The organism is Alteribacillus sp. YIM 98480, from assembly GCF_009765375.1.
GTDB lineage: Bacteria > Bacillota > Bacilli > Bacillales > Marinococcaceae > Alteribacillus.
On sequence record NZ_VTOK01000001.1, the window covers coordinates 230687 to 288357 of the forward strand.

Genomic DNA, 57671 nt, shown 5'->3' on the forward strand with positions numbered 1-57671 from the left:
TTCCAATGACAGCAGCACTGTATCGTTTTTTCTTTACGAGTCGTGAAATCAAACCGGTGTACCCTTTTAATAACATTCCGTCCTGTTTCTCTCTTTTTCTTTTTCGAAGTTTAAGAAATTTTTCAGAAAGCGAAGGAATTAACGTAAAAGATACAAGTACCGAGCTGATAAGAGTTATAGCTACGACAGCGGAGAGCATGATCATAAACTGTCCCATCTCACCGCCAATTAGACCTATCGGAAGGAAAACAACGATGGTTGTTAACACCGAAGCGATAACGGCGGTCGCAACTTCTTTTGTTCCTTCTATAACAGCCTCAAGCGGCGGTAGCCCCTGCTCTTTTTTTCGGTAAATAGATTCTAAAATAACAATCGACGAGTCGACCATCATTCCTATTCCTAAACCAAGACCAATTAAGGTCAATATGTTAATACTGTAGTCAAACATCCACATCGAGGCAAAGGTAAGCAAAATAGAGGTTGGAATTGAAATACCAACGATAAAGGTAGCCCGGACGTTACGCAAAAACAGGAAAAGCATAACGATAGCAATGATACCGCCAAGAAGAATATTATTTGTGACACCATCAATGGAATCTTGCACATAATCGGCTTGTGCAACCATTTCATGCAATTCAAAACCATTAACGAGCCCTTCGTCTCTTATATTTTGAACTTCTTCTCGTACCGCCTGTGCCATATCAATTTGAGTAACATCAGTGGAACGACCAACTTGCACAAACATAAAATCTTTTGTACCGTTTTTCCAAACAAAAGATGAATTTTCAATAGGTTCTAGTGAGACGTCTGCAATTTCGCTCAGTTCGATGAACTCGTTTTCTACAGGAATTTTAATATTCTCCACATCTTCAGCAGTTTCTAAGGTCGTATTCCAGCGTAAGGAAGGGGAGTCGTTATCTTCGCTTAATTCTCCTAATGTGGCTGCGTTGTTCGCTTGTTGAATGACATCGGTCACTTGCATCACATCAAGACCCAGGCTGTTTAATTCATCTTGACTGAATTCTATATTCATTTCCTGTTCGACCGTTCCTGCCAGCTCAACGTCTCGAACTTCTGAAAGTTCCTCCAGTCTTGGTTTAAGCACATCTTTGGCAAAAGCAGTCATATCATCCATATCACCGCCTGAGACATCCATGTAAAACTCATAATCTTGAGTAGTACCGTATTGTAAAGCTTCAGTGTTATTGATATCTTGATTTTCAGAAGCTGAAGCATTCACAATGGATTCTACTTCATTGAAACCGTCATCACCGCCGCCTTCTTCAAAGGTTAATTGAAAGGTAGTTCGGCCAATTGTTGTGGTAGAATGCATGTCTTCTAGACCATCTATTCCTTGTAATTTTTGTTCTATAGGCGAAGTAATGGTTCGTTCCATTTCAATTGCAGGCAAATCTCCAGCACTTATTTCTACATAAGCACCATCCATTTTGATATCAGGAAGCAATTCTTTGTTTAATTCAAAAACAGCATAACTTCCAATCATTACTGCTAAAACAGCCATTAATCCAACTAAAATTTTACGTTTTACAATAAATCTCAACCATCGCATAAAACTCCCCCTTTTGTCTGCTCCCATCACCTCTCTTATCATATCGTTTTATGAAAAATTTGGTATTAAGCTGAAGATGTATTTTATCTCCGTCTTAAGGCCTACATATTTAAGGTTCTGGAGTAATATGATTCATTGATTAGAAAGTGAAGACCATAAAGAAAAGATTGGTGCCATGACCTGTCTTCTGCCGGCTATAAAGTTCCAAAAAATAATTATTTTTACAAACCAGCTGCCAAAGAGGTCCTTCTAATAAAGATATAATTTTCAGAAAAGTAAGTGAAAAGTGTTGACAAAAATGTAAGCGTTTTATAACATGGACAGTAGCAACTAGAAAATGAATATTGATGGATTGTTAAAATACGACTCCATTCCATACCAGAATGGAATCTCGGATCTAAAAGCCAGTCCATCTTCCTTTTAATACAAATAATTGTATTAATGTATAGGGAGAGGACTGGCTTTTTGCATGCTTTTAAAGGAAAACGATTAGGTGAACGAAAAAGGGGAGGGAGATAATAATGGATTTTCATTTTTCGGAAGAACAAGAAATGGTGAGGAATATGCTTAGAAATTTTGTGGATAAAGAAATTATTCCAAATATGAAGGAGTGGGACGAAAAGGGGCATTTTGAATCATCCATTTTTAAGCGTTTAGCAGAACTTGGCATGATGGGCACTTGTATACCTGAGCAGTACGGCGGCAGCGGAATGGATTATAATACGCTTGCAATTGCTTGTGAGGAGTTGGAACGAGGGGATACGGCTTATCGAACAGCAATTTCTGTCCACACAGGATTAAACAGCATGACTTTGCTGCAGTGGGGAAACGAAGAACAAAAACAACGAATTCTGACTCCTCAGGCAAAAGGGGAGAAAGTAGGTGCGTTTGGATTAACAGAGCCCAACGCAGGCTCTGATGTAGCAGCTATGAATTCTACTGCAGAAAAACAAGGAGATTATTATGTTTTAAACGGTTCCAAAACGTGGATTTCTCTATGCGATTATGCGGATCATTTTTTAGTTTTTGCTTATACCGATAAAAAGAAAAAACATAAAGGCATATCAGCATTTGTGGTGGAACGAGACAGAGAAGGTTTTTCTTCTAAAGCAATTAAAGGAAAACTGGGCATTCGCGGGGGAAATACAGGCGAAATATTCTTTGATAATGTGAAAATACCAAAGGAGAATTTAATCGGGGAAGAAGGAGAAGGTTTTAAAATTGCAATGTCAGCGCTTGATAATGGAAGATTTACCGTGGCTGCAGGCGCGTGCGGTTTGATTATGGCTTGTCTTGAAGCTAGCGTGAAATATTGTCACGAGCGTAAAACATTTGGAAAAGAAATCGGAAAACATCAGCTCGTTCAGCAAATGATCGCCAAAATGGAAGCTGGACTTCAAATGAGCCGGCTGCTAGTTTATAAGGCTGGGGAGTTAAAAAATGCTGGCAGACGTAATACCCGTGAAACGTCGTTAGCAAAGTGGCAGGCGTGTGATTTTGCTAATGAAGCTGCTAATGATGCAGTGCAAATTCATGGGGCTTATGGATATTCCAATGAGTACCCTGTCGAACGTTATCTTAGAAATTCAAAAGCACCGGTTATTTATGAAGGAACCCGTGAGATTCATACAGTGATGCAAGCTCGTTATGTATTAGAATATAACGAAGATAAGCCATTAAGAAAAATGCTTCCGTCCTGGCCTTTTGAAGAAGAAAAAATAAAATCTTAAGATGGGGGGAGTATCATTTGAATCAACCGCTGTCGGGAATAAAAATTTTAGACTTATCCCGTGTATTAGCAGGACCACTTGGATCGATGCAGTTAGCTGATCTCGGAGCAGAAGTTATTCGGATCGAAGCCCCTGAAGGAAAAGACGATATCAGGCATTGGTGGCCGTTTGTAAATGAAGAGAGCACTTATTATTTATCTGCGAATCGTAATAAAAAGTCAGTTACGATTAATTTAAAAAAAGAAGAAGGAAAAGCATTATTTAAAAAAATGACGGCTAAAGCTGATGTTATTATCGAAAATTTCAAAACCGGGACGCTTGAGCGATTAGGATTAGATTATAATACAATGAAAAGACAAAAGGAAGACATTATCCTTTGTTCGGTAACCGGGTATGGTCAAACAGGACCATATAAAGATCTGCCAGGCTATGACCCGGTTATTCAAGCTGTGGGAGGCCTTATGGATATTACCGGCCATCCTGATTCCGAGGCAACAAGGGTAGGCACTCCGGTCGTTGATATCATGACCTCTCATTATGTGGCCATAAGTATTCTCGCAGCGTTAAGAAAACGGGATATGAGCGGAGAAGGGGAGCATATTGATTTATCTCTTTTAGATATTCAAGTAGCTTCTCTTGGAAATATTGCAAGCAGTTATTTGTTAACGGGACACATTTCTAAAAGAATGGGGAATGCCCACGGAAACATTACACCATATGAGACATTTCAATGTGCGGATAAGCCAATTATGGTGGCGGCAGGAAATGATCGTATGTTTAATCAATTAGCTGAAATCATGGGGCGACAAGAATGGAAAGGGGATCCACGGTTTAAAACGAATGCGGACCGGATTAACAACCGAGAACAATTAAGAAAACTACTTGAAGCAGAGTTTTTAAAAAAAGACGCAGACCAATGGGAAGAACTTTTATCAACTGCTATGATTCCGTGCGGTCCGGTTAATAACGTAGAGCAGGTTTTTAATCACCCGCAGGTGAAAGCGCGTGATATGATACAAAAAAGCAGCCATCCCTCTCTTGGAGAAATAAAAACGGTTAGAAATCCTATTAAATTTAAAAACACAAAGGTAAAAGCAACATCCCATCCTCCTATACTAGGGGAGCATACCGTTGACATATTAATGGATTATGGGCTGTCTGAAAGCGAAATAAAGGAGCTAAAGGAAAATGGAGTGATTTAAACGTTAAAAACAGGAGGTTCTATCCATTAAACAGCAATCCATTGTACAATAAAGGAAGAAGCTGGAATGATGGGAGGACTACAATGGCTAATGTTCATACTTGTTTTATAGCTGGGCATGCCAGACTTCCGCAAGGAATGGCAGCTCAAAGCATCTTCAACTCTCTTACGATAACTGCAGAAGTGGACCGCAAATATGGGGTAATAATCGAAGCATCCTGTACGCTAGCAACTGACCATGGCCGCCAGTACATTCACGAAATATTAAAAGGGATCAGCATAAAAGATGGTGTGGAAGACGCGGAAAAATTAATCGAAACACATTATAAAGGAAAAGCAGCAAATGCATTAGTAGCTGCCCTGAAAGATTTATACCGCCAATACGAAATAGCAAAAGAAGATGAACAATCAAATAAAACCATTTAAAGGAAGAGGGAGCTGTCTCAAACGTTAGTTTAGTATGATGGTCATCTAGCAGCTGGAGTATGGGAGATTCCTGCAGGTAATCGAGTTTATTCCAGTGCGTTTACCGACAACTGCTTTATGGGACAGCACCGTCCTCTTTTAATTATTGTTTAATGGTCTATCTACCGATGAGGTATTGAACGATTATTGTAAAGCAGCTTTAAGATTAATGATTCCATTACCATAGTAAGAGGAATCACCTAATCGATCTGCTGTTGAATTTAGCTTTTGGCGTATTTCTTCATTAGATAAGGCTGGATTATTATCAAGCATGAGTGCTGCTGAACCGGCAACGTGAGGAGCCGCCATAGACGTACCATCAAAGGCTTGATAGTTATTATCAGGTGTCGTACTTAATATATTGACTCCTGGAGCCATCACCTCCAACTCCTCTCCTACACTAGAAAACGATGCACGAGTGTCATTTTCATTTACAGCACCAACGGCCAAAACCGAATCATACTTCGCTGGATAGCTAATGGTATTTAAAAAGAGTAAAGAGCCAGAGTTTCCAGCTGCCGCAATGACAGTAATGCCAGCTTCATTTGCATTGCTGCTTGCCTCTTTGAGTGTTTGAGAACCTATCGTGCCGCCAAGACTCATATTAACAATATCTATATTATTATCAATAGACCACTCCAATCCTTGTTCAATACTGCTGAAATCTCCACTTCCATCGGAACCGAGCACTTTTACGGCATATATTTCAGCTCCATGAGACATTCCGAGCACCCCGCTGTTGTTATCCACGGCAGCTACTGTTCCGGCAACATGGGTACCATGGCCGTTTCCATCTGTTTGTGGATCAGGCTCACTCTCAACGAAACTAGCACCTCCTGCTACTTGTAAATCTTCGTGTTTGCCGTCTATTCCACTATCAAGCACAGCAACTTTACATGCTTCCCGTGTTTCCATCACCATGCACATCAGAAGCTTTAAGTCTATTTAATCCCCACGGTACCTCTTGTTCCAATGCTTCCATTTCTTCATTTTCTTCAATAAATTTAACATTAGGGTTATTTTCAAAGGCATTTGCAGCTTGTTTAGGAATAATTATTTCTAAAACATTCATATGTTTAAATTCATGTTCGATTTCTCCGTTCGCTTGCTTTACTTCTTGAACTTCTTTTTCTCCAATAGCTGTGTTAAAACCGATTAAGTATTCTTCTTTATCTACTTGTTCCGCTTGAACTTGTCCGGTAAAGATAAATAGTCCGATCACTAAAGCAGTACCAGGTTTTTTACCCAAATTTTCTTTTATCATAAAAAATACCTCCTTGATTTAATAGATTAATTAAAATAGAGAAAGAGAAAGATAAAATTTTTAAATAATTGAATAAATTTCAGAATTCATTTCTATATCATTATAAACGAACGTTGTATAAAACTTCTTTGTTATCGTTGAAAATCAAAATAGCACTTATGAAATTGATTCAATTAAAATGAGAGAATGCTAGAAGGAAAAAGTAAAAGGTTATCACTTTTTATATAATAAGACTTGCAAGTATGCATATCATTTGTTTTGGTAACTTTCTACATCTGCTGGCAGGTCCTGAAGAGAGAATAAATCCTATCATCTCTATGTCAGGAAATTGTTGAGTTTTATAGTATTACTATGTTCCAAGCAGGACATAGGAAAGAGGGGTTAATAAATGAAAAAAATGAACAGACCAAACCTTCCTTTGACTGCAGAAGAAAGAAAATCTTTGCGTAGAAATGGAGTAACTCTTACGATGATTCATACTTATGAAACAGAAGACCTCCGTTTAATGCTGCGTTGTTCAAAGGAGCGGGCAGAAACATTAAGAGCGTTGGCTGTCTTTCAGCATATACCATCAATAGGATTAAAAGGAGCAGAACAGGTTGTTTATGGGTTAGGGGTGCTGTCGCTGCAAGAGTTAGCAGAGAAAAGCGGAGCAGACTGGCTGGATGAACTCGAACAAAATCTAGGTGTTTGGACAGACCCATGTGTAGAAGATCAACTGCGCTGTATGGTGCACCACGCCCGCCATCCAAACAGCAGCAGAAAATGGTTCGATTTTACAGTAAAACGAAAGGAGTATCGGGCGGAGTATGGATACCCAGTAGAACGTCCTGAAAGGGCATGGTATGAATAAAAAAACCTGCTGAGATGAACAGAGCATTCATTCCGCAGGTTTAGGTTTTACAAATGAAGAAAAACTACTTCCAGACGTCTGAGGCAATATCTGTTACATGTCGAAGTTTTGTCCATTGCTCTTCCTCTGTCAGCAAATTTCCTTCTTCTGTGGAAGCAAATCCGCATTGAGGGCTTAAGTTAAGCTGATCTAAAGCTACATATTTAGAAGCTTCTTCAATGCGGCGCTTTACTTCCTCCGCCGATTCAAGTTCTCCGGACTTAGAAGTAATCAAGCCTAGTACGATCTGCAAATCTTTTCGCTTAACAAAGCGAAGCGGTTCAAAACCTCCAGCACGGTCACTATCATATTCAAGGAAAAATCCATCGATATTCAATCCGTCAAACAAAATGTCAGCAACTGGCTCATAACCGCCAGAAGAAATCCACGTAGAACGGAAATTGCCCCGGCAAATATGCATCGTAATTTTCATATCAGCGGGCCTGTCAGCAATCGCTTCGTTGATCGTCTTTTTATACCAGGATTTTAACTCTTCTGGATTACGACCGCGTTCTTTAATTTTTTCTAGTTGTTCATCAGAACAAAAGTAAGCCCAAGATGTGTCATCAAGCTGCAAGTAACGGCAGCCGGCCTCATAAAAAGCTTGAATAGCTTGTTTGTATGTAAAAGCTAAGTCTTGAAAGAATGCTTCGTCACTATCATAAACGTTTGTATCTATGTCGCTTCGAAAGTGCAGCATACTTGGGCTTGGTATCGTCATTTTTGCTGTATGATCACCAGCTGCTTTCTTTAAAAAAGTAAAATCATCTACCATTGGATGATTGGAAAAACCAAGTTTCCCGGTTACTTTAATAGCACGTGATTTAGTTTGAGTATTTTTAAATTGAATGCCGCTGTCAGCGTTATATCCTTCGACGCCATCAAGGTTTTCAAGAAAATCAAAATGCCACCACCCTCTCCGGAATTCTCCATCCGTGACAGCTTGAAGACCAGCTTCTTTTTGCTTTTCCACGATACGAATGATCTCTTCGTTTTCTACATCCCGCAGCTGTTTTGCAGTAATCTCTTCTTTGTCGTACTGGGTACGTGCTTCTTTGATACGTTCAGAACGCAATAAACTGCCAACATGGTCCGCTCGGTATGGTGGTTGATTAGAATGGTCTGTCATCACTACATTCCTTCCTTCTTTATTAAATATGTAGAAAAGAGTAACAAACTTTATTTGACATGTAAATCGAATGATTTGTACATAGAAAAGATAATGTAATGACTTTTTACCTAAAAATGTGTTACATAATCTAACATTAATGTAGAGTTTTTGATTCTTAAGTGTTAATTTTATTTTAGTTGTTTCAACTATAGACTCTCATCTTTGCACGAAAGGCATGGTTCAATATGACTATTCAAAAGAAACTGCTGATCGGGTTTGGTTTTGTTCTAATTATTGCTATGATTGCTTTTATTAGTGTTTATTATTCGTTAATAAAAGTCGGAGATTCTTATAATGAATTAGCAGATGAAGAAATGGAAAAATTAACATTGGCTCAAGAGATTCAATATGAAGACTTAGCTTTATCAAGTGCCGTAAAAGGATTAATTATTGCACCAGGTAATGAAAAAGACAGTCAAAGCTATGAGGAAAATGCCGTACAAATTGAAGAAAATATTGAAGAAGTATTAACTCTTATTTCTGATGAAAGATCAATGGAACTGTTAGAAGAAGTCAATAGCCATAATACTCAATTAATTGAACTAGAAGACCAAATGATGGCTTTAGCGCAATCAAATAGAGAGACTACGTTAGATATTTATAATGGAGAATATTCAGATCTGCGCACTATTTTTAATGATAATTTAGAAGAATTTAAGCAAATTCAACAAGAAGCGATGGACAGCAAAGTAGCTGCAGACGAAAGAATGATCCAATCGAGTGCTGTTTATGGAATTATAGCAATCATTGTTATGCTAGGAGCAGGGGTTATTTTATCAATAATGATAGCAAGAAAAACGACAAAACCATTAAAAATGGTTGTAGAAAAACTTGAGGAATTATCACGAAATGAAGGAGATTTGACAGCCAGGCTTAACATAAAAAGTAAGGATGAGGTTGGACAGCTAGCCAGTGCTTTTAATGGTATGGTAGGAAACATTCAAAAGCTGATTCAGCAAGTAAAACATAATACAGAAGAAGTAGCGTCTTCTACAGAAGAGCTCGCAGCAAGCAGTCAGCAAAGCCAAGAGGCAACGAATCATATCACAACATCCATTCAGGAAGTAGCCAGCGGTGCGGAAACACAATCGAGTGTTTCCGAAGAAAACACTTCTATTGTTAAAGATATATCTCAAGGCGTCAGTAACATTGATTCACTTACATCTTCGGTTCTCGATTCTTCTTTAACGATGACAGAAGAGGCAAAAGAAGGGCAGCAGATCGTTCAAAGGTCCATCCATCAAATGAATAAAGTAGAAAAAACAATGGGAAATGCAAGTGAAAAAGTAGGAGAATTAAATAATCTTTCTGGTGAAATCGGACAAATTTCCAATTTGATTACAGATATTGCAGAGCAAACTAACTTACTTGCATTAAATGCGGCGATTGAAGCAGCCAGGGCTGGTGAGAGTGGAAAAGGCTTCGCCGTGGTTGCTGAAGAAGTCAGGAAACTAGCAGACGAATCGAAGACTTCCGCTTCTAAAATTGATGAGTTGATTAAGGAAGTTCAAACATCGACTTTTGAGGCCGTGCAATCAATGAATGAAGGAACTTCTGAGATGCAGGTTGGCATAAATGATGTGCAAGCAGCAGGAAGTGTTTTTGAAGGCATCATTTCAGCTGTGGAGAATACAACAGAACAAATTAAAAGTGTTTCCTCTGCTTCCAATAAGCTTTCAACGGGTACAGCCAACATTCAATCATCTATCAACCATTTAGCTGAAGTCTCAAAGGCCTCTACAGATCATTCTCAACAAGTAGCAGGAGCAGCTGAAGAACAGCTGGCTTCCGCAGAAGAAACACAATCTGCCATTGAAAATTTATCAAATATGGCGGCTGAATTGCAGAACCATGTCGGCCGCTTTAAAGTATAACCAATTATAAAAATAGCAGGTTGCCCATAAAGGAACCTGCTATTTTTTCTAATATTTAATTTAACGCATTCACCACTTTTTCTGCAGTACTTCTGCTTGATTGTGGGTTTTGACCAGTAACAAGGTTCCCATCCGCAACGGAAAAATCGGACCATTTGTCGCCGCGCTCAAAATTTGCTCCTTTTTCGCGCAGCTCGGTTTCAAGCATAAATGGCATATGCGTATCTAGCTGCATTTCCTTTTCTTCTTCATCTGTAAAGGCAGATACTCTCTTTCCTTTCACAAGCGGTGTGCCGTCAGCATATGCTGCGTTGACAAGCCCCGCCGGCCCATGACAAACAGCACTAATGACTTTATTATTTTCTGCAAAGTGCTGCAATACGGTTTGCAGTGTTTGGTTATCTGGAAAATCGAACATCGTTCCATGTCCGCCAGGGAGGAAAATGGCATCAAAATCTTCTGTGTCATTTTCGCTCAACACGGCTGTATTTTTTAGTTCTTCTTCTGCTGTTTTCCATTCAGGGCGCTCTTCAATGCTGTTTGGGTCAAGCGGAACTTCTCCGCCTTCAATGCTTGTGACCTTTACGTCATAGCCATTGTCTTTAAAAACATTGTACGGAACAGCAAACTCCTCAAGCCAAAGCCCCGTTTTGTGGTCATCTGTAATTGTTGTATGATTGGTTACAACCATGAGAATGTGTTTTGACAAAATAAAAACCTCCCTTTATTAATACAATCTTATTGTAAATTCTAGAAAATAAATTGTACATTATATTGCTTAGAAGAATAGGTGAAAATACATTGATATTTTCCACGTAATAGTATCAAACATCTGATTAATCTTTATTCTTTAAAAAGAGAAAGTTAATTTACGGGTTAAAAATTTGTACAAAAAAGGATGAATTTTTAGAATATTATTGACAATATATGATATATCATATATTTTATAGTTAAGTTAAAAAAAGGAGCAATTAAATGACAGTAACTAAAAACATTTACACTACCAAGTCAGATTATGTACATCAATTTTTGAAACGTAAAATATTGGACGGTGAACTATCCATGGGTGAGGATATAAACATTAGCAAGGTTTCTAAAGAATTAAATGTTTCTATTATCCCTGTGCGAGAAGGTTTAAAAAGACTAGAAACGGAAGGTTTAGTTGAAGTAATTCCTCATAAAGGAGCACGTGTCAAAACTTTTAATTCAGAGAAAATCAGAGAAATATTTGATATTCGGGCAGTGTTAGAAGGGCTTGCAGCAAAAACCGCTATTTCTAATATGGATGCCGACAAAATTAAACAGTTAAAATCAATGACTGATAAAATGAAAGCGTATGCAATAGAAGGTAATGATAAGGAATTTGGTCAAGCGAACAAAGATTTTCACCGATACATTTATAAAAACTCCGTCTATCCAAGACTATATGATATGATTTTTAACCTTTGGGAAGGAAGTTGGACCCAGGCAGTTTTTGCATTTAGTCCTGAAAGAATGCTTGCATCAGTAGAAGAGCATTATGAAATTATTAAAGCAATGGAAGAAAAAGATGAAGAAAAAACAGAACATTTAGTTAAATTGCATAAGTTGAATACGGCTGAACTGTTTGTAGAGGTCTCGAAAAAAGAGGAAGGATAAATGTTATATTGTCAACTTTTGTTGAAGCCATTGGAAGTTTTTAATAGAAGGAGGGTTAAACTTCGTGTCGGAATTTTTATATCATGTACCTAATAATTTAGACGATCTCTTTTCAACGATAAAAAAACATGGATCCTCAGCAGCATTACTTGCTGGTGGAACAGATCTACTTATCCATTTAAAAGTAGGAAAGATTGCTCCACAACATGTCATTGACATAAAACATGTTAAAGAATTGTATGAAAAAATAACTTTTTGTTCCAACGGAATGACAATTGGAGCGCTTACAACACTTATTAATATAACCAAACATCCTGATGTACAGAAATTATATCCAGCTTTGTCAGAGTCAGCTCGAAAGGTGGGGTCAAAGCAAATTCGCAACAGAGGTACACTAGTTGGTAATATTTGCAATGCTTCCCCAGCAGCTGATACTGCTCCGGCACTACTTATATACAATGCAGAAGTAACCATTGTTGGGATGAACAGTCGCCGGACTATACCGTTTGAATCTTTTATTAAAGGACCGGGTAAAACGGACTTAAAAGAGGGAGAAATAGTCGAAAGTTTGTTTTTTCCCTTCCCGCCTGCTAACTCAACATCAAATTTTGTGAAATTGGCGCGCAGAGAAGGGGCCGACTTAACTATTGTGGGAACAGCAACGTTAGCTGCATCTAATTATGAAACGCGAATTGCACTCTGTGCCGTTGCTCCTATTCCTTTTAGAGCCTGCTCGGCAGAATACGTATTGAATCAAGGGGGGTATAATCAACAAAATATAGATAAAGCACTTGAGAAAGTTGTACATAATGCAAATCCAATATCGGATTTACGTGCAACCAAGGAATATCGTCTTGCAATGGTTGAAGTAATAACTCGAAAGTCTTTAGAAAATTCACTCAAAATCCTTACAAACTGATATACAATTCTATTATTTATGAATATGAAACAGAAATGAGGTGAGAACCAAGAATGGAGAATGAATCTTTTGAACTTGAATTTATTTTAAACGGTGAAAGCAAAAATATAAGAGTGAAACATTACTGGACCTTAGCTGAAGTTCTTCGGAGTCAGGAAGGATTAACTGGAACCAAACTTTGTTGTGAGGAGGGTGAATGTGGAGCTTGCACGGTAATTGTAGATGGAAAATCAGTAACATCGTGTATTGTGTTAGCCCCTGAAGTCCAAGGAAGCAATATTGTTACAATTGAAGGTCTGTCACAAGATGGAGAGATTGACCCGGTACAAGAAGCATTTATAGAAGAAGGTGCTGTACAATGTGGATACTGTATTCCGGGAATGGTTATGTCTGCCAAAAATTTACTTGATGAAAACGACTCCCCTGATGAAGAAGAAATAAAAGAAGCACTCGGTGGAAATATTTGCCGATGTGCCGGGTATTACAGAATTATTTGTGCTGTTCAATCAGCAGCACAGAAATATAAAGAAAAAGTGAAAGTATTATAGAAATGAGGTGAAAAACTTGAGTATTACGATTGCAGATAAAGATACAGAGAACGATTTAAAAATAGTGGGGAAAAATGTTAAACGTTCAGATGCATTAAAAAAAGTAACTGGCACTTTAGATTATGTTATTGATCAGAAAATGCCAGGTATGCTACATGGAAAACTTTTACGTTCTGAGTATGCAAGAGCTGAAATTATTAAAATAGATACAACAGAGGCTAAAGCTATAAAAGGTGTTTATGACGTATTGACAGGAGAAAATTTATCTCAACCTGTACCGCGTTTTGGTTCTATTAAAGAAGATCAGCCGTTGTTGGCTGACAAGGAAGTTAAATATCATGGGGAACCGATTGCTATAGTATTAGCAGTCGATGAAGAGACCGCTAAGAAGGCCTTGAAATATGTAAAAGTTAAGTATAAACAATTACCGTCTGTCTCAACAATAGAAGAGGCATTAAAACCAAATGCGCCGATCGTTCATTCGAATGATCAGGATAACGAGAAAACAAATTCTAATATATGTGGCCATTGGGATTATAATTGGGGGGATGTTGATCTACAGAAAGAAAACAGTTCGTTCACTATCAATAATGAGTTTGAATTTCCTATGATTCACCATTTTCCAATTGAACCGTATTCTTGCATTTCATATCCTGTTGATGATGAATTAGTAATAAAAACCCCAATCCAACACCCTTTTATTTTGCGTCGGGTTGTGGCGCAAGCGTTGAATATGGAATTGTCAAAAGTAAGAGCCATTTCTAACACAATAGGTGGAGGATTTGGAGGGAAAGGCTATCCAAAAATTGAACCTTTAGCAGCCTATCTAGCAATGGAAACTGTAAGACCTGTAAAGATTACATTATCTTTAGATGAAGGTTTTTTTTCCGCACGACGCTCCTCTGCACAAGTCAATATATGCACGGGATTTAATAGTGAAGGATTCATTAACTATCAAGATATTACAATAAAATACTTAATAGGAGCTTATGCTGATTCTGCTCCAAGAGTAGCAGGAAAATCTAGTTATCTTGCATGCGGTCCTTATCGAACACCAAATGCTAGAATAAATTGTGAAGCTGTTTATTCAAATACAGTGCCCAGTACTGCATTTAGAGGATTTGGGATGCCACAGTTAATTTGGGCTTTGGAATCTCAAATGAATGAAGCAAGTAAAATTGTAGGTCTTGACCCGGTCGACATTCGACTTAAAAATCTTCCTGAGAAAGGAGATGTGTTAATACCAGGGGATAATCCTGTAGATGGGGATTGGAAACAAGGGCTGCGCAAAGCTGCTGAATTAATAGGTTGGGGAAAAGATAATGAAAAAAACAAAGGCAAAGGGATAGCGATTGGGATAAAAAACCCCATTCCAGCATCTGTTTCTAAATCAATTGTTAGACTACACGCCGATGGAAGTGTCACGGTATCTTCAGGAACTTCTGAAATGGGACAAGGAGCAAAAACTGTTATGGGTCAAATCGCAGCTGAGGAATTAGGTGTACCTATGAATCGTGTATCTGTAAATCTTGGTGACACATCCGTAGCTCCTTTTGATACAGCTACAGCAGGAAGTCGCTCAACGGTAAGTATGGGTAGAGCAATTAAGAGTGCGTGTGATGATATAAAAAATCAAATAAAAGAAATAATACATGAACTCTATACATTGAAAACAAGCGAAGAAATGATAATATCTGACGGATACGTAAAAGTACACGAAAAAGTTATCTCTTATGCTGAGATTCTTACTGAATATATGGGACCAAATTTAGGAGAGATTGTCGGACGAGGAGTGTTTAAAGGGACGAAGATTAATAATCATCCAATGGGAGGTTTGGCAGATTTTTGGGAAATTGTATTTACAGCTTCTGAAGTAAAAGTAGAGAAAGAAACTGGAAAGTTAAATATCAATAAACTGCTCAATGTAAGCGATGTGGGTTGTGTAATTAATCCATTACAAGCAGAAGCCCAAGAAGAAGGTGCAGCAATAATGGGGTTAGGTCATACATTGATGGAGCAATTGGTATATGATAACAATTCTTCTAAACTAATGAATGGAAGTGCATTAGATTATCGAGTGCCAACTTCAATGGATATTCCAGATAATTTTGAAAGCGATTTCATAGAAAACCACGATGGACCTGGTCCGTTTGGAGCAAAAGGTCTTGGCGAAAGTGGTATTATTGCTGTTGCTCCTGCTGTTGCTGGTGCTGTGTCTGAGGCAGTAGGTATAAAAATGAAAGATTTGCCAATCTCAGCAGAAAAAGTTTGGGGATTAATAAATAATAAAAAATAGATAAATACTTATCGTTTAACTCTTTTACCTTGAATGTACAAGGTTGAAAAAAAGGTTTTTGATCTGTTGTTTATTAGATTCTCGTATCATCTTCCAATTTATGCCGCGATTATCACGGTGAATAATTTTCTACTTATACCCAATTGGGAGTTAGAAGGTAAACGTAAATTTTAAGGGAGGATGAAATTATGGACAAAAGAGAAATTTCCAATGAACAAACTGCTTCAGATCAAGCTGTTGCAGAACAAGCTGCTACTGAACAGGCAGAAATAGAACCAAGTGACTTACAAGAAGCCAATAATGCAACACCGCTCAGTAAATTGATGAAATACTCAAAATTAATGGGACCTGCTTGGGTAGCTATTGCATTAAATATAGGAGGCGCAACAATAGCTGCTGCTGTTGTTGTAGGTTCATCAACAGGTTTTAAATTTTTATGGGCTCTGGTTCCAGAAGTGTTTACTATTTGGATCGCGTGTATTTTATGTACAAAGTTAACGTTAGCTACAGGTGAAGGAACGATAGGAGCTGTAAGAAAATTTTTAGGTGAAGGAGCAGCATTGTTTACCGGTATTTGTGTTTTTATGGTAAATGCGATTTTCCATGCTGTTAACTTTTTATTAGCTGGTATGGCATTAGAAACATTGTTTGGAGTAGACCAAAGATTAGGTTCTCTCGTTGGATTAGTTTTTATACTACTTATCGTGTTTAATCCGGCCAAAGGAGACCGATATATAAAGATCATAGAAACAACACTCCGAATTTCCATTTGGCTTCTATTTCTTACCTTTTTACTCGTACTATTTATGATTGATATTCCATGGGGAGAATTATTTAAAGGGTTATTTGTACCAACTTTACCTAATTCTAGTGAAGAAATGGCCACATTTGCAGGCCTTCTAGGAGCAGCAATTGCGGTAAACGTACCAGTAATGGCCGCTTATGGAATAAAGGAAAGAAAATGGGGTAAAAGGCGCAGCGGCTTAAGTATTTTTGAAATAACATTTACTCATATTATGTTACTTCTTGTACAGTTAGTTGTTGTTATAGCTACAGCCTCAACACTATTTCAAGAAGGAACAGTAGTAACAGATGGGATCGTTGCAGCCCAAGCACTCGAACCATTTGCAGGAGGATTTGCAGTCTATTTATTTGGGATTGGGTTGCTAGCTTCGGTATTTACAACATTGGTTTCACAAGTTCTTCTATCTGGTTATTTAATCACAGATACAATGAAATGGAAGGTTGATACAAAGTCTACAAAATTTAAACTGAGTCAATTAGCAGTAGTAATATTAGGTGTAACAGCTCCACTTTTTGGTTGGAATGCATTCCAGGGGGTTATCTATGCAAGTGCCGTTAATCTTACATTTATGCCGGTGGGAATAATTCTTTGGTGGTTAATAGGCAATAAAACAAACGTTATGAATGAATTAAAACTAAGTAAACCAATGAATATTAGTGTGGCTTTAGGTCTTATCCTAGTTTTGATTGCAACAATTAGATTTTGGATTAATCTGTAGTAATAGAATTTATCATTCATCGTCTTCCTCTATTAGAGCCATTGAAATGATAAAAACATAAACAAAAACCATACAAAAAAGAGGTGTTTATTAAATATGAAGCATTCTAGTTTAACAGGAGTAATTCCTGCTAATTTGATCGCCTTTAATGAACAATTAGAACTCGATGAGAAAAACTATCGACTCCATATTAGGCATATTGTAAACACAAAAGGTGTCGCAGGTATCACTACTAATGGGCACGCTGCGGAAGTAGCTTCATTAACATTTGATGAACAAAGAAGGAGTTTAAATATTACTTTAGATGAAGTCTCCGGAAAAGTCCCTGTTATTTGTGGAATCTATGAAAATGGAACTCAAAAAGCAGCCGACATGGCTAAAATGGCTGAAAGAGAAGGTGCAGATGCCCTTCTAGTGTTTCCGTCAGAAGTTTTAAATTTTGGGCATCAATTACGACCTGACATGGCATATTATCACTACGCTACGGTAGCTAAAGCAACGAATTTGCCTATTGTTGCTTTTGTGTACCCTACCACTTCAGGTTTGCATATTCCAACGGACCATTTAGTGAAAATTTGTAAAGAAATTGATAATGTAGTAGCTGTTAAAGAGTGGTCTAATGATATATTTGTTTATGAGCAAAACTACCGTGAACTAAAGAAATTAGACAAGCACATATCCATATTAACGAGCTTTAGTAAATCATTACTTGCTTCACTTTGTATAGGTGCTGATGGTATTCTTTCAGGACACGGCAGTCTTATAGCGGAAATTCAAGTGCACCTTTATGAGGCAGTTAAATCAAATGATTTAGAAAAAGCCCGTATAATAGCTGAAAAACTTTATCCTTTAGTTCAAGTGTTTTACAAAGAGCCTTTTTTGGATATGCATAACAGAATGAAAGAGGCAAATGTTTTATTAGGTAGAATGGAAAAAGCCTATGTGAGACCTCCTTTACAAAAAATCTCGGAGGAAGAGCGTAATATAATTGATGAAGTTATTATGAACGCTAGATTACCACAATACAAGGAAATCAAAAAATAATTTTTCGAATATTTTAATATCATTACAAATAAGCAATATGGAGGGTTCACAATGAAATTATCGACAGTGCTTATCAATAACGAATCAAGATTAGTAGGATTTCTTAATGAAACTCATGTAATTGATTTATTTGAAGCTCAAAAAGAGCTTAATAATAAAGAAATCCCTGAAAATGTTTGGATGAACATGCAATCATTTATAGAAGCCGGAGAGCCAGCCATTTTAGCTTGTCAACAAATGTTGTCAGACTTTACAGACAGTTTGTCACATAGTTTTATTTACCCCTTCGAGGATCTCAAAGTTCTTCCTCCCATCCCGAGACCATTGAAAAACATTATGTGTGTAGGGCGAAACTATAAAGAACATGTTGGTGAAAGTAAACAGCTAAGTGGAAAGTCACAACCAATACCAGAGAAACCTATCTATTTTACAAAATCTTTTACTAGTTTAGTGGCTCATGAGGATTTTATCGAGTTTAATCGTAACGTCACAGAAAAAGTTGATTATGAGGGAGAGCTAGCAGTCATTATTGGAAGTAAAGGTAAAAATATTTCTAAAAATAAAGCAATGGACTATGTATTTGGTTATTCAATTATGAATGATGTATCCGCTCGTGATCTACAGTTTGGACATGTCCAATATTTTAAAGGCAAAGCTTTAGATACCTTTGCTCCAATAGGTCCATGTATTGTCCATAAATCTTCTCTTCCAGATTACACAAAATTTAAATTACAAACAACTGTAAATGGTGAACTGCGACAATCAGCTTCGTTAGAACAACTTATTTTCGATATCCCTACGATTATTTCGACTCTTTCTTCTGGAATGACCTTGCATCCAGGTGACATTATTGCAACTGGTACGCCTTCTGGGGTAGGTGGTGGATTTGACCCACAACGTTTTCTTAATGATGGTGACATAGTAGAAATTACGGTAGACCCGATTGGTACATTAAGAAATAGTGTGCGTGAATTATAAGCTATATTCTATGAAAGGACGGAGAAATATGCAATTTATTGATTTAAGTGTTCCACTTGAACATGAACCTATAACAGAAAAAAGACCTTCCCGTATTGAAAGATTTAATCATGATAAAGAGGGGCTAGACTTTTTAACAAAAGCCTTTGGATGTGAACCGTCTGACTTAGTTTTATCCGGTGGACTGGGAAATGCGATTGAAGTAGTTACGGCAGGTACACATACTTCTACACATATGGATGCCCCTTGGCATTATGCACCGACTTCAGAAGGAAAACCAGCGCGTACAATTGACGATGTACCTTTAGAATGGTGTTATAACAATGGTGTACGATTGGACTTTAGACATCGTAAAGATGGAGACGTTATTACACCGGAGGAATTAAAAGAAGAGCTAAATCGGATTAATTACGAACTGAAATCTTTTGATATTGTACTGATAATGACAGGTTGCGATAAAAAAATGGATTCAAAAGATTATTTCCAGCAGCCAGGTTTAGGGAGAGAGGCAGTTCTTTGGCTAGTAGAAAGAGGGGTGAAAATCATAGGTATTGATGCCTGGGGCCTTGATACATCGTTTGAGGCCATGGCTGAAAAATTCCAAAAGTCAGGAAATGGAGAAGTATTGTGGCAGGCTCATTTTGCTGGTATAGAACGAGAATATTGTCAGCTTGAAAAATTAACGAACTTAGATTTGTTACCGCCTCATGGTTTTAAAGTCATCTGTTTTCCTATTAAAGTTGAAAAAGGAAGCGGGGGTTGGAGCAGAGTTGTGGCAATAAAAGATTAAAAAAACTTACTTGCTAGATGAGAAACAATTAATGTAAAGGGGATTTGAGTAATATATCTCTCCTTAGGAGTTTATCTCAAATCCTTTTACATTATTGTTTAAACAAGGGAATTGATAAATGGATCTGATAAAAATGATTAGGAATATTATCTAGTTATACGAAAGAAGTTTTCGTGTATAAATGGTGTTCTATTGTAAAAAAAGTAAGCGCTTTGTATACCTATTGCTAAATTTCCTTTTAACCAATAATTGCCCGCACGGCAAAATATAAAATAGAAGGACACAATAAACAACCAAGTCCGGTATAAAATGTGGCTGTCATTGCTCCGTATGGCACTAACTTAGGGTCTGTCGCTGCAAGCCCTCCGGCCACACCGCTTGTTGTTCCCATTAGACCACCGTAAACAAGAGCAGAACGCGGGTTATCAAGGCCGATATATTTTGCAACGAATGGGGTGCCGATCATCACTAGGATTGATTTAACTAGTCCTGCAGCAATACTTAAAGCAATAACCTCTGAACTAGCACCAACTGCTCCTCCGACTACTGGGCCTACAATATAAGTCGCCGCTCCCCCTCCAATCGTGGTGAGACTTGCTGCATCAGTATAACCAAACGAAAAGGCGACGATGACACCAATGATGAAAGAAACAAAAATGCCCATAAATAGGGAAAGAATACCGGTGAAACCCGCTTTTTTTATTTCTTCAATGCTTGCTCCAAAGGCAGTGGCGACAATAGCAAGGTCGCGAAGCATCGCCCCTCCCATTAAACCTATTCCTGAAAACATTTGAAGATCAGCTATCCCATTTTCTCCACCTGTACTGACTCCGCCAATATAAGCCAGCACCAGCCCAAGAATGATCGCAATAGCTGAACCGTGCAATCGTCCTTTGGTAAGCTTATCAGATAGAAAATACGAAAAGTACATCGTAATCCCAACAACAGCAAAGGCAGTGACTAAACTATTATCCTCAAACATAGCGAAAATGGTATCTTGCATAACGTTTTCCTCCTAGTTAGTTGGCTTTATCCATTTTATTTTCATTCAAAAATGATTCCGGTTTGCCTTTTCCTATGTTAGAAAGAACAGGTACAAGAGCAAAGCTAGCTGTAACAGCGAGCACTCCGGCTAGAATAGCCATAGGACCGCCCTCTAGTGCACCAGCAACATTTTGCTGCGCAGACATAGCAACAACAATAGGTATATACATAGCACTCCAAAAAGATAAACCTTCCTGAGATTTTTCTTTAAGTTTATTCTTTTGTTTTAAACGATCTACTAATAATACTAGCATGATCATGGCTATCCCTACTCCGCCAACATTTGCATCAATCCCCAAAACCGTGCCTAATAAGTCACCCGCCATTACACCAGTTAACATACAAATAGCTAATAATGCCACCCCGTATACAACCACTTTATCCTCTCCTTTATCGTTTGGAATAGTCGGGAGTATTAATAAAATTTTATAGATGAACGAAAATCAAAATATAAACACCTCCTTATATCAGAAAACGCTTTCAAAATTACTCAAAAAAATATACTGTCGACTATAGACTATGTATTTTATAATAGAGAGTAAGTAAACAGAATGCAACCACTATTTAAAATTTTCCAAAAATAATTGAATAGTAACAAATTTTAAGGTATAATGTAATCGACAGTCGACAGGAGAGTGAAACTTATGTCTAGTATTGATCTTTCTAATAACGCGTTATCAAACAAAATAGCAGATCATATATCGAAACAGATCATTTCCGGAGACCTTAAACCTGGAGAGAAAATAGTAGAAAATTTTTATGCAGAAGAATATGGCACAAGCAGAGCTCCGGTAAGGGAAGCCATATTTTTATTAACTATTGAAGGGCTTGTTGAAAGAATTCCAAGAAAAGGAGCTGTTGTTAGAGGATACACGGAATCGGAGATTTATGATCTATTAGAAATAAGAATTAACTTAGAATCTTTGGCAATGAAAAGAATTACCGAAAACGGAGTAGACCTAAACGAACTTGCCGAAATGAAAAAAATTCTTACGCAGATGAAAAATATAAATGATAGAGAGCGCTACACGCAATTAAATCATTCGTTTCATATGTGTTTGCTTAGGATGAGTGAAAGCGAGATCATTAAAAATACTTATACCCGTTTGGAATATCCGCTGCTTACGGTGCAGAACCTTTCGTTTTCTATGGAGGGAAATATTGAAAAATCCATTCAAGAACATGAAAAACTGATTGAATGGTTGGAAAAGAATCAGTTGGAAAAAGCAGCAAGTTTATTAAATACACACAATCAATATGTCATAGAAAGCATTAAAAAACGTATGTTAAAGAAGCAGTAATGGGGATTGAAACCCCCATTACATTAAATATTTGGTCGACTATCGACTAAGGGAATCATTATATTAAGGGAGGTGAGTGTTTTGTGAGTATTGCGTTTTTATGCCCGGGACAGGGATCCCAGCAGCCTGGCATGCTTCATCGGCTTCCTGATCATCCGCAGGTACAAAAAACAATGAACGATGCAGAAGATCTCTTAAAAAAAGACGTGTTTTCTTTAGATACCGAAAAAGAGTTCCAGTCAACAACAGCCGTTCAGATCTCGCTTTTTCTTTGGAGCATTGCAATGTATCGAGTGTTTCGAGCTGAAGGAGTCAAGCCTGATATGGCTGCAGGCCATTCTGTCGGTGCTTTCAGTGCAGCAGTTATTGTCGAAGCTTTGTCCTTTAAAGAAGCTCTAAAGCTTGTGAGAAAAAGGGGGAAATGGATGGAGGAGGAACATCCATCTGGATATGGAATGGGTGTTGTTACAGGGCTTTCTTATAATCAACTAAAAAGGCTGTTGAAAGAACATGATTCTAACAAAACAGTGTATATAGCTAACCTTAATGCGGATGATCAATTCACGATATCAGGCTCTCAAACAGCTTTGGACGTGTTTTTGAAGTCAGCTTCAAATGAAGGAGCCAGAAAAGCAGAACTGCTGAATGTTACGGTTCCATCTCATTGTGAGTTAATGAGGGATGTAACAAAAAAAATGAGGCAAGCGTTGAATGAAATATCTTTTAGTCGTCCAAAAATTCCTTATGCTGGCAATGCAATAGCAAGAGCTTTTTTAGATGCAGAAAGGATAAGAGAAGACCTTGCTGAAAGTATTTCCAAACCGGTTCGCTGGAATGAAACGGTCCATCTCTATTATGAAAGAGGAGCACGGCTGTTTGTTGAACTTTCTCCTCAAGCTGTTCTATCTGATCTGGTAAATAAAACATTTCCAGAGGCCCGCGCTATATCAGTAAGCAATGGTTTAGAAAACTGTCTCTTCCTATTAGAGAGATATAACCGTAAGTCATAAAGAGTAGAAACATGAAAGGGGAGGTATATTTTATGAATCCTATACAGGTACAAAGAGAAAAAACTCGTTCTTGGACTACTAGAAGAGATGCAAAGCGTAAAAGAAAAGATGGGCTTTCAGGCATAACAGATGGAAAAGTGATTCCGACTGAAAGTATTGTAGATGTACTCGAAACCCTAATTAAGCCGGGTGACAGGGTAGTGTTAGAGGGGGACAACCAGAAACAGGCGTCCTTTTTATCGCAAGCTCTTTCTAGTGTAAATCCAGAAAAAGTTAAGCGATTACACATGATAATGTCCAGTGTCTCGCGGCCGGAGCATTTAGATCTTTTTGAAAAGAACATAGCAGAAAGGGTAGACTTCGCTTTCTCTGGTCCACAAAGCCTTCGGGTAGCTCAGATGCTTGAAGATGAAAAACTGACTATCGGCGGTATTCATACTTATATTGAACTCTACGGAAGATTGTTTATTGATCTCATTCCTAAAGTGGCACTTGTAGCAGCGGATAAAGCAGACAGTCAAGGCAACCTATATACAGGAGCTAATACTGAGGAAACCCCAACGCTTGTAGAAGCAGCTGCTTTTAGAGATGGTATTGTCATTGCTCAAGTCAATGACATAACAAAAGAATTACCGCGAGTAGATATTCCAGGATCTTGGGTGGATTATATTGTAGAAGCAGATAAGCCATATCAATTGGAGCCCTTATTCACAAGAGATCCCCGTCATATTTCAGAGATTCAAATATTAATGGCAATGATGACGATTAGAGGTGTGTATGAAAAACATAAAGTTCAGTCCTTAAACCACGGAATCGGCTTTAATACGGCAGCTATTGAATTATTGCTCCCTACCTTTGCAGAAAAACTAGGATTAAAAGGAGAGATATGCAAGCATTGGGCTCTTAACCCTCATCCGTCTTTAATTCCTGCCATTGAAAGCGGCTGGATTGAAAGTATTCACTGCTTTGGTGGAGAAGTGGGAATGGAAAAATATATTGAAGCAAGGCCTGATGTCTTTTTCACAGGGCCTGATGGAAGTCTTCGTTCGAATCGTACATTGTCTCAGTTAGCCGGCCAATATGCTGTTGATCTCTTTGTTGGTTCTACCCTTCAGATGGATCGCGACGGAAATTCATCTACGGTCACTTCCGGCAGATTAGCAGGGTTTGGCGGAGCCCCTAACATGGGGCATGATCCAGGTGGAAGACGTCACTCTACACCTGCATGGCTAAACATGATAAATTCCGATGATCCGCTAGCAAGAGGAAAGAAATTAGTCGTTCAAATGGTAGAAACATTCCAATCCGGCAATCAGCCTGTATTTGTTGAATCTCTTGATGCGGTTGAAGTTGGAAAAGAAGCTAAATTAGATACTGCCCCTGTCATGATTTATGGATCGGATGTGACTCATTTAGTAACCGAAGAAGGAATTGCTTATCTTTATAAAACAGACAGTATGGAAGAAAAAAGGGCAGCGATTGCTTCTGTAGCAGGGGTAACACCTATTGGATTGGAACGGAATGCCAAACGGGCAGAACAGCTTAGAAGAGATGGGATTATTGCTTTGCCCGAAGATTTAAAGATACGTAGAACAGACGCTAAGCGTTCCTTATTGGCAGCAAAAAGTGTTGAAGAGTTAGTAGACTGGTCCGGCGGATTATATGAGCCTCCAGCGAAGTTTAGAAGTTGGTAGGAGGGAAGGTTATTGAAGTGGGAAGAAGTAACAGCCTGCAGCGAGGAATTATCAGAAACAGCTGCTGTTTCTTTAATAGAAGAAGCAGCCTTAACCCCAAAACCAGGGCTGGTGGATAAAAGTAATACTGGGGCTCATACGGATCTTGATTATAATATCATGGCATTATCTGCTGTAGCGTTAAAATCTACTTTTAGAGACATAGCAGAAACGTCTTTTAACCAGCCAATTGATCAGTCATTAAGAGAAAAAATTGCTGTAATTGGACGACACGGAGAAAAAACGATGCTTCAAGCAACAGGAGGAGTTAACACGCATAAAGGAGCCATTTGGGCGCTTGGATTACTTACTGCAGCAGCAGCTTCACTAAATAAAAGTTCAATGAGAGCAGAAGACATTGCGCTTACGGCAGGGAAACTTGCTCAATTTCAAGATAGAAGAGCTGCATATCAAGAAACCAATGGCTCAAGGGTGAAACAATATTATGGTACACGCGGGGCAAAAGAAGAAGCACAGCAGGGATTCCCTCATGTAACTCTTCTGGCTCTCCCCGTTTTGTATGACAGAAGGAGAAAACAAGTCCATGAAGATCAGGCAAGGCTGGATGCCCTTCTTTCGGTCATGTCATCGCTCGATGACAGCTGTCTTCTTCATCGCGGTGGAAAAAACGCCTTACAAACAGCAAAAAGAAAATCTCTATCTATTTTAAAAGCAGGAGGGGTATCTGCTTTTAACGGTTATATTATGCTTCAAGAATTAGATAGAGAGTTAATAAAGATAAATGCTTCTCCTGGAGGAAGTGCTGATATGTTAGCAGCCGCTTTATTTTTGGATCATCTAATTAAATCGCCGCTTCATTTGTCTAACGCTGCGAAAAAAGAAATGACTATTTAAAGGGGGAGAGTATAACGTGGACACTTTAACATTTGAATTTAAAACAACCGAATTCATTCAAAACAGGGCTCATGTCGGAGTTGTCGGTTCAGGGGATTTAGAGATACTAATGGAGCCTGTAAAAGAACCTCATACAAAGGTAGAAATCAGAACAAATATCCAAGGGTTTGAAAAAATGTGGAGACTAGTACTAGAACGATTTATCCAGGAGAACGATATTTCGGCATTTATAAAGGTGAATGATTTTGGGGCTACGCCAGGAGTGGTCCGGCTTCGATTAGAACAAGCATTGGAGGTGAGTCAGAGTGAAGGTAAACATTAAAGAGAGTTTGTCTGAATTAAATGCTCGTGAGCGCGTGTTATCGTTAGTCGACAAAGGCAGTTTCCATGAATTTCTCGGTCCATTTGACGGAAAAGAATCCCCGCATTTGGCCGCACAGGGAGTAGTACCACAAAGTGATGATGGAGTGGTAGCAGGCAAAGGAATAATAGATGGGGCCTCGTGTGTAATGATAGCGATGGAAGGGGATTTTCAAGGCGGAGGGATAGGAGAAGTAGCAGGTTCTAAAATCGCTGCTGCCCTTGAACTTGCTCTGAAAGATAATAAAAACGGAACACTCACCCACGCGGTTATTATTTTTGATACAGGAGGAGTCCGTCTCCAAGAAGCTAACTATGGATTGCTAACGATAGCTGAGATCCACGCTGCGATCACAGATCTAAGAGAATACAGCCCTGTAATCGGTGTAATTCCTGGTAAAATCGGTGCATTTGGAGGAATGGCTATTAGTGCTGGCTTGTGCAGTACATTAATTATGACAAAGGAAGGCAGACTTTGTCTTAATGGTCCAGAAGTTATTGAACAAGAAGCTGGGATAGCAGAATTTGATTCCAAGGATCGTTTACTGGTTTGGCAGACTATTGGCGGCATGCAGCGTACCACGACAGGTTTTGCAGACGTTTTAACAGTGGACGATGCAACAATCATTAAAGAACATATAAGTGATGCATTTTCTAAAAATCCGGTAAACGTTCCAAGAAGTGCTGACGTAGAAAAATTTCTTTCCATAGTAAATACAATCGATCCGTCCTTTAAATATACTCCGGAAGGTTTTCAACATGTTGTAGAAGAAACAAAAAATAAGCGTAATAATTTCAAAAAAAGCCAGCATGGCACAAAGAAAAGCAGAGGAGAAATTTGGTTTGAAGTCTTTACTGGAAAATCGGCAATAGATATGCAAGAAGTTCCGTCTGTACTATGTGGAGAAGGCACAATTAATAACGAGAAAGCAAGCTTTTTATCTGTTGTGCCTGATGAAGAGGGAAGGTTTCCAAGAGCTAGAAATGGAGAAGTAGGACTAGAACAAGGCTGGATGCTGGCAAAGTATGTGCGTGAAATAATAGAAGAAGATAAAGGCAGTGACAAGAGACCAATTGTAGCAATTGTTGATGTTCCAAGCCAGGCATACGGCTATAATGAAGAATTGGCTGGGATTTATCTTTCCTGTGCAGCAGCTGTAGATGCGTACGCAGCAGCTAGGAGGGCGGGTCACCCTGTTATCGCGCTGATTGTAGGAAAGGCTATTTCCGGTGCATTTTTGTCTCATGGCCTTCAAGCGAATCGAATTCTCGCACTGGATGATGAAAATGTTCAGGTGCAAGTAATGTCCAAACAGTCGGCTGCCAGAATTACCTTGCGTACGATAGAGCAAGTCGAAGAAGCAGCCAAAAAAGTACCAGCAACAGCTTACGATGTGCGCTCCTTTGCAACTCTTGGTGCATTAGAAGAGTTGATTCAAGACATTGAGCCGGACCAGCCAGGGAAAGACGACGTCGCATCCGTAGAAGAATCACTGAAAAAAACAGTAAATGATATTCAAAAAAGCAATGCCGGTATAGAGCGTAGATTAAGCACACCCCAAGCGCTCTCTGGAGGAAGAAAAGCATCCATTGAAGTAAGAAAATTGATGGAAGAACAATGGAAATAAAACCTCATGATTTACTGCAGTTTACTACTATAAACGATTTGCGAATGAAAGAGAATCCTCCTGAATGGGCCATTGATGCTATTGGAGAAATGCCGTATGTTGTAGTAAGACGAGCACCTATCGTTCATAATCACATCCCTGTTGGAATTAGAGGAAAAGAACGCGGACATAGATTAGCAGCAGAAATTCCGCTTGAAAAAATAAAAGCTCGCTGCTCTCCAGAATTTATTGTAGAAAATCGTTTGTGGAATCGTTTGAAAAAGGAAAGACGTCTTTTGCCAGTGCTAAACTCCCTGTGTTCCATTCATCGTATTTTTCAATCTTATCACTTAAAGTGGGGAATAACGGGTAGCGCAGGATTTGAGCTTGTAACAGAGATACCAGCTGTGTCTCTATCAAGTGATTTAGATCTTATTATTCGAACGGATGGAATAACCGAGAAAACGGCATGTAATTTATATAAAGATCTTAGTCATTTTACATTCCGAATAGATGTCCACATAGAGGGAAAACATGGGGCTTTTGCCTTAAGTGAATATGTCAATAATATGGGCAAAATTATGCTTCGAACAAAAAACGGTCCTCTTCTTGCAGCGGATCCTTGGAAAGGCAAATGAACATTGAAAAATGTTGGCGGCAGACAAGTACAAATTTCCACAGAAGTTACGTTGCGAACTGAGAGGCCGCCAATGAAATATAAACCTTCATTCTAAGATTGGTGTATCTTATATAATAAAAAGACTTGGCAGAGAGCTAGGTCTTTTTATACTGTTTAACTTTATATAAGAATAGAGATAATGTTTATGAGCTGGTCGTTCATTATCAAAAGAAAAATTTTCTTCATTTGTGCCTACCGTAACCAGCCCTTCACTCATATTAATTCATTCTAGTTCAGAAACATGAGGGTTTTCATACGTTTTTGATTTTTGATAAAGAGGGAACAAAGGATTCATAGAAAAATTATACTTAATATCAGTGAGAAGTAATTCTTGATGCAGCTGTTCGTGATGAATGCCAAGGACAAGCAGGGAAGATATCTCATTATTCCACATTTCAGCATTGGAGAGGTAAGAGGAAATCGCCTCATCTACATGCTTACGATAAGTTTTAATTTCTTTTACGGTAGGACGGGAAAGGAAGTCTCGATGTGACTTCGGAAATGGTGTGTTTAATGTTCATAATACGAATTAAACAACAGCCTGGCATCATCAAAAAATTCATTATATCCATGAACGAAATGTTTTAATATGAATTCTTCAAAAAACCAGGTTGTATGGGCAAGGTGCCATTTAGGGGGGGCTGACATCACTCATAGCCTGAACGACAAAGTCTTCCGTTTCTAATCGTTCCGTGATTTTTTCTGTTAAGTATCTTGTATATAAATATTGATCCAATACAGCTTCTTTGTTAACAATGGTCATGTTCATCCGCATGTCCTCCCTTCGTCACATTACATGTTTTCTTTTTTCCCTTATATTAAGAGAAATAAACATGATTGGAGAAAGAGCATGAAAGTTATAGTAATGGCTGATACACATATGCCGAAAAAATCAATAAAGTTCCCGAGCCGGCTGTGTCAAGAGCTTGAGAACGCAGAACTAATTATCCATGCCGGAGACTGGCAAACACTTGAAGTTTATGAAGAATTAAAAAAATTTGGAGAGGTACATGGAGTATATGGGAATGTGGATGATGAGGATATAATACAGCAGCTGCCAAAGAAAAAAGTAATTGATCTAGATGGCTGGAAAATTGGTATTGTGCATGGGGATGGAGAAAAGAAAACCACCGAAAAACGAGCAATGGAAGCATTTGAGGAAGAACTTGATGTGATTATTTTTGGGCATTCACATTTGCCGCTTCTAAGGTACATTGGTAAAACGATGCTTTTTAATCCGGGATCTGCCACTGATAAACGGAAACTTCCCTTTTACTCATTTGGGAAATTAACGTTAAGTGAAGAAATCCATGCTGAACACATTTTTTGGAAAAAGGGAGAAAAATAAAAACGCTTGATTATAAGACGTTTTTATTTAAAGGTAAGAAATTATAAATAGTTGGCGTTTTACATGTCTAGCGCAAGCGCCTACTCGCTCGAGATTCCTTCGGTTCGTCAATGGAAAGCAAAGATCAGCTTTCCATATGCCGCCCCTCCAGGACTTGTCGATCGTGAGCATGGCGCTTGCGCTTTTTTTAATAGGTAAGAAAGTATAAATTTTGGCGTTTTTGATGTCTAGCTTCAGCGCCCAGCCGCTCAGGCGCACACGATGTGGGTCAGTTCAGCGTTGTCACAGGACGTGACGGTTTTAGCTGAACGTCCTATGTCTTCCCTTTCGACTCCGGGCCGCAGGCTACCCTGCGCGAAAGCTCCAGAACCTGTCGCGGCTGACCAGGGCGCTTGCGCTTTTCTTATTCTAATATAAAATTATATAGCTTTTTCTTCTTGAACAGTTACACTGGTTTGCGGTTTATATTCTGGCAGCGGATGTTGGAATGATTTTGTTAAATAAACAAGATATAAAAGACCGGCAGCTACCCAGATAGATCCCCCTATAAGCGTTGGAATATCTAATAAAGCAACCAAATAAATGATGAATCCCGCACCAATGATAGGGCAGACAAGATTGATGATGGAGTAGCCAAGTGAACGATTTTCTTTGTTTTTAAAGTACAAGCTGATGACGCATATATTAACAAAGAAAAACGCACTCAATGCTCCAAAATTAACGAAGCGGATGGCATCATCGACGCTGATAAATATAGCAAGCAAAGAGACAATGGATGCGAATAATATATTAAGGACAGGTGTTTTATATTTTGGGTGAACATAACCAAATAGTTTTTTCGGTAAGATAGAGTCTCTTCCCATCACATATAACAAGCGCGAAACACTTGTTACAGAAGCGAGCCCCTGCGTAAAAATAGCAGCAATAAGAACTGTCATAAATACTGCCCGAAGCAGGCTTCCACCAACTACCCCCATTAATTCAAGTGCGGCAGAATCTGGGTTTTGAAAAGTAAATGCCGGAAAAGATAGTTCAATAAAATAAGACATGGTAACATGCAGAACGCCGACAATTCCTATCATAATAAATATTGCTTTTGGAATCGTCTTTGTTGCCTTTTTAGTTTCTTCTGATAAAGTCGTCATTGTATCAAATCCTAAGAAAGAAAACACGACAATTGAAGCTCCAGCAAGAGCGATCGGAAGGGATAAATCTACATGCAAAAATGGTTCTGGAGAGACCAGACTGCCTGCTCCTTCTCCTGTAATTAGAGCGTAGACAAGAAAACCAGTAAATCCGATAATAAATATGATTTGCAGCGATACAAACAGACTGCTTATGTTTGCCGAAGAGTTAACTCCAATGATAGCAATCACTGCAAGCAGACAGATTAAACCGATTATCCAAGCATAAGCAGGAACTGCCGGAAATTCAGCGTGCATGAAAATGCCGAATGTGATACAGGCAATGATTGGAGCAAATAAGTAATTTAATAAAAGAACCCAGCCGACTAAAAAGCCTACATTAGGGTGAATGGCTTTTTTGGCAAAAGTATAAGCTGAGCCTGAAATTGGAAATCTTTTTGCCATGATGGCATAACTTAAACCAGTAAACAGTACCGCGACCACAGCTAAAAAATAAGCAGACGTCAAAAATCCGTTTGATCCTTCAAAAGCTACCCCAAACACTGAAAAATAGATCATCGGTGTGTTCCAGGCCAGACCCAAAAATACGACTTGCGGAAGGGTCAGGGTCTTCTTTAGTTCCGTTTTTGTACTCATAAAATAACCTCTCTTTAATAGATTAATAGAAAAACGAAAAAACTTTTTTAGAAAAATATATAATTGTTATTTAATTTTTTATCCCCTTCGCGAAAGGAGTAATTCATTTCATGGTGTTCATTTTTTCGGTAAAAAGAAGAAAGTTGCAACATTTGTGTTAGAGAACCTGACAAACTTTATTATTGTTTGTATGGAAAACCCTAATTTGACAGTGGATAGAGCTGAAAAAGAAAAATATCAAAAACAAAAAGATAAAAAGTAATAAAAATAGTTTGTCAAGAAACCTAACAATGGTGTTGCAGGTATCCAGATGGTTTGTCTATACTACAAATTAAATTCAACGCAATTCACAAGCGCATATAGGTTCTCGACAATTGGAGAACAAAAAAGCTGTCTAGGGTTCCGCCAGCAGGTGAAAAAGCTGGGACTGGTCCAAGAGAGAGCGTACAGACTGCTGGAAATGCACAGCGGCCTGTATACACGGAGGGACAAAAGCCTGGGAGATTAAATTCTCCTGGGCTTTTATTTTTTTTACGTTTTTCTACTTCCGCTATAAGGACACGGCAGCAAGCCAAGTTTTTCTAATTAAAGTTTAGAGGAGGAATATTTAATGAACAGAACATGGAGTTTGACACTAGAACCTGGGGCAAAGTGGTCGGGAACGATAGCAAAGGGAAACTATCTTCGATTTACAGCTCTTGAAGACGGAGCAAATTTATCAGTTTTACTATACAACGCTGCTAATTTAACGGAACGGTATAATATGCCGGATACATTAAAAGCTCAACATACCTCTCACCTTTCCAAAGGAAACGTTTTGATGAGTGATAACGGCCGCGTGCTGGCAAGCATTGTAGAAGACAGTCTCGGCTGGCATGACCCAATTGGAGGCTATACTTCTCGTGGTTTTACAGACGAGCAATATGGAAAAACGAGCTTTCAAGAATTGCAAAATGACTTTTTAAGAAGCGGACAGGAAAATTTTGCGATGGAGCTAGTGAGAAATGGCTTAAATCTTCGTGATCTGGTGCCAAACGTTAATTTGTTTTCAAAAATTTCTGCAAGTGAGGATGGATCTATGCAATTTGATGAAAATCACTGCAAAAAAGGTGACACAGTAAGATTGCGAACGGATATGGATGTGTTGTTAATTCTGTCAAATACGCCTAATCCGCATAATCCAAGCCAAACGTACCCATCCGTACCGGTGAAAGTGGAGCTTATTCCGGGGGAAGAGGCCGATGAATTAGATTACTGTGCAAATTATCGTTTGGAAAATCGGCGTGCTTTTGAGAATACATGGGACTATCACGTAATGATTGGACAATAAAACGTGCAAAGCACGAACGGTTTCCAAAAGATGGAACGATAGATACCATCTATAAACAATGAAAGACAATCTCGAACGTTAGAGTGGTGGCTGGGCAAATAGCAACTGCGGTCGTCACGTTAAAAACCACAAACATTTTTTAAAGGAGGACTTCTTATGACTGTAATTACTCAAACAAAAAGCTCAAGGAAACCAGAAAATGCGGTGTACGATCAACTAGTGCCGGCAGGAGAAGGATGGATGCGTGAATTAAAACCAGGCCAGGTATTTCGGATTGTCGATGAAGAAGGAAATCAGGCAGCAGACACGTTGTTTTTTGACGCTGAAAATCCGGAAGATCATTATAGCGCAATTGCTACGATATCAGCACAAAGTAATGTTTATTTAACAACTGGATCCATACTCCGGGCAGAGTCAGGGAAAGAGTTGTTAAAAATCGAAGCCGATACAGTAGGACGTCACGATACATTAGGGGGTGCCTGCTCAGCACAAAGCAACACCGTCCGCTATGCTCACGACAGGCTGCCCATGCATAACTGCAGAGATACGTTTATGATGCAGCTTGCCAATTATGGGGGCAATTATACGAAAAGAGATTTAGCTCCGAATATTAATTTCTTCATGAATGTGCCATTAAGTCCAGAAGGCGGTCTTGAGTTTGCAGATGGGATATCTGGTCCCGGTCATTATGTGGAGATGAAGGTTCTAAGCCGTACTACTGCTCTTATTAGTAATTGTCCGCAGCTTAATAATCCATGCAGCGGCTACAACCCAACACCGCTTCGTCTGCTCATTTGGGACGAGTAAAAAAACCATAAATGATAAAAGAGATATCAACTATATAAAGGAGAGGTCATGATGTTTGATAAAGTACTGATTGCTAACCGCGGCGCTATTGCCGTCCGCATTGAACGGACACTAAAAAAATTAGGTATTGCCTCTGTTGCGGTGTATACAAAAGCAGACCAGGATAGTCTTCATGTAGAAAACGCTGATGAAGCTGTTTTGCTGGGAGAAGGACCAGCAAATGAAAGTTATTTAAATGCCGATTTGATTTTAGAAAAAGCCAGCGAAGTTGGAGCTCAGGCAATTCATCCTGGATATGGCTTTCTAAGTGAAAATGCTGATTTTGCCCGTAAATGCAGCGATAAGGGGATTTCGTTTATCGGTCCTACTCCAGAACAAATGGAGTTATTTGGTTTGAAGCATTCAGCCAGAGATATGGCAAAAAAGGCTGAAGTTCCGCTTCTTCCCGGAACTAATTTAATCGAAAATTTAGATGAAGCACTGTATGAAGCTGAAGCTATTGGTTACCCGGTCATTTTAAAAAGTACAGCTGGCGGGGGCGGCATCGGAATGAGGGTATGTGAAGACGGGCAAGCTCTCGAAGCGGCTTACGACGGGGTCAAACATCTGGCCGAAACAAACTTTAATGATGGCGGCTTGTTTTTAGAAAAATATATAGCAAAAGCACGTCATGTTGAAGTGCAGATTTTTGGAAATCGCTTTGGAGAAGTAACAGCTCTTGGGGAAAGAGACTGCTCTATTCAGCGCCGCAACCAAAAAGTAGTCGAAGAAAGTCCGGCCCCTAATCTAGCAGAAGATGTTAGAACAAAAATGTTACAGGCGGCTGAACGTCTGGCGATGGAAGCAGGCTATCGCAGTGCTGGAACAGTAGAATTCCTTTATGACCCGGACACAGAAGAATTTTATTTTCTAGAAATGAATACGAGGTTACAAGTAGAACATGGTGTTACAGAAGAAGTACTAGATATAGACCTGGTAGAGTGGATGATAAAAGAAGCAGCTGATGAGCTCTTAGATTTGAAAAATAAAATGGAACAACCTGAAGGCCACAGTATACAGGCTCGTATTTATGCAGAGGATTGTCATCATGATTTTCGTCCAAGCGCAGGCTCGCTCGACAGCGCGGTTTTTTCAGAGAAAGCTAGAAATGAAACGTGGGTAAGAAACGGCATTGAAATCACTACGATGTATGACCCAATGCTTTCTAAAATTATTGTTCACGGAAAAAATCGAGAAGATGCCCTGCAAAAACTGAGTAATGTACTAGAGGAGACAAGATTTTACGGCATTACTACGAATCTTTTCTATATCCAGTCTCTTTTGGAAGAAGAAAGTGTTAAACAAGGAGACGTTTATACGAGAATGCTGGAACATTTTTCACCAGGGGAAAACACTCTCGAAGTTATAGATGGAGGAGTACAATCGACCGTACAGGATTGGCCTGGAAGAACAGGACACTGGGATGTTGGTGTTCCGCCATGTGGGGCGATGGATCCGTATTCGTTTAGAATCGGAAATAAACTCTTGGGAAATGAAGATGATGCAAGCGGCATTGAACTTACAATGCGCGGGGGCTCTTACCGTTTTCGAAATAGCCTGTGGTTTTGTATCACTGGAGCAGATATGCAAGCAAATCTTGATAACGAGACAGTACCAAAGTATAAACCAGTTTATGCTGAAAAAGGGCAAGTTCTTGAGTTTGGAGAAGCTGCTGAAGGAATGCGAACCTATTTGCTTATAGAAGGCGGCCTTGATATGCCAAAAATTCTAGACAGCTCTTCTACTTTTACTTTAGGCGGTTTTGGCGGACATGGCGGGCGTGCACTCCGTCCTGGAGATGTGCTTGCAGTCAAAAAAGGAAAGAATTCGATTCAACCAGAAAAACTGTCGTATGCCTATCAGCCGCAGATTACAAACACATGGACAATTGGAGTTATTCCAGGACCTCATTGTACAGAAGAATTTTTACAAGAAGATTATTTAACTCAGCTTTCAGAAACAGAGTGGGAGGTTCATTTTAATAGTTCACGTACTGGTGTACGTCTCATTGGACCTGCTCCAAACTGGACTCGTGAAGATGGAGGAGAAGCAGGATTGCATCCTTCCAATATACATGACAATGCATATGCAGTAGGCACACTTGACTTAACAGGCGATATGCCGATTATATTAGGCCCGGACGGCCCAAGTCTCGGTGGTTTTGTCTGCCCGGTAACAACAGCTTCGGCAGAATTTTGGAAAATCGGTCAGCTGCACCCAGGAGATACTGTTCGTTTTCAACTGCTAACGATTGAAGAAGCAAATGATTTGCGCCAGGTTCAAGAAGAAAATCTAGAAGCAATAGGAACAGGTAATCGAGATGACTTGCCGATGCTTCAGCTTCCAGCAGAGCAGCAATCATTTACTCCAGATTATCCGCTATTTATATATGAAGAAACTGGACGACGTTTTCCGGTTGCAATCCGATACAGCGGAGATGAATATATACTCGTAGAATACGGTGAAATGGAGCTGGACTTAAAACTGCGTTTTCAGGTGCAAGTGTTAATGGAAGCTATCGCAGAAGACGGAAATATTCCAGTCATAGAAATGACGCCGGGAGTACGGTCTCTGCAAATCCATATTGATCCGCTGAAAATGACCGCGTATGAAGCGGGCGAGAAAGTGCTCGAAATTGACAAACAACTTCCTCCACTTGAATCGATAGAAGTACCTTCAAGAATTGTAAGGCTACCATTGTCTTGGAATGACCCATCTACACAGCTTGCAACGGAACGCTACCAGCAAAATGTACGTCCTGATGCACCCTGGTGTCCTGATAATCTCGAATTTATTCGACGTATTAATGGGCTCGATAGTATTGAAGATGTAAAGAAAATTGTTTTTGATGCGAACTATCTTGTACTTGGGCTCGGTGATGTTTACTTAGGAGCACCGCTTGCAACACCAACAGATCCACGCCACCGTCTCGTTACAACGAAATACAATCCAGCGAGAACGTGGACACCAGAAAATGCTGTTGGCATCGGCGGAGCCTATATGTGTGTTTATGGGATGGAAGGCCCTGGCGGCTATCAATTTGTCGGTCGAACCATTCAAATGTGGAACCGGCTTCAGTCTACGAAAAGTTTTGAACCAGGAAAACCGTGGCTGCTGCGTTTCTTTGACCAAATTCAATATTACCCGGTAGAAGCTGATGAGCTAATGAAGATGAGAGAAGATTTTTTACGAGGTCGATTTGAAGCAGATATTACGGAAACGACATTTAACCTCGGCGAATATTTAGAGTTTCAAGAGTCTATCAAAGAAAGAGCAGAAGAGTTCCGTGCCAACCAACAAGCGGCTTTTAATGCGGAGAGAGAACGGTGGAAGGAACTTGGAATTGCTGAACATGTCGGTGAAGAAAACAGCGGTAGTGCTATCGTAGAAGAAGAGCTGCCTGAAGGAGAAACTGCAGCGCGCTGCACGATGCCGGGAAGCGTTTGGAAAGTACTCGTAGAGCCAGGGCAGTATGTGAAAAAGGACGAGACGATTATTATTGAAGAAAGCATGAAGATGGAGTTTCCGCAGCACGCCCCTTGTGAGGGATATATTCACTCAGTGCATGTCGAGCCGGGAGATGAAGTACAAGCTGGACAGCTGATTGCTGGTATTGCCGAAGAAAAAGAAAGCGAGGTGCCTATTACATGAACAGAAAACTCACCATTTTAGGTCTTCAACAAGCCTATAAAAATCAAGGAACAACGCCAAAGGAAGTAATCGAAACCATTGTCGAGCAGGCAAAAGCAGACGAGGACATGAATATTTGGATTACCCCTCCTTCTCTGGATTGGATCCTTCCCTACCTAAAGAACTTGGAGGAAATGGATCCGGAAGATGCTCCACTCTGGGGAGTACCGTTTGCATTGAAAGACAATATTGACTTGGCAGGTATACCTACTACTGCGGGCTGTCTTGATTATGCTTATACACCGCCTGAACATGCAGCTGTTGCGGAAAGATTAATAGCGGCAGGTGCCATTCCAGTAGGCAAAACAAATTTAGATCAATTTGCAACTGGTTTAGTTGGGACAAGAAGTCCCTACGGGGAAACGCATAATAGTTTACGTGAAGAACTCATTAGCGGCGGATCCAGCGCAGGTTCTCCTGTAGCGGTTGCCAGGGGACAGGCAGCTTTTGCCCTCGGTACAGACACAGCTGGTTCTGGTCGTGTACCAGCAGCATTAAATAACCTTGTCGGCTTTAAACCTTCTTTAGGAGCTTGGCCGATAAAGGGTGTTGTACCAGCTTGTGAGAGCCTTGATTGTGTTACCGTGTTTTCTCATAGTTTACAAGAAGCTCTAGAAGTGGATGCCGTTGTCCGCGGGGAAGACGAATCAGATCCTTGGTCTAAATCGATGACCACTCCGGCAGGAAAGCAGCCAGAGAGAGTCCTATTACCAAAAGAAACACCATCTTTTTACGGACCATATGCAGAAAAATATGAAGAAGCCTGGAAAAAAGCTGTGGGACGACTTGGGGAATTGGATATGAAGACAGAGTATATTGATACAAATTTATTTTCAGAAGCTGCAAGCATTCTTTACGGAGGACCATGGATTGCGGAACGCTGGGCTGCTTTAGGTGATTTTATAGAAAAAAATCCAAACAGTGCTTTTCCAGTAACGGAACAAGTATTGTGTTCTGGTTCTAGTGATAAATATGATGCAGCTTCTGTCTTCCATGCTATTCATAAACTGCAGGCAATCAAACTAGAAACGAAAAAACTATTAAAAAATGCTGTTCTGGCGCTGCCTACATGCGGTGGCACATGGACAAGAGAACAGGTTCGCAAAGATCCCATTCAGACAAATAACGACATGGGGCGCTACACTAATCACTGTAATCTGCTTGATTTAAGTGCAGTCGCCGTTCCTGGAAAAGAAGCTGACAAGGATCTCCCTTTTGGCATTACGTTGTTTGGTTTAGCAGAAAGTGAAAATCTCGTTTTCGGAGCAGCGGCAGCATTTTCAAAAGAAACGATTCAAACTGCGCCAAACAGTTCGGAACAGGAAACTACTTTGGTTGCTGTATGCGGACTTCATATGAGAGGTTTTCCTTTGGAACAGCAGATGTATGATCATGGGGCACGATTTGTGCAGGAAGCTAATACAGCACCGAAGTATAAATTTTATAAACTGCCTAGCGAACCGATAAAACCAGGCTTAATCAAACAACCAGAAGGTGGAGATTCTATTCAGCTTGAAATCTGGGAAATGCCTCTCACAAGCTTTGGCAGCTTTACAGCACAAATTCCAGCACCCTTAGGAATCGGTAAAGTAGAACTTGAAGATGGTAAGGAAATACCCGGATTTGTATGTGAAGGGTATGGAGAAAAAGAGGCTGAAGACGTTACCACTCTTGGAAGCTGGGATGTAGTTGTTCAGTCATAGTGTTCATAAGGAGAAGCTGCTCTTTTAATAGACATTATGGTAAGATTCTTAGTTTCTCCATTAAAGCAAGCATTCTTTAAACATGCTCAGATGTCTGTTCTGTTCGATCAGAAAAGCGAAAGCGCCTTGCTCACGAGCGACAAGTCCTGGAGAGGCGGCATATGGAAAGCTGATCTTTGCTTTCCATTGACGAACCGAAGGAATCTTGAGCGAGTAGGCGCTTGCGCTAGACATGTAAAACGCCAACTATTTATCATTTCTTACCTTTTGAGAAAGGGCTATCCCAAATTTATTGAGATAGCCCTTTTAGAGCGCCCTTTAATGTTTAGCCGATTCTTTTCTCAAAAGATACCTCTGAATCTTCCCGCTTGGTGTTTTAGGAAGACTATCGACAAATTCTACTTCCCTTGGGTACTGGTGTTTAGATAATTTTCCCTTTACAAAATCACTTAATTCTTTCGCTAGCTCATCAGACCCCTGAAAAGATGGATTCAAAACGACAAATGCTTTTACAATTTCACCTTTTGCGCTATCAGGTTTACCTACTACAGCAGCTTCACCCACTGCTGGGTGTTCAATGAGGCTGCTCTCTACTTCAAACGGACCAATTCGATATCCTGCGCTTGAAATAATATCGTCATCGCGGCCTTGGAACCAAAAATATCCTTCTTCATCTTGATTTGCTAAGTCACCAGTTTTAAACCATTTTCCGAGCATTTTACTTTCCGTTTTTTCGGGATCATTCCAATACCCAAGGAAAAAATGGGGGAAATGAGTGGTATCTACTACAATTTGCCCTACATCTCCCCTTTTCACGGGATTTCCTTCATTATCTACTATTGCAATATGAAAACCCGGTGCAGGAAGTCCCATAGAACCTGGTTTAACCGTCATGTCCGTCACATTTAAATTGTTAACAATCATACCTGTTTCTGTTGCACCATATTGATCATAAATTTCCCGGCCGAAATTTTCTCTAAAGAAGCGTACTACTTCTGCGTTTAGAGGTTCTCCAGCACTGCTGAATTTTTTGACTTGGATGTTATATTTCTGGACAAGTTCAGAGCCTGCAGCCATCATCATTCTAAAAGCAGTAGGTGCATAAGCAAAATTGGAAATTTTATATTCTTCAAGTAATCTATAAACAGTGGCAACGTCAAATGGTCCTTTATAGGAAAGAATAGAGATTCCAAAACTTAAAGGAGCAAAAGTACAATTGATAAGGCCGAATGCCCAGCCCGGATCAGCACCTCCATATAATCGATCATCATGCTCAACACCTATGCCGTATTTCAAAAATGGATAGGAACTAACAAAAATTTTGTGCGCCCATACAGCTCCCTTTGGTAAACCAGTTGAACCAGAAGTGTATTGAATAGCGCATGGGTCCATCACATCGGTTTTTTCTGTCTCGTGTTCAGCAGAAAAGGAGTTAATATATTCCCAAAATGTTTGTCCGTTTCTTGTAAGGCCGTCAATCAGTATAAGTTCTGTAGAAATATCTATTCCCTTTAATTTATTTGCTTGTTCTTGATTTGTAAGTAAAATTTTGCATTCAGCGTTCTCAAGCCTGTATTTAATTGCTTCAGGGCCGAAAGCTGTAAATAAAGGGACATAGACAGCGCCGATTTTCCAAACCGCCAGTACGGTAACGTACAGTTCCATATCCTTCCCTAGAAGACCAGCTACGCGATCCCCTTTTTTTACTCCTTTCGATCGAAGTGCATTAGCCATTCGATTAGACTGTTCTTTTAGTTTTCGAAAGGTCCATGTTTCTTTGTGTCCTGCTTCATTTTCCCAGTAAATGGCGATACGGTCAGGGGCGTCTGCCCAACGATCACAACACTCATGGGCTGCATTGAAATATTCATTCATATCCCAATCAAATGTACTTATTACTTCTTCCCATGAAAAACGATTCATCAGTTCTTCGTATTTCATTATTATCACCTCAAAATATAATAATAAATTTTAAAGCGCTTTCAAAAAATGTTATTTACCAGGCCTTTTCTAATAGAGAAAATATTTCTTTATTCAAGTCGTTTGTTTCCAAAACAACCGTATTTTCTTCTCCCTGAATGTCCATAAGTATATGGCGGACTACTTCCGTAAGGCTTTCTTTTGTTACATTAAAATCTCTTAATTGATGGGGTATGTCTAAATCCAGAATAAGATTTTTAATAAGAGTCGGCGACATTTCCGCTTTTTCTTTTACATTTTTATATGGGTCTGTTTCTCCTAATGCTTCCGGAATCTGAGCTTGTGCTTCATAGGTACGCGGCAAGAGAAACGTCATCACATGCGGAAGCATAATAGCTGACGTCATTCCGTGAGGTATATCATACGTGGAGCCCAACTGATGGCCGATACTGTGTGAAAGCCCTAACTTAATATTTACAACAGAAAACAAAGAAAGCCATGCCCCCATTTGACACTCAAGACGGTATTCCAAGTGGGACGGATTCTTTTTACTGAGTGGTAAATATTTATACAATTTCTTTAAAGCTTGTAAAGCTAATCCTGTGTTTACTGGATTAGGAAAAGGAGAATAAAGCGTTTCTACTGCATGATCGACAGCTCGCATACCAGTAGAAGCCCAAAGCCAGTCCGGTGTGTCCTGTGTAAAAACTGGATCTAAAAAGACGAAAGATGGTGTCATATTTAAATGAGAAAACTTATATTTGGCACGATTTTTACTGCTTGTGATTCCTGCGATGCTTGTAAATTCAGCGGCTGATAATGTCGTTGGAATGGCGATGTGAGGAACATAATGAGACATGTTTAGAGGTTTTTCTGCAACGTTTACGGAATAAGGATAAATCTCTTCTTCTGATTGGATATTCTCTGCTAGAACAAAAGAAAGAATTTTTCCGGCATCAATAGGACTGCCTCCCCCGCAGCTGATAATCAGATCAGGGTTAAAGCGGGTTATCTCTTGAATGTTTTGCATTAACACATTACCTGGAACATGTTGTTTTAAAATCGCTTCATACGTTTCGATTTGGTTTGCATGAAGCAGTTGGACCAAGTTCTCGTATGGACTTGTTTTAAGCATGCTGTTAGTAGTTACCATTAAGACTTTACTAGCTTTTAACTGCTGTATCTCATGAATTATCTCTTGATCGACTACATTTACTCCATAATGAATTCGGTCAACAGGAAGATATTGATAAATCATAATGAAAATCCTTTCTCTATTCATTTTTCCAAACTTCTTTACTGCTTATTGAGTAGAGCAGTTATAGGGATAGATATGTATATGTCGAAAAACCCTTATCAAAGGAGTAAGCTAGTTCAGTTGAGGCGGCAATCTGTAAAAGAGTTAGCGGCAGCAAAAAAGTCTGCGGATCTGCTTAATATCGACAAAAAACTTATATTTGCAAAGACAGTGACTATTGGTCACTTAGTAAAGTTATGTTATATTAACTTTTAATAATTGTCAATATTATATATTTTCAAAAAATTAAGGGTGTGTTTATATGACGACACGAAAACAGCAAGCAAAACAGACAAAAAAGAAGCTGTTAAACTCAGCTATTGAATTAATAAGTACATATGGCTATCAGCATGTGACAGTAGATAAAATTGTTGAATATTCTGGTGTATCAAAAGGTACGTTTTATATATATTTCAAATCAAAACATGAAATCTTTTTACACATCTTCGATGAAATGGATCATTTTTATAAAACTTTTACAAAAATGCTGCCAAATCATTTAAGTGCTGCGGAAAAAATAATTAAATTAACGGAAGGGCAGATGGAATATATAAGCGGTACAATTGGTAAAGAATTGGTAAGAGTCATTTATCTTAGTAATCCTGAAAGCCAGAGTCATCTCTCAAAAACGGATAGATTGATTTATCAGCTTGTAAATTCATACGTGTGCCAAGGACAAGAAAATGAAGAATTTACTATGGCTTACGACTCGGAAGAAATGACTTTGCTGATTACAACATGGATGCGCGGGGGAATTTATGATTGGGCTATTTCATCACATAATAATTTAACAAATCAAAGTGTGAAGCAGGTCAAAATCCTTTTACGAGCGTTAAAGAAGTAATTATTAAATACTATAAAATATGTTAAATTTTCTTAATTTTATTAAAATTATGTTGCTTTTTAATTTGATGTGCGTATATAATGTCGTTGAAAGCGATTACCAAAGTTGGGGGGATAAAGTATGCCATTACATCCACAAGCAAAAGCTTTTTTGGATCAAATTGCAGCAGCAAAAGCAGAAGGTGCTCCTGCAATCGAGGAAATGACGGTGGAAGAAAACCGAAATGCACTTCTTGAAAACTTTAAAGCCATAGGCGGAGAACCCGAAAATGTGGCAAAAGTTGAAGATTTATCCATTCCAGTTAACGGTACAGACATTGATATTCGCATTTATACTCCTGAAGGTGAAGGTCCGTTTCCTGTATTTGTTTACTATCCTGGCGGCGGCTGGGTAACAGGAGATTTAGAGGTTGCGGATTCTACTCTACGAGCTGTTACGAATGTTTCTGAATGTTTGGTTGTATCCGTTCATTACAGACTTGCCCCTGAACACAAGTTTCCTGTTGCACCTGAAGATTGCTATGCAGCTACAAATTGGGTTTCAGAAAATATTTCTAAGTACAATGGAGACCCAGACCGCTTAGCAGTTGGAGGAGACAGTGCCGGTGGCAACCTGGCTGCAGTAGTACCTTTGATGGCTAAAGATCGTGGCGGCCCATCTATCGCTTATCAGTATTTAATCTATCCTGTAACTGATTTTACTTTTGATACGGGATCATATCGGGAAAATGGAGAAGGCCACTTTTTAGAAACGGCAGGTATGCATTGGTTTGCTGATCATTACATTGACAAAGAAGATAGAACAAACCCTTATGCCGCACCGCTTCGTGCAGATGACTTGAGCAATCTTCCCCCCGCACTAGTAATTACTGCAGAATACGATGTATTACGAGATGAGGGCGAGGAATATGCTGACCGTCTAAAAGAAGCTGGGGTTCCTGTTGAACGCACACGATATGATGGTCAGATTCACGGATTTTTCTGGATGTCTGGAATTATGGATGATGCGAGAAAGTCGATTGAACAAGTCGGAAACTCCTTAAAGAAAAATCTTTCGTACAAGCATTCTAGTTAATAATAAATCTAATTGATAAAGAGCCGTTCCACAGGGGACGGCTTTTTTAAAAGGTAAGAAATTATAAATAGTTGGCGTTTTACATGTCTAGCGCAAGCGCCTACTCGCTCGAGACTCCTTCGGTTCGTCAATGGAAAGCAAAGATCAGCTTTCCATGTGCCGCCCCTCCAGGACTTGTCGCTCGTGAGCAAGGCGCTTGCGCTTTTCTTACAAGGTAAGAAATTATAAATATGTGGCGTTTTTGATGTCTAGCTTCAGCGCCCAGCCGCTCAGGCGCACACGATGTGGGTCAGTTCAGCGTTGTCACAGGACGTGACGGTTTTAGCTGAACGTCTTATGTCTTCCCTTTCGACTCCGGGCCGCAGGCGACCCTGCGCGAAAGTCCAGGACCTGTCGCGGCTGACCAGGGCGCTTGCGCTTTTCTTACACTGATAGGAAAATATAAAATTTTAGAATGGATCAATCATCGACGTCGTCAAAATTTTGATGAAATCAGTATAAGTTCAACTAAGCAATCGTCTTCACCTAAAGGCTTGGCGTAGTTTTCTTTAGTAATGAATTATAAACATAATAGACGATAGATTGTAAAAATAAGCCAAGAAAAGATTGAGGAATGAATAAAAGGTTGTTATAATAAAACAAACAACTGTTTGAAATGTAAGGGAAGGCGGTCGTCATGTTGAATGAAGTAAAAAAACGTTCCTTTAATACAAAAAAATCAAGTGAAAAGTTTACAAAAATAGTAAGTGCTGCTGCGGAAATCTTTAGAATCAAAGGGTATAAAGAAGCTACACTTGAAGATATTGCGAATGAAGTCGGAATGCTAAAAGGAAGTCTTTATTACTACATCAGCAAAAAAGACGATCTACTGTATGAGGTAGTACAAAGACCTTTATATGAAATGACCATAAATCTAAAAAATATAGCAGAATCACAATCCAGTCCTACTGAAAAATTAGAACGAGCTTTAAAAAATCATGTCGATAGCTTTGAAAAATATCAATCAGAACTTTTTGTTTGGATATCTATAGAATGGTTTCATTCTGATTTTGGCGGGGAAATTGCTGATTTAGGTAACGAATATGATCGTCTATTTAGAAAAATCATTTTAGAAGGTGTCGAAACGAATAACTTTCGAAATGATTTAGATCCTAAATTAATGGTTTTCGCTATTTTTGGTATATATAACTATATGCAGCGGTGGTATTCTACGGAAAGCCACTATTCCATGGATGAAATAGGAAAACAATTTGAAAAGTTTGTGCGGCAGGCTGTCGCAAATTTCGACAAGCGATAGGCTGAACACATCATCTTCTATATACTTACCAATAAAATAACCTGCTAACACGAAAATGCTTCACAGTAGTTGGAGCATTTTATTTTTCCCTCCTGACCATTGAAGAACCTGTTTCACTTAATTTCGACTGAGCATTTTTAGAAAAACGTGGCTAACCGCCAAGCCAAATAGCGGAAGTCATCGTTTTGCTTATACTTTGATCCTTTAACAAAGTTTAAAAATCGAATAAAAAATTTTCTAAAAATTTAAAATAAAAGTTTACAAATATCGAGTGAGCTTTTATAATATAAACAAACAAACAGTTGTTTGAAAATGTTTGACTCTGTTATGAATGTTCATTCAAGGAGATGGTGAGGATGTTCGATTCAATAGAAGTGGCTGTAGAAGAACTGAAAAAAGGAAACATAGTCATTGTTTGTGATGATGAAGATCGGGAAAACGAAGGGGATTTTTTAGTATTAGCGGAACAAGCCACACCGAAAGCAATTAATTTTATGATTAAGCATGGCAGGGGGCTTGTGTGTACACCAATAGATAGAAGCTATGCTGCAAAATTTTGTCTTTCTCCGATGGTAGATAATAATACAGATCCGCACCATACCATGTTTACTGTGAGTGTAGATCATACATCGACCACCACAGGTATCTCTGCTTTTGATCGGTCAGCCACGATACAAGCAATCGTTAACAGCGAAACTACAGAATCTGACTTTAAAAAACCTGGACATATATTTCCTTTAATAGCCAAAGACGGAGGCGTATTGAGACGTGCAGGTCACACGGAGGCTGCTGTTGACCTGGCCAAGTTATGTGATAGTAAACCAGCAGGCGTTATTTGTGAAATCATAAAAGAAGACGGCAGTATGGCCAGGGTTCCGGATCTGATGAAAATTGCTAAACAATTTGATTTGAAAATGATTACGATAAAAGATTTAATTCAGTTCCGGCGTCAAAAAGAAAAACTAGTCTCTAAAGAAATAGAAATCAACCTCCCAACAACATACGGCAATTTTAAAGCCTTAGGTTACTCCGACACAGTGGAAAACAAAGATCATGTTGCTTTAATAAAAGGAGATATCACGTCGGAGAAAGTACCTTTAGTTCGTGTACACTCGGAGTGTTTAACAGGTGACGTGTTCGGATCTTGCCGGTGTGACTGTGGATCACAGCTTGAAGCAGCACTGCAGCAGATTTCGATGTCAGATTGCGGCATTTTGTTGTATATGAGACAAGAAGGACGAGGGATAGGCCTTTTAAACAAAATGAAAGCTTACAAATTGCAAGAAGAAGGTTATGACACTGTTGAAGCTAATGAAAAATTAGGTTTTCCTCCTGACCTTCGGGATTATGGTATTGGCGCTCAAATCCTTCGTGACATAGGGGTAACAAAGATGAACTTGTTAACGAATAATCCCAAAAAAATCAAAGGATTAAACGGTTATGGATTAAAAGTGATTCACCGTGTCCCACTTCAGTTTCCTCACGATAAAGATAACGAAAAATACCTCAAAACAAAACAGAAAAAGTTAGGGCATTTATTGTCCGTGTAAGAGAAGGGTCTGCACTTTATTAATGTTCAAAGCATGAACATTTAAATCCTTGAAGGAGGAAAGAAAATGAGGCTTTCTGGAAAAGTAGCTATCGTAACAGGTGCCGGTTCAGGGATTGGAAAAGAAACTGCCTTGAGATTTGGGAAAGAAGGAGCAAGCGTTGTATGTTATGACCTTAAAGGTCAGGAAGAAACAGTTACAGAGATCAAGAAAACAAATGAACAAGCTATCGCTTTTAGAGGAGACATTACAAATAGTTCAGATTGGGAAAATGTTGTCAAAGCAACAAAGGATCAATTTGGAACAATTGATATATTAGGAAATATTGCCGGAGTTACTTCAAGAGGGTCTGATAAATTAATAGACCAAACAGAAGAAGAGTGGGATCGAATGATTAACATAGATCTTAAGGGTGCTTTTTTAGGGATGCGAACAGTAATTCCTGAAATGTTGAAAAAGAAAAAAGGAAAAATTATAAATATTGCTTCTTTAGCCGCTCATGTTGGTTTGACCAACTTAGTATCTTATTCAGCAGCTAAAGGTGGGGTAGCTGCAATGTCCAGACAGGTAGCGATGGAATATGCAAGAGACAATATTCAAGTCAATGCCGTCTCACCTGGAATAATTGACACTCCTATCTTAGGAAACAACACCCCGGAAATGACGAAAGCTTTTTCGGAGGCCACCCCGGCTGGGCGGTTAGGAAAACCAGAAGAAGTAGCTAATTTGATACTTTTTCTAGCATCTGAAGAAGCCGATTTTATTACTGGTCAAGTGTGGAAAGTAGACGGGGGCTGGGGATCTCAGTGATCTTATTATTTTGAATTTTTGTAATTAGTTTATTAATAACTGCTTTTGCAGTTATTAAAATAAATATTTTATGAGGAGTGTTTTAAATGAAATTTGGACTTTTTTATGTGTTGGAATGTTATGATGGCAAATATGAAAAGGCTTACAACGAGATGCTAGAGCAAATTCAGTATGCGGAAGAATTAGGATTTGAAAGTGTTTGGCTGGCAGAGCATCATTTTACAGCTTATGGTAGTATGCCGTCCCCGCAAGTAGCTGCAGCCGCTATCGCTCAGGTAACAAAGACAATGGATATTGGAATGGCCGTATGTAACTTAAACTTTGATAACCCTGTTCGAATTGCTGAGGACTTTGCGATGGTCGATAATTTAAGTAACGGACGTCTGAAATTTGGTGCAGGCCGCGGCTATCAGCCTATAGAGTTTAAAGGTCTTGGACTTGAAATGAAAGATACTAGAGAAGTGTTTTGGGAAAGTGTAGATATCATTAAAGGATTGTGGTACAACGACTCCTTCAGCTATGATGGAAAACATTATCAACTAGAGAATGTGTCATTAACACCGAAACCAGTACAAGAGAGAATTCCATTTTATTTAGCTGCTATCAGCCCGGCAACCTTTGACATTGCTGTTGAAAAAGGAATGACCGAGTTTATGTGTACTCCTACATTGATGGATATGAATGAATTGAAAAAATATATTTCTGAGACTAGAAGCCGAATGATCAAACAAGGAATTAATCCTTCTATTCATATGAACTTACAAATGAACATAGCGGATACACAAGCACAAGCGATTAAAAATGTAGAAAAAGAAATGGCCCGCTATTTTGACACGGTGTTAAATCAAGTGCCTGGAGCAAGAGGAGAAAAAGCGGCTGAAAGTTATGAAAGATTTGCAGAAGTGGCTCAAGAAATGTCCGGTCCAGTTGATGTGAAAGGTTTGAATGAAGCAGGTATTGCTCTATTAGAAGATCCAGATACGGCCATCGAAAAGCTTGAGGATATCGAAAAATATGGAATTACTAGTATGTCTAACTGGTTCCGAATGGGTGATATGGAACACCGGAAAGTCATGAAAACAATGAAAAACTTTGCTCGTGATGTAATGCCGTATTTTAAGCCAACAGGAAAAAAGACTGTCACTCAGTAACATGAGAAAGCTTTGACAGCATATGGTAAGCACTTACAAAAGCAGCCATCGAACTTCGTGTTGATACCAAAAAGATAGCATGTCCTGTGCAAGCCAGTTCGAGGTTGACACAGGACGTACTTCCAAACACTGATGAGCTTACACGTTCACACTTGTCTTCAACAAACGGCCTTTGCCATAAGGGGTCAGCGTCCGGCCTAGTTATTCTAAAAGAATGTTTTTTTACATTCACATTTTAAAAGAGAAGGGGCAGTATGATTATGAGTACGGTTAGTAACTTAACGTTAGAACAACGTATTGCTGCTTTAGAGGCTCGTGAAGAGATTAAAGAAGTCATTGCAAACTATAATCATGGTGTAGATAAAAAAGATGAAGAATTGTTTTTAGATATTTGGGAGGATGATGCAGTCTGGGATATTGGGGATCCGTGGGGGTACTGCTCGAACAAAAAAGAAATATTAGAAAAAACGAAAGCAATATGGGAAGGTCTTCCAGAAACGCATCATCATGCTACAAATCATGTAATTAATGTAGAGATTGAAAAAGGAACTGCTACTGCCGTTGCAGATGTGGAAGCTACGGCTACAAATGCTGTAGGTGTACCTTTATTAATATCAGCCACATATTGGGATGATTTGAGTAATCGAACGGGAAAATGGCGGCTGCAAAAAAGAAAAGTGAAAATATACTATATGACACCTGTGTTAGAACCATGGTCTGATGATCCGAAAACTCGTATTAATCCGAAGCTGGATTAAACGTTTATTTGAGCTCTATTATCCGGGGGAGCGCGAACAAAACTGTGGGGATTAAAAAAATTATCACACGGAATAATTTGTAAACAGCGTGATTACCGTAAATATATTAACGGCACAAAAGAGTGGGGAGCCCATAAATATAGACTATGTTAAAGGGGGCTGTCTCAAAAGGTTAGTTTAGGGTGTGATGGTTATCTAGCAACTGGAATATGCGAGACGCCTGCGGGAAATAGGGAAGCGTGAATACCTCACAGTGATGGGGGCTCACGAGGAACCGTTACCAGAGGAAAGCGGGTATATTCCAGTTGCGCTTGCCGAGAACTAACTTATGGGACAGCTCCTTTGAAATATATTTTACAGTAATTTCAAAAACAAAAAAGTAGATTCACTGGCGTTATCTTCTAGACTGATAAAAGGAAACCAAAGCATTTGCCATAAGGACTCGGCAAACAACTTGTGTATGGCTGAAATTAAAACAACTGTTTGGTATCTTAGTGGTCATCCGCTCCACCATTATAACTGTTGTTTGAGGAGGGGAATTAATGAGTCAACACGTATTTCAAGAAACTATTCCTATTCGTGAGGGGGAGAATTTTGATCAAAATGCGGTAAAAAAATACTTAATAGAAAATATAGAAGATTTCCCAGAAGAGCCTTTAGAAGTGGAGCAGTTTTCGACAGGAGTATCCAATTTAACCTACTATTTACGTTCTGGGAATTGGGAGGCGGTGATGCGGCGGCCCCCCAATGGACCATTGCCACCCAAGGCTCACGATATGAAACGGGAATCTGAGTTTTTAAAAAAGCTATACCCTTATTATTCATTTGTCCCAGAACCATATGTTTTTTGTGATGATAAAAGTGTGATTGGCGTTCCGTTTTATGTTATGGAACGTAAAAAAGGGATCGTGATAGACGAGTCGTTTACCCCAGGTCAAAACATTTCTGAGGATCAACTAAAAACGATATCCTATAATGCGGTAGATGCTCTAGCAGCTTTGCATCAAATTGATTACAAAGAGGCGGGTCTATCTGAGTTTGGATTTCCTGAAGGTTTTTTGAACAGGCAAGTACATGGGTGGATCAAACGATATAATAAATCAAAAACAGACGACGTTCCTTATTTTGAGGAACTAAGTAAGTGGATGGTTAACCATGTCCCCTCCTCCCATGACAGTGCAGTTATTCATAACGACTATAAATTAAATAACATGCTGCTTTCCCCGGACTTGCGTGAGATTAAAGCTATACTTGATTGTGAACTAGCAACGGTTGCTGATCCATTTTTTGATTTAGCCGGAGCATTAGGTTATTGGATAGAAGAGGACGATCCAGACATTCTAAAAGAAAGTTTACCATCTTTAACTGGAACGCCAGGTTTTATTTCAAGGGAAGAATTTATCCATCGCTATGCTCTTAAAACGAAAAAAAATATTCCGGATATGAATTTTTATATGGCTTTCACTTACTTTAAACTTGCTGTTGTATTCCAGCAAATTTATTATCGTTGGAAAATTGGAAAATCAAAAGATGAGAGATTTAAAACATTTGATAAAAGAGTTCGGAATATGATGACCCACGCTTATGAAGTAGTTGATAAAAAGAAGTTTTAATTACAGACTATCAAAAAGGAGCTAGATAACAATGTTTGATTTTAGTCCAACCGAAGAACAGAACGAATTACTGCAAAAAGCTAAAAAGATTATGGAAGAAGATGTTTATCCGGCTGAAGAGTACATTATTCCAGGGAAAGGTTTGCCGGATGAAATTCTAAAACCACTCCAACAAAAAGTAAAAGATCAGAACTTATGGGCTGCGCATTTACCAAAACATGCTGGCGGTTTGGGGCTTGGGGCTGTATTTTTAGGTCTTCTTAATGAAATTTTAGGAAGCAGTGCGATCGGACCACGTGTATTTGGTACTGCCGCTCCTGATACAGGAAATTCAGAAATCCTATTAAATGCAGGGAGCGAAGAACAACGAAAAAAATATCTTGATCCAATCGTAAATGACGAAATAAGATCCTGTTTTGCATTAACGGAGCGAGATGTATCAGGGGCCGATCCGACAGGAATAGAGACACACGCAGAAAAAGATGGAGATGAATGGGTGATTAATGGAAAAAAATGGTTCATAAGCAATGCAGGGATGTCTTCTTTTGTTATTGTTATGGCTGTAACAAATCCAGAAGCTCCTCCACATGAACGTGCGAGTATGTTTATTGTGGATATGGATAACCCTGGAGTTGAAAAAATAAGAGATATTCCAGTAATGGGAGATTACAGTGAAGGGGGCCACTGGGAATTAGGTTTTAATAATTGCCGGGTAAAAGAAGACAGCATGCTGGGGAGTCCTGGTGAAGGATTTAAGTTGGCACAGATGAGATTAGGACCTGGCCGTATAACACATGCCATGCGCTGGCTCGGTGTAATGAACCGAAGCTTCGATCTCATGGTTTCTTATGCTTTGAAAAGAAAGACTCGGGGAGTTCCTTTAGCAGAACAGCAAACCATACAAAATTTCGTAGCAGATTCTGCTGCTGAAATGGCTTCAGCAAGACTGTTAACTCTTCACGCAGCATGGAAAATGGATCAAGGAGAAGATGCTAGAAAAGAAATTTCTTTAATAAAGTTTCATGGTGCTAAAATACTGAATGATGTTATTAATAGAGCAATACAAGTGCATGGTTCACTAGGTTATTCCAAGGATACTCCGTTAGAAGGCTTCTATAGAGAAGCAAGGGCTGCTCATATATATGATGGTCCAGATGAAGTGCATCGCATGGTCGTAGCTAAACGAATCTTTAAAGAGTATAAAAAGCGAGAAAAAGAATTGACTGTTTAGTGGAAAAAGGTATGGGGGGCGTGGTCAAAATGGATAAAGTTTTTGATTTAACAGGAAAAGTAGTTTTAGTCACAGGGGGAAGCCGTGGTATAGGGGCACAAATGGTCCGTGATTTTTCAGATCAAGGAGCAGCTGTTGCAATAGCAAGCAGAAATATAGAAAAATGCATGGAATTAAGCGAGGAACTACAAGGAAAAGGAAGAAAAGCAATCGCTATTCAATGTGATGTTTCTAATATGGATGAAATTTCTGCAATGTTTAAAAAGACAATGGAAGAGTTCGGGAAAATTGACATTTTAGTAAACAATGCGGGGGTTAATACGACAAAACCGGCTACTGAAGTTACAGAAGAAGACTATGATTATATTTTTGATGTGAATATGAAAGGGTTATTTTTCTGCTGTCAACAAGCTGCAAAGATTATGATAGAACAGAATGCTGGTAAAATCATCAACATTTCATCTGTAGGAGGTATAAAACCGTATAAAAGAATTGCGCCGTATACTGCTAGTAAGGCTGCTGTCATTCATTTAACAAAATCACTAGCATCGGAGTGGGCCAGGTATGGAATATTTGTAAACTCCATTGCCCCAGGCTTGATTAGTACAGAAATAAATGAAAAAGAGATGGAAAACGAAGAGTGGCTGGAGAAGATCTTAAAAACTATTCCGCTTAGAAAGTTAGGAGAGCCAAAAGACATTTCATCTATTGCTCTTTATCTTGCATCAGACATGGCAAAGTATGTTACTGGCCAAACATTTAGTATAGATGGAGGAACATTATCAGAGTAGAATTATTCATTAAAAAAGGGGGGGATATTAGTGACGCTGCCTTTGGAATCATTTCGAGTGCTAGACTTAACCCGGCTGCTGCCCGGTCCTTATTGTACGTTATTACTCGCTGATTTTGGTGCTGACGTTATCAAAATTGAAGCACCTAATGGAGGGGATTATGCGAGAGAAGAAGAGCCAAAAATCGGAGATCAGGAGCAGAGTGCAATTTTCGCATCCCTCAATAGAAACAAACGAAGTGTTTCGATAGATTTGAAAACTGAACTGGGGAAGAAAATGTTTATAGATTTAGTAAAGACAGCGGACGTCGTCGTAGAATCTTTCCGCCCAGGTGTCATGAAACGTCTCGGTTTAGATTATGAGGAACTAAAAAAATACAATTCAAAGATAATTTATTGTGCTATTACCGGTTATGGACAAAGTGGTCCTTATGCAGAAGCTGCTGGGCACGACCTTAATTATTTGAGTTATTCAGGCATGATGAATTTGCAAGGAGAACGAAGCGGGAAGCCGCTGCTTTCATCTGTTCAAATTGCTGACATTGGGGGAGGCTCCCTTATGGCGGCAATCGGTATTTTGTTATCCATCATAGAATCAAAGAACTCTTGCAAGGGACAATTTATAGATATTTCCATGTTGGATGGAGCTGTTTCCTGGATGCAAACAATCCTTCCTAACTTCTTTGTATCAAATAGTCACCCGGAAAGAGGGGAGCTGCCATTAAATGGAGGCAAAGCTTGTTATGAAGTATATAAAACAAAAGATAACCGTTATTTAGCTGTGGCAGCGTTGGAAGAAAAGTTTTGGATTCATTTTTGTGAAGTAATCGGAAAAGAAAAATTGATTGCAAAATTGAATGCCCCTGTGGAGGAACAGATGTGGATGAAAGAAGAAATTCAATGCACTATCAGTAAAAAATCATTAAATGAATGGACTGAACTATTTAAAGGGATAGAAGCCTGTGTTTCTCCTGTATTAACAGCAGAAGAAATGATGAGAGACCCACAAATTAAGCATCGGCGTATGATTGAAGAAGTTGATTATCCAGGTGGTGGAATGATGAAACAGCTGGGCATTCCAATTAAGCTTTCAAGGACAGAAGGAGAAATCCGGAGGCCGTCTCCCCGATTAGGCGAGCATAATGATGAAATATTAAGGGAGTTAGGCTATTCCAATGAACAAATTCCTACCTTATAAAAAAATATCTTAAAGCGGGAAACATAACTAAAAATGAATACAGTATATTGTCGTTTTTAGGAGTTTCCCTAGTTCTTTTATACACTGTTATGCCAACATACATCTAAACTTGCACCAACAGAGTGATGAAAATGATGTTAGGTGCCGTAAAAGCTAATTATAGCCAAAAGGCCAGTGTCTGGGTACTTGTCCGACTGTTACATGGGAGGAAAGATTAAAATTTTGAGGTGAGCACTATTTGCGACAAGCCAAGCCTAGAATGGAGAAGAAAAAACATTAAAAAATATTTACAAAGATTCAGAAAAGTATTATAATTCAAACAAACAACTGTTTGAATAGTTGTAAATATTTATTTAGCAGACAACATTGCATTATTCAATCGGAATTTTCCCCCTTTTTCTTCGTCTATAATTAACAAAAATGGAAAGATAACATAAAAGTGTGACACCCCTGCACCGACTCCATAATTCTTTTGTAGTGTTCTAAAAAATGTGGGCTTAACGGTAAAAAAAGCCGCTATAGGAGGAAATGATGTGAAAAAGCTGCCAAAGGCACTTCTTTTTTTGTTATTTGTTATTATTTTTGTAAGCGCTTGCTCTTCGGCTGGTCAAGAAACAAACAGCAGCGGACAAGGCTCAGAGGAAAACAATGGAGAATCTATAACTCTGCGTGTTTCTTCCGCTTTTAGTCAGGAACATGGTTGGTTTCAAGGTTTTTTTACTCCGTGGATGGAAGAAGTAGAAGAAGAGTCTGATGGACAAGTGGAGTTTGAAGTTTTTACTTCAGGTGAATTGGTTACGGTTAATGAGGAATTAGATGCATTGAGAGCAGGCAATATTGATATAGCACTTCCGGCATTCCCTTTATATGATCCCCAAAGATTTCCACTTTCAGAAGTCACAACACTGCCACTTATAAAATCAGATGCAGGCATAGCCACGGAAGCATTTCAAGATTTATTGAGTAGTGATCAAGAGTTAATGGAAGGCAAAACTTTTTATGAGCTTGAATATGGAGAAAAAGAAGTTAGAGCGCTTCCTATGGTAACAACAGAACCGTATCTTTTGACTACTGTTGGGCATCAATTTGATTCGATTGATAGCTTTGAAGGAGTACAGATAAGAACAGGAGGAAGGGTTCATGAAATGTTTACACAGAATATAAACTCTGATACTGTCACTATGCCATTTACAGATATTTATGATGCATTAAGCCGTGGAACGGTTGAAGGAATTATTATGTCCATGTCTGAATGGAAAAGTAATGGGTTGGAAGATTTGTTTCAATACACGATTAAAGGATTTAACCTTGGTCATCATAATGTAGTCATCGGAATGGATGAAGAAAAGTGGAGTAATTTACCTTCTAGTATTCAAGATATTATGGAAAATGCTGCGCGTAAGCATCTTATGGGTGGAGCCGAACATTTAATATCAATCTCTGAAAATACTGAACATGACACAGCAGAAAATGGAGCTGAATTTAAGGATATTGAAGAATTAGACGCTGATGTACAAAAACATTTAATGAAAGCAATGGAAGACACTTGGTTTGAATGGATAAAAACAGTGGAAGATCAAGGAGCACCTGGTAGAGAAGCAGCAAAGCTTTGGAGGGATTTGATTGTAGAGCAGGGTGGAGAAGTGCCAGATGCCATTAAAGAATTAGAGTAATAATGATATAAAAAAGAAGAATTAGTTCTTTTTTCACTTTAGGAATATTTAACTTTGTTAAAGGATCAAAAACTACGTCTTCCGCCATAGACTCGGCGGCAAGCCGAGTTTTTTAAAAGAAAGGAGCAGTGAAATGCCCGAAAACATAGTAATCATCCTTGTGCTTTCTCTTTTCTTTCTTTTCTTAATAGCCGGGCAGCATATTAGTACTTTATTGTTAACATTTGGCATTCTAGGGATCCTTCTCTTAGATGGACCTGGTTCACTTTCTGGATTTTTACTTAACGATCCATTCTCTACCGTTGCAAGCTATACCCTAACAACTGTTCCGCTTTTTGTTCTAATGTCTCAGTTTATTCTGCGGTCTGGAATTGTACAAGATATGTTTAAAATTTTATTCAAACTTTCTCGCGGCAGCTCAGGAATTTTAGGAGCATTAACCATTGTGTTCGGTGCATTAATGGGGGCGGTGGCAGGTTCAGGAACTGCAGCTGCGGCGACATTGGGACAAGTAGCTGTACCTGAGTTAAAAAAATATGGATTTCATGATGAATTATCTGGAGCAATTGCAGCTTCAGGAGGATCATTAGCAGGGCTTATTCCTCCAAGTATCTTATTAATTATTTATGGATCTATCACACAGACATCAATTGGTCACTTATTTATGGCTGCCATTATCCCTGGAATCTTAATTATGCTCGTTTTTATTCTTTGTACTCTCCTTTATTTTAAATTGTATCTAGATTATAAAGATGAACAAACGATTACAACCGTTGAAAAAGAGTCCTTAAGGGTGGGCAGAGTCATAGTAGTAGCAGTTGTCAGCCTGATTATTTTTTCTGTTATATTTATCGGTATATATGCAGGAGTATTCACTCCGACTGAAGCAGGAGGGATCGGCGCCTTTGTCGGTTTTTTAACAGCACTTGTTTTTAAGAAAGTGAACTTGGAGTTTATGAAATTATCTTTTTATGAAACGATTAAAGTAACTTGCATGGTATTTGTTATTATGATTGGTGCACAAATATTTGGAAGATTTGTTTCACTTTCGTTATTGCCAAGACGTTTAGTAGAAATGCTAGATCCCATTTTAGGCTTTCCTATTTTCGTTATTTTTCTGCTGATCATCTTTTACTTTATTCTGTTTATGTTTATCGAAAGTTCCGCAGTTATTTTAATGACAGTTCCAGTTACTTTGCCAATTATCCAAGCTATGGGACTAGATCCTATTTGGTTTGGCGTTCTCGTATGTTTAGTCAGTGTATTAGGGCTGTT

The 57671-nt window shown here is 39.0% G+C and carries 52 protein-coding genes and 1 riboswitch (2 of these 53 running past the window's edge); of the genes, 40 read left to right on the forward strand and 12 right to left on the reverse strand.

Annotated elements, in window-relative coordinates:
• Nucleotides 1-1570, reverse strand: partial view of an efflux RND transporter permease subunit gene (locus tag FZF09_RS00985; protein ID WP_158734700.1) — the 5' portion only. Its footprint begins 1484 nt before the window's first position; the window shows 1570 of its 3054 coding nt (coding positions 1-1570); the start codon lies at nt 1568-1570; its stop codon lies off the left edge, out of view.
• Nucleotides 1571-2091: 521 nt separating this feature from the next.
• On the opposite strand from FZF09_RS00985, the gene FZF09_RS00990 reads away from it, so the two are divergent.
• The 3 genes from FZF09_RS00990 (at nt 2092) to FZF09_RS01000 (ending at nt 4927) form a co-directional block, all read left to right on the forward strand.
• On the forward strand, nt 2092-3300 hold the full coding sequence (locus tag FZF09_RS00990) for an acyl-CoA dehydrogenase family protein (protein WP_158734701.1): 1209 nt from the start codon (nt 2092-2094) through the stop codon (nt 3298-3300).
• Nucleotides 3301-3317: 17 nt separating this feature from the next.
• Nucleotides 3318-4502, forward strand: coding sequence for a CaiB/BaiF CoA transferase family protein (locus tag FZF09_RS00995; protein WP_158734702.1), 1185 nt, complete (start codon nt 3318-3320; stop codon nt 4500-4502).
• 83 nt (nt 4503-4585) lie between these two features.
• Nucleotides 4586-4927, forward strand: a complete 342-nt coding sequence (locus tag FZF09_RS01000) for a DUF3870 domain-containing protein (protein ID WP_158734703.1) — start codon at nt 4586-4588, stop codon at nt 4925-4927.
• 183 nt (nt 4928-5110) lie between these two features.
• Here FZF09_RS01000 and FZF09_RS01005 read toward each other — a convergent pair whose 3' ends face one another.
• Complete coding sequence (locus FZF09_RS01005) at nt 5111-5881, reverse strand: S8 family peptidase (RefSeq protein ID WP_233269358.1); 771 nt, start codon at nt 5879-5881, stop codon at nt 5111-5113.
• Nucleotides 5859-6230, reverse strand: coding sequence for a hypothetical protein (locus FZF09_RS22725; RefSeq protein ID WP_233269359.1), 372 nt, complete (start codon nt 6228-6230; stop codon nt 5859-5861). The genes FZF09_RS01005 and FZF09_RS22725 overlap by 23 nt, the downstream gene beginning before the upstream one ends.
• 388 nt (nt 6231-6618) lie before the next feature.
• On the opposite strand from FZF09_RS22725, the gene FZF09_RS01010 reads away from it, so the two are divergent.
• Nucleotides 6619-7083: a helix-hairpin-helix domain-containing protein gene (locus FZF09_RS01010; protein ID WP_158734704.1), complete on the forward strand. Its 465-nt coding sequence runs from the start codon at nt 6619-6621 to the stop codon at nt 7081-7083.
• A gap of 64 nt (nt 7084-7147) precedes the next feature.
• On the opposite strand, the gene FZF09_RS01015 is transcribed toward FZF09_RS01010, so the two are convergent.
• A complete protein-coding gene (locus FZF09_RS01015) occupies nt 7148-8251 on the reverse strand; it encodes a 5-methyltetrahydropteroyltriglutamate--homocysteine S-methyltransferase (RefSeq protein ID WP_158735009.1) in 1104 nt (367 codons plus the stop codon).
• Nucleotides 8252-8478: 227 nt separating this feature from the next.
• Between FZF09_RS01015 and FZF09_RS01020 the strand changes: the two genes are divergently transcribed.
• On the forward strand, nt 8479-10167 hold the full coding sequence (locus FZF09_RS01020) for a methyl-accepting chemotaxis protein (RefSeq protein WP_158734705.1): 1689 nt from the start codon (nt 8479-8481) through the stop codon (nt 10165-10167).
• Nucleotides 10168-10222: 55 nt separating this feature from the next.
• On the opposite strand, the gene FZF09_RS01025 is transcribed toward FZF09_RS01020, so the two are convergent.
• Nucleotides 10223-10876 carry a type 1 glutamine amidotransferase domain-containing protein gene (locus tag FZF09_RS01025; protein WP_158734706.1) on the reverse strand — a complete coding sequence of 218 codons (654 nt, stop codon included), beginning with the start codon at nt 10874-10876 and terminating at the stop codon, nt 10223-10225.
• A gap of 266 nt (nt 10877-11142) precedes the next feature.
• Between FZF09_RS01025 and FZF09_RS01030 the strand changes: the two genes are divergently transcribed.
• The 8 genes from FZF09_RS01030 to FZF09_RS01065 all read left to right on the forward strand — a co-directional run bounded on the left by FZF09_RS01030 (nt 11143) and on the right by FZF09_RS01065 (nt 19903).
• On the forward strand, nt 11143-11805 hold the full coding sequence (locus tag FZF09_RS01030) for a GntR family transcriptional regulator (protein ID WP_158734707.1): 663 nt from the start codon (nt 11143-11145) through the stop codon (nt 11803-11805).
• A gap of 64 nt (nt 11806-11869) precedes the next feature.
• A complete protein-coding gene (locus tag FZF09_RS01035; protein ID WP_158734708.1) occupies nt 11870-12724 on the forward strand; it encodes an FAD binding domain-containing protein in 855 nt (284 codons plus the stop codon).
• Nucleotides 12725-12777: 53 nt separating this feature from the next.
• Nucleotides 12778-13272, forward strand: coding sequence for a (2Fe-2S)-binding protein (locus FZF09_RS01040; protein WP_158734709.1), 495 nt, complete (start codon nt 12778-12780; stop codon nt 13270-13272).
• A gap of 16 nt (nt 13273-13288) precedes the next feature.
• Complete coding sequence (locus tag FZF09_RS01045) at nt 13289-15568, forward strand: xanthine dehydrogenase family protein molybdopterin-binding subunit (protein ID WP_158734710.1); 2280 nt, start codon at nt 13289-13291, stop codon at nt 15566-15568.
• A gap of 188 nt (nt 15569-15756) precedes the next feature.
• The gene (locus tag FZF09_RS01050) at nt 15757-17091 is read left to right on the forward strand and encodes an NRAMP family divalent metal transporter (protein WP_158734711.1); all 1335 of its coding nucleotides are present in this window, start codon (nt 15757-15759) and stop codon (nt 17089-17091) included.
• Nucleotides 17092-17187: 96 nt separating this feature from the next.
• Nucleotides 17188-18135, forward strand: coding sequence for a dihydrodipicolinate synthase family protein (locus FZF09_RS01055; RefSeq protein WP_158734712.1), 948 nt, complete (start codon nt 17188-17190; stop codon nt 18133-18135).
• Nucleotides 18136-18186: 51 nt separating this feature from the next.
• Nucleotides 18187-19113, forward strand: a complete 927-nt coding sequence (locus tag FZF09_RS01060; protein WP_158734713.1) for a fumarylacetoacetate hydrolase family protein — start codon at nt 18187-18189, stop codon at nt 19111-19113.
• Between the two features lie 28 nt (nt 19114-19141).
• Nucleotides 19142-19903, forward strand: coding sequence for a cyclase family protein (locus FZF09_RS01065; protein WP_158734714.1), 762 nt, complete (start codon nt 19142-19144; stop codon nt 19901-19903).
• A 238-nt stretch (nt 19904-20141) separates the two neighbouring features.
• On the opposite strand, the gene madM is transcribed toward FZF09_RS01065, so the two are convergent.
• A complete protein-coding gene (gene madM / locus FZF09_RS01070) occupies nt 20142-20906 on the reverse strand; it encodes a malonate transporter subunit MadM (protein WP_158734715.1) in 765 nt (254 codons plus the stop codon).
• 16 nt (nt 20907-20922) lie between these two features.
• A complete protein-coding gene (gene madL / locus FZF09_RS01075; RefSeq protein WP_158734716.1) occupies nt 20923-21324 on the reverse strand; it encodes a malonate transporter subunit MadL in 402 nt (133 codons plus the stop codon).
• A 267-nt stretch (nt 21325-21591) separates the two neighbouring features.
• Here madL and FZF09_RS01080 point away from each other — a divergent pair, with 267 nt between their 5' ends.
• From FZF09_RS01080 to FZF09_RS01110, 7 genes are all read left to right on the forward strand, one after another.
• Nucleotides 21592-22248, forward strand: coding sequence for a GntR family transcriptional regulator (locus FZF09_RS01080; RefSeq protein ID WP_158734717.1), 657 nt, complete (start codon nt 21592-21594; stop codon nt 22246-22248).
• Nucleotides 22249-22331: 83 nt separating this feature from the next.
• Entirely contained in the window at nt 22332-23258 is a 927-nt protein-coding gene (locus tag FZF09_RS01085; protein WP_158734718.1) for an ACP S-malonyltransferase, read from the forward strand.
• Nucleotides 23259-23290: 32 nt separating this feature from the next.
• Entirely contained in the window at nt 23291-24952 is a 1662-nt protein-coding gene (gene mdcA / locus FZF09_RS01090) for a malonate decarboxylase subunit alpha (RefSeq protein WP_158734719.1), read from the forward strand.
• A gap of 12 nt (nt 24953-24964) precedes the next feature.
• Nucleotides 24965-25846 (forward strand): triphosphoribosyl-dephospho-CoA synthase, encoded by an 882-nt coding sequence (locus tag FZF09_RS01095; RefSeq protein ID WP_158734720.1) that lies wholly within the window; start codon nt 24965-24967, stop codon nt 25844-25846.
• Nucleotides 25847-25862: 16 nt separating this feature from the next.
• A complete protein-coding gene (locus FZF09_RS01100) occupies nt 25863-26168 on the forward strand; it encodes a malonate decarboxylase subunit delta (protein ID WP_158734721.1) in 306 nt (101 codons plus the stop codon).
• Entirely contained in the window at nt 26152-27834 is a 1683-nt protein-coding gene (locus FZF09_RS01105) for a biotin-independent malonate decarboxylase subunit beta (RefSeq protein WP_158734722.1), read from the forward strand. The genes FZF09_RS01100 and FZF09_RS01105 overlap by 17 nt, the downstream gene beginning before the upstream one ends.
• Complete coding sequence (locus FZF09_RS01110) at nt 27825-28451, forward strand: malonate decarboxylase holo-ACP synthase (RefSeq protein ID WP_158734723.1); 627 nt, start codon at nt 27825-27827, stop codon at nt 28449-28451. Before FZF09_RS01105 ends, FZF09_RS01110 begins: the two co-directional genes overlap by 10 nt.
• Nucleotides 28452-29123: 672 nt before the next feature.
• On the opposite strand, the gene FZF09_RS01115 is transcribed toward FZF09_RS01110, so the two are convergent.
• On the reverse strand, nt 29124-29261 hold the full coding sequence (locus tag FZF09_RS01115; RefSeq protein WP_158734724.1) for a hypothetical protein: 138 nt from the start codon (nt 29259-29261) through the stop codon (nt 29124-29126).
• 81 nt (nt 29262-29342) lie between these two features.
• Here FZF09_RS01115 and FZF09_RS01120 point away from each other — a divergent pair, with 81 nt between their 5' ends.
• Both FZF09_RS01120 and FZF09_RS22925 read left to right on the forward strand, forming a co-directional pair.
• Complete coding sequence (locus FZF09_RS01120; RefSeq protein WP_158734725.1) at nt 29343-29840, forward strand: metallophosphoesterase family protein; 498 nt, start codon at nt 29343-29345, stop codon at nt 29838-29840.
• A gap of 63 nt (nt 29841-29903) precedes the next feature.
• On the forward strand, nt 29904-30038 hold the full coding sequence (locus FZF09_RS22925; protein WP_255450267.1) for a hypothetical protein: 135 nt from the start codon (nt 29904-29906) through the stop codon (nt 30036-30038).
• Between the two features lie 221 nt (nt 30039-30259).
• Here the strand turns inward: FZF09_RS22925 and FZF09_RS01125 are convergent, their stop codons facing one another.
• A complete protein-coding gene (locus FZF09_RS01125; RefSeq protein WP_158734726.1) occupies nt 30260-31621 on the reverse strand; it encodes an APC family permease in 1362 nt (453 codons plus the stop codon).
• 383 nt (nt 31622-32004) lie between these two features.
• A riboswitch (guanidine-I (ykkC/yxkD leader) is annotated at nt 32005-32126 on the forward strand.
• A gap of 105 nt (nt 32127-32231) precedes the next feature.
• Between FZF09_RS01125 and FZF09_RS01130 the strand changes: the two genes are divergently transcribed.
• The 4 genes from FZF09_RS01130 (at nt 32232) to atzF (ending at nt 39190) form a co-directional block, all read left to right on the forward strand.
• Nucleotides 32232-32951, forward strand: a complete 720-nt coding sequence (locus FZF09_RS01130) for an urea amidolyase associated protein UAAP1 (protein WP_158734727.1) — start codon at nt 32232-32234, stop codon at nt 32949-32951.
• A gap of 156 nt (nt 32952-33107) precedes the next feature.
• Nucleotides 33108-33758 carry an urea amidolyase associated protein UAAP2 gene (locus tag FZF09_RS01135; protein ID WP_158734728.1) on the forward strand — a complete coding sequence of 217 codons (651 nt, stop codon included), beginning with the start codon at nt 33108-33110 and terminating at the stop codon, nt 33756-33758.
• A gap of 51 nt (nt 33759-33809) precedes the next feature.
• On the forward strand, nt 33810-37448 hold the full coding sequence (gene uca, locus FZF09_RS01140) for an urea carboxylase (protein ID WP_158735010.1): 3639 nt from the start codon (nt 33810-33812) through the stop codon (nt 37446-37448).
• Entirely contained in the window at nt 37445-39190 is a 1746-nt protein-coding gene (atzF, locus tag FZF09_RS01145; RefSeq protein ID WP_158734729.1) for an allophanate hydrolase, read from the forward strand. Before uca ends, atzF begins: the two co-directional genes overlap by 4 nt.
• A 60-nt stretch (nt 39191-39250) precedes the next feature.
• Here the strand turns inward: atzF and FZF09_RS01150 are convergent, their stop codons facing one another.
• The 3 genes from FZF09_RS01150 to FZF09_RS01160 form a co-directional block, all read right to left on the reverse strand.
• Nucleotides 39251-39424 carry a hypothetical protein gene (locus tag FZF09_RS01150; protein ID WP_158734730.1) on the reverse strand — a complete coding sequence of 58 codons (174 nt, stop codon included), beginning with the start codon at nt 39422-39424 and terminating at the stop codon, nt 39251-39253.
• An 84-nt stretch (nt 39425-39508) separates the two neighbouring features.
• A complete protein-coding gene (locus tag FZF09_RS01155) occupies nt 39509-41131 on the reverse strand; it encodes an acetate--CoA ligase (RefSeq protein WP_158734731.1) in 1623 nt (540 codons plus the stop codon).
• Between the two features lie 55 nt (nt 41132-41186).
• A complete protein-coding gene (locus FZF09_RS01160) occupies nt 41187-42392 on the reverse strand; it encodes an iron-containing alcohol dehydrogenase (RefSeq protein ID WP_158734732.1) in 1206 nt (401 codons plus the stop codon).
• Nucleotides 42393-42669: 277 nt separating this feature from the next.
• Here FZF09_RS01160 and FZF09_RS01165 point away from each other — a divergent pair, with 277 nt between their 5' ends.
• From FZF09_RS01165 to FZF09_RS01225, 14 genes are all read left to right on the forward strand, one after another.
• A complete protein-coding gene (locus FZF09_RS01165) occupies nt 42670-43251 on the forward strand; it encodes a TetR/AcrR family transcriptional regulator (protein ID WP_158734733.1) in 582 nt (193 codons plus the stop codon).
• A 120-nt stretch (nt 43252-43371) separates the two neighbouring features.
• Complete coding sequence (locus tag FZF09_RS01170) at nt 43372-44325, forward strand: alpha/beta hydrolase (protein WP_158734734.1); 954 nt, start codon at nt 43372-43374, stop codon at nt 44323-44325.
• Between the two features lie 83 nt (nt 44326-44408).
• The gene (locus tag FZF09_RS22930) at nt 44409-44543 is read left to right on the forward strand and encodes a hypothetical protein (RefSeq protein WP_255450269.1); all 135 of its coding nucleotides are present in this window, start codon (nt 44409-44411) and stop codon (nt 44541-44543) included.
• A 458-nt stretch (nt 44544-45001) separates the two neighbouring features.
• Nucleotides 45002-45622: a TetR/AcrR family transcriptional regulator gene (locus FZF09_RS01175; RefSeq protein ID WP_158734735.1), complete on the forward strand. Its 621-nt coding sequence runs from the start codon at nt 45002-45004 to the stop codon at nt 45620-45622.
• A gap of 356 nt (nt 45623-45978) precedes the next feature.
• Entirely contained in the window at nt 45979-47172 is a 1194-nt protein-coding gene (locus FZF09_RS01180) for a bifunctional 3,4-dihydroxy-2-butanone-4-phosphate synthase/GTP cyclohydrolase II (protein ID WP_158734736.1), read from the forward strand.
• 66 nt (nt 47173-47238) lie between these two features.
• Complete coding sequence (locus FZF09_RS01185; RefSeq protein ID WP_158734737.1) at nt 47239-47982, forward strand: SDR family NAD(P)-dependent oxidoreductase; 744 nt, start codon at nt 47239-47241, stop codon at nt 47980-47982.
• Nucleotides 47983-48068: 86 nt separating this feature from the next.
• Nucleotides 48069-49133: an LLM class flavin-dependent oxidoreductase gene (locus FZF09_RS01190; protein ID WP_158734738.1), complete on the forward strand. Its 1065-nt coding sequence runs from the start codon at nt 48069-48071 to the stop codon at nt 49131-49133.
• Between the two features lie 254 nt (nt 49134-49387).
• Nucleotides 49388-49891, forward strand: coding sequence for a nuclear transport factor 2 family protein (locus FZF09_RS01195; protein WP_158734739.1), 504 nt, complete (start codon nt 49388-49390; stop codon nt 49889-49891).
• Nucleotides 49892-50433: 542 nt separating this feature from the next.
• Nucleotides 50434-51504: a phosphotransferase family protein gene (locus FZF09_RS01200; protein ID WP_158734740.1), complete on the forward strand. Its 1071-nt coding sequence runs from the start codon at nt 50434-50436 to the stop codon at nt 51502-51504.
• A gap of 31 nt (nt 51505-51535) precedes the next feature.
• Nucleotides 51536-52735 carry an acyl-CoA dehydrogenase family protein gene (locus FZF09_RS01205; RefSeq protein WP_158734741.1) on the forward strand — a complete coding sequence of 400 codons (1200 nt, stop codon included), beginning with the start codon at nt 51536-51538 and terminating at the stop codon, nt 52733-52735.
• 29 nt (nt 52736-52764) lie between these two features.
• On the forward strand, nt 52765-53526 hold the full coding sequence (locus tag FZF09_RS01210; RefSeq protein ID WP_158734742.1) for an SDR family NAD(P)-dependent oxidoreductase: 762 nt from the start codon (nt 52765-52767) through the stop codon (nt 53524-53526).
• 30 nt (nt 53527-53556) lie between these two features.
• Nucleotides 53557-54723, forward strand: coding sequence for a CaiB/BaiF CoA transferase family protein (locus tag FZF09_RS01215; RefSeq protein WP_158734743.1), 1167 nt, complete (start codon nt 53557-53559; stop codon nt 54721-54723).
• Nucleotides 54724-55256: 533 nt separating this feature from the next.
• Complete coding sequence (locus FZF09_RS01220) at nt 55257-56396, forward strand: type 2 periplasmic-binding domain-containing protein (protein WP_158734744.1); 1140 nt, start codon at nt 55257-55259, stop codon at nt 56394-56396.
• A 133-nt stretch (nt 56397-56529) separates the two neighbouring features.
• Nucleotides 56530-57671, forward strand: partial view of a TRAP transporter large permease gene (locus FZF09_RS01225; protein ID WP_158734745.1) — the 5' portion only. 172 nt of this gene lie beyond the right edge of the window; only the first 1142 of its 1314 coding nucleotides appear in the window; its start codon is at nt 56530-56532; its stop codon lies beyond the right edge, outside the window.

Excerpts from the sequence above, each read along its gene's own strand:
- FZF09_RS01165 (WP_158734733.1), top strand. The coding sequence starts at position 42,670 with ATGACGACACGAAAACAGCAAGCAAAACAGACAAAAAAGAAGCTGTTA.
- FZF09_RS01190 (WP_158734738.1), top strand. The coding sequence starts at position 48,069 with ATGAAATTTGGACTTTTTTATGTGTTGGAATGTTATGATGGCAAATAT.
- FZF09_RS01185 (WP_158734737.1), top strand. The coding sequence starts at position 47,239 with ATGAGGCTTTCTGGAAAAGTAGCTATCGTAACAGGTGCCGGTTCAGGG.
- FZF09_RS01200 (WP_158734740.1), top strand. The coding sequence starts at position 50,434 with ATGAGTCAACACGTATTTCAAGAAACTATTCCTATTCGTGAGGGGGAG.
- FZF09_RS01050 (WP_158734711.1), top strand. The coding sequence starts at position 15,757 with ATGGACAAAAGAGAAATTTCCAATGAACAAACTGCTTCAGATCAAGCT.
- FZF09_RS22925 (WP_255450267.1), top strand. The coding sequence starts at position 29,904 with ATGTCTAGCGCAAGCGCCTACTCGCTCGAGATTCCTTCGGTTCGTCAA.
- FZF09_RS01060 (WP_158734713.1), top strand. The coding sequence starts at position 18,187 with ATGAAATTATCGACAGTGCTTATCAATAACGAATCAAGATTAGTAGGA.
- madM (WP_158734715.1), bottom strand. The coding sequence starts at position 20,906 with ATGCAAGATACCATTTTCGCTATGTTTGAGGATAATAGTTTAGTCACT.
- FZF09_RS22725 (WP_233269359.1), bottom strand. The coding sequence starts at position 6,230 with ATGATAAAAGAAAATTTGGGTAAAAAACCTGGTACTGCTTTAGTGATC.
- FZF09_RS01010 (WP_158734704.1), top strand. The coding sequence starts at position 6,619 with ATGAAAAAAATGAACAGACCAAACCTTCCTTTGACTGCAGAAGAAAGA.
- FZF09_RS01115 (WP_158734724.1), bottom strand. The coding sequence starts at position 29,261 with ATGAACATGACCATTGTTAACAAAGAAGCTGTATTGGATCAATATTTA.
- FZF09_RS01150 (WP_158734730.1), bottom strand. The coding sequence starts at position 39,424 with ATGTCTAGCGCAAGCGCCTACTCGCTCAAGATTCCTTCGGTTCGTCAA.
- FZF09_RS01175 (WP_158734735.1), top strand. The coding sequence starts at position 45,002 with ATGTTGAATGAAGTAAAAAAACGTTCCTTTAATACAAAAAAATCAAGT.
- FZF09_RS01195 (WP_158734739.1), top strand. The coding sequence starts at position 49,388 with ATGATTATGAGTACGGTTAGTAACTTAACGTTAGAACAACGTATTGCT.
- FZF09_RS01135 (WP_158734728.1), top strand. The coding sequence starts at position 33,108 with ATGACTGTAATTACTCAAACAAAAAGCTCAAGGAAACCAGAAAATGCG.
- FZF09_RS01210 (WP_158734742.1), top strand. The coding sequence starts at position 52,765 with ATGGATAAAGTTTTTGATTTAACAGGAAAAGTAGTTTTAGTCACAGGG.
- FZF09_RS01130 (WP_158734727.1), top strand. The coding sequence starts at position 32,232 with ATGAACAGAACATGGAGTTTGACACTAGAACCTGGGGCAAAGTGGTCG.
- FZF09_RS01005 (WP_233269358.1), bottom strand. The coding sequence starts at position 5,881 with ATGGAAACACGGGAAGCATGTAAAGTTGCTGTGCTTGATAGTGGAATA.
- mdcA (WP_158734719.1), top strand. The coding sequence starts at position 23,291 with ATGAATCCTATACAGGTACAAAGAGAAAAAACTCGTTCTTGGACTACT.
- FZF09_RS01040 (WP_158734709.1), top strand. The coding sequence starts at position 12,778 with ATGGAGAATGAATCTTTTGAACTTGAATTTATTTTAAACGGTGAAAGC.
- FZF09_RS01155 (WP_158734731.1), bottom strand. The coding sequence starts at position 41,131 with ATGAAATACGAAGAACTGATGAATCGTTTTTCATGGGAAGAAGTAATA.
- FZF09_RS01160 (WP_158734732.1), bottom strand. The coding sequence starts at position 42,392 with ATGAATAGAGAAAGGATTTTCATTATGATTTATCAATATCTTCCTGTT.
- atzF (WP_158734729.1), top strand. The coding sequence starts at position 37,445 with ATGAACAGAAAACTCACCATTTTAGGTCTTCAACAAGCCTATAAAAAT.
- FZF09_RS01020 (WP_158734705.1), top strand. The coding sequence starts at position 8,479 with ATGACTATTCAAAAGAAACTGCTGATCGGGTTTGGTTTTGTTCTAATT.
- FZF09_RS01055 (WP_158734712.1), top strand. The coding sequence starts at position 17,188 with ATGAAGCATTCTAGTTTAACAGGAGTAATTCCTGCTAATTTGATCGCC.
- FZF09_RS00990 (WP_158734701.1), top strand. The coding sequence starts at position 2,092 with ATGGATTTTCATTTTTCGGAAGAACAAGAAATGGTGAGGAATATGCTT.
- FZF09_RS01000 (WP_158734703.1), top strand. The coding sequence starts at position 4,586 with ATGGCTAATGTTCATACTTGTTTTATAGCTGGGCATGCCAGACTTCCG.
- FZF09_RS01125 (WP_158734726.1), bottom strand. The coding sequence starts at position 31,621 with ATGAGTACAAAAACGGAACTAAAGAAGACCCTGACCCTTCCGCAAGTC.
- FZF09_RS01120 (WP_158734725.1), top strand. The coding sequence starts at position 29,343 with ATGAAAGTTATAGTAATGGCTGATACACATATGCCGAAAAAATCAATA.
- FZF09_RS01030 (WP_158734707.1), top strand. The coding sequence starts at position 11,143 with ATGACAGTAACTAAAAACATTTACACTACCAAGTCAGATTATGTACAT.
- uca (WP_158735010.1), top strand. The coding sequence starts at position 33,810 with ATGTTTGATAAAGTACTGATTGCTAACCGCGGCGCTATTGCCGTCCGC.
- FZF09_RS22930 (WP_255450269.1), top strand. The coding sequence starts at position 44,409 with ATGTCTAGCGCAAGCGCCTACTCGCTCGAGACTCCTTCGGTTCGTCAA.
- FZF09_RS01170 (WP_158734734.1), top strand. The coding sequence starts at position 43,372 with ATGCCATTACATCCACAAGCAAAAGCTTTTTTGGATCAAATTGCAGCA.
- FZF09_RS01205 (WP_158734741.1), top strand. The coding sequence starts at position 51,536 with ATGTTTGATTTTAGTCCAACCGAAGAACAGAACGAATTACTGCAAAAA.
- FZF09_RS01080 (WP_158734717.1), top strand. The coding sequence starts at position 21,592 with ATGTCTAGTATTGATCTTTCTAATAACGCGTTATCAAACAAAATAGCA.
- FZF09_RS01015 (WP_158735009.1), bottom strand. The coding sequence starts at position 8,251 with ATGACAGACCATTCTAATCAACCACCATACCGAGCGGACCATGTTGGC.
- FZF09_RS01180 (WP_158734736.1), top strand. The coding sequence starts at position 45,979 with ATGTTCGATTCAATAGAAGTGGCTGTAGAAGAACTGAAAAAAGGAAAC.
- FZF09_RS01065 (WP_158734714.1), top strand. The coding sequence starts at position 19,142 with ATGCAATTTATTGATTTAAGTGTTCCACTTGAACATGAACCTATAACA.
- FZF09_RS01110 (WP_158734723.1), top strand. The coding sequence starts at position 27,825 with ATGGAAATAAAACCTCATGATTTACTGCAGTTTACTACTATAAACGAT.